General features: G+C 63.8%; 33 protein-coding genes. 20 read left to right on the plus strand and 13 right to left on the minus strand.

All coding sequences use genetic code 11. The features are described 5' to 3' along the window. Window positions 1-1983: cadherin-like beta sandwich domain-containing protein (locus AAG612_RS16065; protein WP_342511868.1), on the plus strand; the 1983-nt coding region annotated here is incomplete at its 5' end. Window positions 1984-2048: 65 nt separating this feature from the next. On the opposite strand, the gene AAG612_RS16070 is transcribed toward AAG612_RS16065, so the two are convergent. Then, window positions 2049-3821, minus strand: a complete 1773-nt coding sequence (locus tag AAG612_RS16070; protein WP_342511870.1) for an asparagine synthetase B family protein — start codon at window positions 3819-3821, stop codon at window positions 2049-2051. Between the two features lie 158 nt (window positions 3822-3979). Between AAG612_RS16070 and AAG612_RS16075 the strand changes: the two genes are divergently transcribed. Further along, complete coding sequence (locus AAG612_RS16075) at window positions 3980-4825, plus strand: sulfotransferase (protein ID WP_342511872.1); 846 nt, start codon at window positions 3980-3982, stop codon at window positions 4823-4825. Between the two features lie 196 nt (window positions 4826-5021). Here AAG612_RS16075 and AAG612_RS16080 read toward each other — a convergent pair whose 3' ends face one another. The 5 genes from AAG612_RS16080 to AAG612_RS16100 form a co-directional block, all read right to left on the minus strand. After that, on the minus strand, window positions 5022-5174 hold the full coding sequence (locus AAG612_RS16080) for a hypothetical protein (protein ID WP_342511874.1): 153 nt from the start codon (window positions 5172-5174) through the stop codon (window positions 5022-5024). Between the two features lie 197 nt (window positions 5175-5371). Next, window positions 5372-5686: a PqqD family peptide modification chaperone gene (locus tag AAG612_RS16085; protein WP_342511876.1), complete on the minus strand. Its 315-nt coding sequence runs from the start codon at window positions 5684-5686 to the stop codon at window positions 5372-5374. A gap of 11 nt (window positions 5687-5697) precedes the next feature. Further along, window positions 5698-6549 (minus strand): sulfotransferase domain-containing protein, encoded by an 852-nt coding sequence (locus tag AAG612_RS16090; protein ID WP_342511878.1) that lies wholly within the window; start codon window positions 6547-6549, stop codon window positions 5698-5700. A 19-nt stretch (window positions 6550-6568) separates the two neighbouring features. Further along, a complete protein-coding gene (locus tag AAG612_RS16095; protein WP_342511879.1) occupies window positions 6569-7459 on the minus strand; it encodes a hypothetical protein in 891 nt (296 codons plus the stop codon). Window positions 7460-7466: 7 nt separating this feature from the next. Further along, complete coding sequence (locus AAG612_RS16100; protein WP_342511881.1) at window positions 7467-8087, minus strand: aspartyl/asparaginyl beta-hydroxylase domain-containing protein; 621 nt, start codon at window positions 8085-8087, stop codon at window positions 7467-7469. A 205-nt stretch (window positions 8088-8292) separates the two neighbouring features. Here AAG612_RS16100 and AAG612_RS16105 point away from each other — a divergent pair, with 205 nt between their 5' ends. The 9 genes from AAG612_RS16105 (at window position 8293) to AAG612_RS16145 (ending at window position 17975) form a co-directional block, all read left to right on the plus strand. Further along, window positions 8293-9900 (plus strand): AMP-binding protein, encoded by a 1608-nt coding sequence (locus tag AAG612_RS16105; protein WP_342511883.1) that lies wholly within the window; start codon window positions 8293-8295, stop codon window positions 9898-9900. 8 nt (window positions 9901-9908) lie between these two features. After that, a complete protein-coding gene (locus AAG612_RS16110; RefSeq protein WP_342511885.1) occupies window positions 9909-10985 on the plus strand; it encodes a cytochrome P450 in 1077 nt (358 codons plus the stop codon). A 13-nt stretch (window positions 10986-10998) separates the two neighbouring features. Then, window positions 10999-11241, plus strand: coding sequence for an acyl carrier protein (locus tag AAG612_RS16115; protein ID WP_342511887.1), 243 nt, complete (start codon window positions 10999-11001; stop codon window positions 11239-11241). Further along, on the plus strand, window positions 11231-12907 hold the full coding sequence (locus AAG612_RS16120; RefSeq protein ID WP_342511888.1) for a carbamoyltransferase C-terminal domain-containing protein: 1677 nt from the start codon (window positions 11231-11233) through the stop codon (window positions 12905-12907). Before AAG612_RS16115 ends, AAG612_RS16120 begins: the two co-directional genes overlap by 11 nt. A gap of 37 nt (window positions 12908-12944) precedes the next feature. Beyond that, window positions 12945-14375: an MBOAT family O-acyltransferase gene (locus AAG612_RS16125; protein ID WP_342511890.1), complete on the plus strand. Its 1431-nt coding sequence runs from the start codon at window positions 12945-12947 to the stop codon at window positions 14373-14375. Beyond that, entirely contained in the window at window positions 14362-15333 is a 972-nt protein-coding gene (locus AAG612_RS16130; RefSeq protein WP_342511892.1) for a hypothetical protein, read from the plus strand. Before AAG612_RS16125 ends, AAG612_RS16130 begins: the two co-directional genes overlap by 14 nt. A 123-nt stretch (window positions 15334-15456) precedes the next feature. Further along, the gene (locus tag AAG612_RS16135; protein ID WP_342511894.1) at window positions 15457-15813 is read left to right on the plus strand and encodes a hypothetical protein; all 357 of its coding nucleotides are present in this window, start codon (window positions 15457-15459) and stop codon (window positions 15811-15813) included. Beyond that, a complete protein-coding gene (locus AAG612_RS16140; RefSeq protein WP_342511896.1) occupies window positions 15813-16742 on the plus strand; it encodes a hypothetical protein in 930 nt (309 codons plus the stop codon). The genes AAG612_RS16135 and AAG612_RS16140 overlap by 1 nt, the downstream gene beginning before the upstream one ends. A 108-nt stretch (window positions 16743-16850) precedes the next feature. After that, window positions 16851-17975, plus strand: coding sequence for a hypothetical protein (locus AAG612_RS16145; protein ID WP_342511898.1), 1125 nt, complete (start codon window positions 16851-16853; stop codon window positions 17973-17975). A gap of 38 nt (window positions 17976-18013) precedes the next feature. Here the strand turns inward: AAG612_RS16145 and AAG612_RS16150 are convergent, their stop codons facing one another. After that, window positions 18014-19879, minus strand: a complete 1866-nt coding sequence (locus AAG612_RS16150; RefSeq protein ID WP_342511900.1) for an ABC-F family ATP-binding cassette domain-containing protein — start codon at window positions 19877-19879, stop codon at window positions 18014-18016. Window positions 19880-19972: 93 nt separating this feature from the next. On the opposite strand from AAG612_RS16150, the gene AAG612_RS16155 reads away from it, so the two are divergent. Beyond that, the gene (locus tag AAG612_RS16155; protein WP_342511902.1) at window positions 19973-20233 is read left to right on the plus strand and encodes a hypothetical protein; all 261 of its coding nucleotides are present in this window, start codon (window positions 19973-19975) and stop codon (window positions 20231-20233) included. A gap of 82 nt (window positions 20234-20315) precedes the next feature. After that, the gene (recQ, locus tag AAG612_RS16160) at window positions 20316-22139 is read left to right on the plus strand and encodes a DNA helicase RecQ (protein WP_342511904.1); all 1824 of its coding nucleotides are present in this window, start codon (window positions 20316-20318) and stop codon (window positions 22137-22139) included. Between the two features lie 25 nt (window positions 22140-22164). Here recQ and AAG612_RS16165 read toward each other — a convergent pair whose 3' ends face one another. Further along, window positions 22165-23700, minus strand: a complete 1536-nt coding sequence (locus tag AAG612_RS16165) for a tetratricopeptide repeat-containing sulfotransferase family protein (RefSeq protein ID WP_342511906.1) — start codon at window positions 23698-23700, stop codon at window positions 22165-22167. A gap of 167 nt (window positions 23701-23867) precedes the next feature. Here AAG612_RS16165 and AAG612_RS16170 point away from each other — a divergent pair, with 167 nt between their 5' ends. From AAG612_RS16170 to AAG612_RS16200, 7 genes are all read left to right on the plus strand, one after another. Continuing rightward, complete coding sequence (locus tag AAG612_RS16170; protein ID WP_342511908.1) at window positions 23868-26435, plus strand: TonB-dependent receptor; 2568 nt, start codon at window positions 23868-23870, stop codon at window positions 26433-26435. A gap of 4 nt (window positions 26436-26439) precedes the next feature. Beyond that, on the plus strand, window positions 26440-27702 hold the full coding sequence (locus AAG612_RS16175) for a Xaa-Pro dipeptidase (protein WP_342511910.1): 1263 nt from the start codon (window positions 26440-26442) through the stop codon (window positions 27700-27702). A gap of 39 nt (window positions 27703-27741) precedes the next feature. Then, window positions 27742-28137 (plus strand): ACT domain-containing protein, encoded by a 396-nt coding sequence (locus AAG612_RS16180; RefSeq protein ID WP_342511912.1) that lies wholly within the window; start codon window positions 27742-27744, stop codon window positions 28135-28137. Between the two features lie 123 nt (window positions 28138-28260). Then, a complete protein-coding gene (locus tag AAG612_RS16185) occupies window positions 28261-28896 on the plus strand; it encodes a TetR/AcrR family transcriptional regulator (RefSeq protein WP_342511914.1) in 636 nt (211 codons plus the stop codon). Window positions 28897-29319: 423 nt separating this feature from the next. Continuing rightward, complete coding sequence (locus AAG612_RS16190; protein ID WP_342511916.1) at window positions 29320-31974, plus strand: TonB-dependent receptor; 2655 nt, start codon at window positions 29320-29322, stop codon at window positions 31972-31974. Window positions 31975-32051: 77 nt separating this feature from the next. Beyond that, window positions 32052-34013, plus strand: a complete 1962-nt coding sequence (locus AAG612_RS16195) for a tetratricopeptide repeat-containing sulfotransferase family protein (RefSeq protein ID WP_342511918.1) — start codon at window positions 32052-32054, stop codon at window positions 34011-34013. Between the two features lie 86 nt (window positions 34014-34099). Continuing rightward, window positions 34100-36880, plus strand: coding sequence for a phosphoenolpyruvate carboxylase (locus tag AAG612_RS16200; RefSeq protein ID WP_342511920.1), 2781 nt, complete (start codon window positions 34100-34102; stop codon window positions 36878-36880). A 6-nt stretch (window positions 36881-36886) separates the two neighbouring features. Here the strand turns inward: AAG612_RS16200 and AAG612_RS16205 are convergent, their stop codons facing one another. From AAG612_RS16205 to AAG612_RS16225, 5 genes are all read right to left on the minus strand, one after another. Then, window positions 36887-37870 (minus strand): DUF2891 domain-containing protein, encoded by a 984-nt coding sequence (locus tag AAG612_RS16205; protein ID WP_342511922.1) that lies wholly within the window; start codon window positions 37868-37870, stop codon window positions 36887-36889. Beyond that, the gene (locus AAG612_RS16210) at window positions 37861-38823 is read right to left on the minus strand and encodes a DUF979 domain-containing protein (protein ID WP_342511924.1); all 963 of its coding nucleotides are present in this window, start codon (window positions 38821-38823) and stop codon (window positions 37861-37863) included. Before AAG612_RS16210 ends, AAG612_RS16205 begins: the two co-directional genes overlap by 10 nt. Continuing rightward, window positions 38820-39617, minus strand: coding sequence for a DUF969 domain-containing protein (locus tag AAG612_RS16215; protein WP_342511926.1), 798 nt, complete (start codon window positions 39615-39617; stop codon window positions 38820-38822). The genes AAG612_RS16210 and AAG612_RS16215 overlap by 4 nt, the downstream gene beginning before the upstream one ends. A gap of 34 nt (window positions 39618-39651) precedes the next feature. Further along, window positions 39652-40083, minus strand: a complete 432-nt coding sequence (locus tag AAG612_RS16220; protein WP_342511928.1) for a hypothetical protein — start codon at window positions 40081-40083, stop codon at window positions 39652-39654. Window positions 40084-40184: 101 nt separating this feature from the next. Further along, a partial coding sequence (locus AAG612_RS16225; RefSeq protein WP_342511930.1) for a hydantoinase B/oxoprolinase family protein occupies window positions 40185-41340 on the minus strand: 1156 nt, incomplete at its 5' end.

The raw sequence follows: 41340 nt of genomic DNA on the forward strand, positions 1-41340 counted from the left end.
GTCTCGGTCGGCAATGAGGTCGATGCGATTACGCTGACCCCGAGCGGCTCGGACGCAGATGCGACGATCACGGTCGCGGGCAACGCAGTCGCCTCGGGCAGCGGGAGTGCACCGGTTGCGCTTCCGGTCGGCACGACGCCAATTGCGGTGGTGGTGACCGCTCCCGATGGCACGACCCGGCAGTACACGGTCGCAGTGACCCGCGCCGCCTCGAGCGATGCGCAGCTATCTGCCCTGTCCGTGAGCGAGGGTGCGCTGAGCCCTGCGTTCGATCCTGGGCAGGCGAGCTACACCGTCTCGGTCGGCAATGAGATCGATGCGATTACGCTTACTCCGAGCGCCTCGGACGCAGATGCCACGATCACCGTGGCGGGCAACGCAGTCGCCTCGGGCAGCGCGAGCGGTCCGGTGGCGCTTTCGGTCGGCACGACGTCGGTTGCGGTCGTGGTGACCGCTCCGGATGGCACGACCCGGCAGTACACGGTTGCGGTGACGCGTGCTGCCTCGAGCGATGCGCAGCTATCTGCCTTGTCCGTGAGCGAGGGTGCGCTGAGCCCTGCGTTCGATCCTGGGCAGGCGAGCTACACGGTGTCGGTCGGCAATGAGGTCGATGCGATTACGCTGACGCCGAGTGCGTCGGACGCAGATGCCACGATCACGGTCGCGGGCAACGCGGTCGCCTCAGGCAGCGCGAGTGCACCGGTGGCGCTTCCGGTCGGCACGACGCCGATTGCGGTCGTGGTGACCGCTGCCGATGGCACGACCCAGCAATATTCCGTTGCGGTGACGCGTGCCGAACTTGTCCGGCCGGATCCGTCTACGGATGGCGAGGTCACCGGACTGATCAACGCCCGCGCGGATGCGGCCAAGCGATTCGCCGAGATTCAGCAACGCAATTTCCGCAGTCGTCTCGAGCAACTGCACGACGAGGGCGATCGGCGCGCGTCCAGCATGGATGTGAGAATGGCCTATCAGCGCTCGACACCGCGCGCGCGACCCGAGGATCGGTTCGGTCGGACTGCAACCGATAATCTGGCTGGTCAGATCGACTACGGGCACTTGCTCCCCGCATTCCTGACGTTCGAGGACAGCCTCTCCCCTGTGCCGAACAGTCAAACCAAAGGATCGGCCCCGTCGACCGGCGAAGGCACACAGGATATGCCGGTGGCCGTCTGGTCGAACGGGTTCGTGAACTTCGCGGAGGACAGCGGCGGCATGGTCGATCTGGATTCGACCATGGTCGGCGTCAGCACGGGCATCGATTACCGGTTCTCGGACAGCTTTGTCGGGGGTGTGGGTGCAGGATATGGACGCGACCGGACCGAGATCGGAGCAAACGGCAGCCTCAGTCGTGCCGATGCCTACAGCATGGCGCTTTATGGCAGCTTCACGCCGGCACCAGACCTGTTCATCGACGGTGTGCTAGGTGGCAGTATCCTGGAATTCGATTCGATCCGCTTCGTGACTCCGACAGGGCTCATCGCAAGCGGAGACGTGGGCGGCACGCAGCTATTCGGCTCGATCACCTTCGCCTACGAGCGTCGCGAGGATGACTGGATGGTCTCACCTTACGGGCGCCTCGAATTCTCGCGTTCGCGGATCGAGAGCTTCACGGAGTTCGACGCCGGTGTGTACAGCCTTGCCTATGGCGACCAGCAGGTTGACGGTCTTTCGGCCAATCTGGGGCTGCGCGCGTACGATACGATCGAACTGCCATTCGGCCTTCTGCGGCCTGAGTTGCGCGGGGAGTACGGCTATGATTTCGCAGGCCGGTCGAGCATGTCGCTCGGCTATGCCGACCTGAATTCGCTGACCTATTCGACCCTCGCCGGTCGGACCGCGCGAGACCATCTCGATGTGAGTTTGCTGCTCGACCTGCAACTGGCTCAGGGCTGGGGTATCGGCACGGGCTATCGCACGAGACTCGGATCGGGGTCGCGGATGAGCCACACGGTGGACGTGCATGTCGACGTGCAGTTCTAAATCAAAGCCAGTAGCCAGGCAGTTTCAATGCCCCCAAGGGGAGACGCATCGGCGGGTGGGCTCGCTTACACCGATCTGGCCCCCAATAACTGGACCGCTCTGGAAGCGCCGAAAATCCATGGTGGGCGCTTTCCGGGAATGGCCTGGGACCCGGCATGCAAGGCTGCTTCGACGCGCGCCACATCCACGAACTTTTCGGTCACGGGATTGGGCTCGGTGAACGCGGGTAGTGCCCCGATTTCGTCCATCGCCTTCGTCAATGCGCCGATATAGCGTTCGACGCGGACGGGCTCCGACTTGTCGGGGTTCCAGGCTATCTTTTCGGGAAGGATCGTCGAGACTGCATTGCGCATGACGTAGCGGTTCGTCTTCCCTCGCCGGAACTGCTCGATCGGAAGGCCGAGCGCATACTCCAGCAGCCGGCGATCCAGCAGCGGGTAACGGTAGGCGATCCCGTGGCGGGCCCCGCTATCCGCCCAGCATTCGATGCGCGACTGGATGTGGCCCCGCTCGAGCAGTGCGACACGCACCCGCAACGGACGCCGCTCGATCGTCGGGGGCCCGCCGCGCATGTGCCAGGGGCGGAACCACCGGTTACGGAATCCCCTGGCCGACCGGCCGGGGAGGAAAGAGGTCGCGTCCACGGCGGAAGCGCGGGCGAGCTCTTTGAGCGTAGCCGCCGCCGTGCGAACTGGATTGCGGCCTACCGACCGGGCCGTCTGCGCGAATTGCGGGAGGCGACCGGTGAGCAGCAGCGCGGCAAACGTACCGCGCCCGTTGAACGAAACGCACTCGTCGCCTCCCCAGCCCGACAGAATGACCCGGATGCCATTGTCCTGCGCCGCTCGCATTACTCCCAGTTCATGGGTCAGAGCCGAATCGTACGGACGCACGAAGGGATCGATCGAAAGACACTCGACGAAGTCACACGCTTCGGGGCTTAGGTAGCGAACATCGAACCCATCAGCCTGAACTATAGACTCGATGATGCGATGCTCGTGGCCCAGTTCGCTCGATCCGGGCGCGGGAGGGGGCTGCCACGCAAAACAGCGGGGGGTGGGGCGACCTTCCGCGCGCAGATCGCGTGCGGCAATGGTTGCCACGCTGGAGGAATCGAGCCCGCCGGTGAGATGCGCACCGATCGCGTCGTGGCGGGGGATCCGGGCGCGTACTGCATCTTCCAGTCTCTCGCGCAGGCCCCGGGCATAGTCGGCATCCGACGAAAGGCGCACCGGCGCGCAGCGCTGCGGGAACCACCAGCGTTCGACATTCGGGCCGTCAGCGCCGACTGCCATCCGATGGGCCCCCGGTAACCGCCGTAGCCCGCGCAGCAATGTCCGGTCGAGCGGCAATTTCGACATGTCGTCGAGGAAATCGGCCACGCTTGCGCGATCCGGCACCCTCGGCATGCCACTGCCCAAAGCCAGGGCCTCCAGCTGGCTGGAAAAGACGAGGCGTCCATCGTGCCAAGAATAGTAGAAGGGCGCGATTCCGATATGGTCGCGCATGCAGATCGCGGTCTTCGCAGGGGCATCCCAGATCACGAATGCATAGTCACCATAGAGGCGATCGAGCCCGGCGCGCGAGGATTTGCGGTAGAGCGCAAGGACCAGTGTTAGGTCGGTCGATCCAGCAGGCGCGTCCAGTTCGCGCCGCAAATCCTCGCGGTTATCGAGGCGCACATCGCCGATTGCCGCCAATTGCGCCTCGTAATCGATCGCAATTGCCTCGCCCGCCGGATCCGCGTTGTCCACAAGCAAAGGACGCAGGCCGAACCGCGCGGGCGCATCGGCCCAGATCTCCGGGTCTTCGCGTACGGATGTGGCGTGGGCCAGCATCCGGGCAACGCAATCGCCAGAATCATGCGCGCGGAAATCGATCTGGCCGCAAAACACTCTTTCGGAAATCCCCGTGCGCACGCAGGCGTCATGCGACGCCTATATCCTCGTTCCAGATAGCGGTTGAAGCGACCCGAACCGTCATACTACGGCGTGCCATGAACAAAATACAAGCCGCCGGACGGCAAGGCCGATATCTGGGCGCGCAACACGATCTTGCGCAGATAATCGATACCCACCTGTTCGTAATCGGCCCGAACAACAGCGGGTCGACTTTCTTGCGTCGTTCGTTCGAGGCCAGCCGACACAGCTGGAACCTGAAGCAAGAGGGTCAGCACGTGCTCGGCTTTGCAGGACCGCATACCGACGCAAGCCCGAAGACGCTGATCTGGAATGCGACCGAGGACCGGCGAGCGGAATTCGCCGACCCCGCTGCATTCGACTGGGAAACCTCGCGCCGCGCGTGGTATTTCCAGTCCTTCGCCCGAAGCCCGGACGCGAGTGTGTTCGTGACCTCTTCCCCCCCGTTCCTGCTGCAGGTCGCGGCGTTGAAAGAGCGGTTCGAGAATGCCCGGTTCCTGTTCCTCACCCGCGACCCTTATGCGATCGCGGAGGGCATCTTGCGACGCCCTGCGGCCTATCGGATCGAGCCCGGAGAAGATCGGATCGATATCGTCGCCGCGCATCTGATGCACTGCTTCGAACGGCAGGCGCATAACCGCTCCGCGTTCAAAGAGACGGGCCTGTCTCTACGCTACGAAGACATGTGTGCCGATCCTGCGGGCGCCGCTGCGGCGATCCGCAGCTTCCTGCCCGTGCTGAACGACTACACGCTGAACGACGCGGTGGAGGTGAAGGGCATGTATGACGAACCGCTGCGGGATATGAATGCGGAACAGATCGCTCGCCTGCCGACGGACACGGTGCAGCGCCTGACCGCATGTTTCTCGCCGTTTCAAAACCTCTTGGCCGATTTCGGTTACCGGTTGCGACGCGGCGACTAAGGGCGCCATGTGCGCGCTCGTCATTCGAAACGCCGCGACGTGCCGAGCCTGATGGCGCAAAAATTCTCAGCCGGGCCGTTCGTTCGCCCCCCGAGTAAGCCAGCTTCCGTGGCGACCGGGTCCGCGACAATCAGCTTGCCTGACACCCATTCGATACAGGGATAACCACCCTTTGGGGATGGCCCGCAGTCAGGCTTCAGCTCGGTCGGTAGAACGTGGCGTCCTCGATATTGTACACCTGAGAGCCACCCCGGGCGGCCCGAATTCCACTGACAGTTTTCAGCTTCGGCGCGTGCCAGGGCTTCGGATCGGAAATGCGCTCGGGATGGGGGGTGCTGTGGTCGGTCATTTCTATCATCCTCGATCGGGCACCTCACGTCGGTGAGGTGTCACTGAAACTGGTCGGCATTCTGCACTGAAGCAATCTGCCGGTGTTGCCCACGCGACGCGTTACATTAGGTTTTGCGGCGCCGCAACGCCGCATTTGGCCTGTCGGCGATCAGGTTTTGCAGCCATCACACAAAGGGGTTTCGAAAGTATTGGGGATCACGAAGAGGTTTCTTTCGCGTGCGTCTCGGCAGTTTGAATGGTCGCGATCTTGCGATCGATCAGATCGCCAAGGAAAGCGGCCACATGTTCGCGGCAGGTTTCCCGATCCACTGCGTATTCTCGCGTCAGTTCCTCGCACAGATCCGCAATCGCAGCTGGCGTCTCGATGCGCCGCCAGATGACCGATCCGATATCGTCGAGTTCGTAATAGTCCCCGCTTTCCAGGTCCATCATCACGATGGAATCGCCCAGTTCGGTAAACAGGACGTTCGCTTCGCGCTGGACCAGCGTATCATCGGCAAGCTGCGTCAAAACAATTCCTCTTATGCTTGGGTTTCGGATCGGCAAGCGGACAGCGCATAACCCAGTCGCGTCATGATTTCACCATGGACCCGTTCAATTTCGACGACTTGCTGGTCGCTCAGCGCGCCGCGCCAGCCGCCTGCCTCTCCTTTCCGAAAGAAAGGCGCATCCTTGCGCGGCCTCTCGCGAAATGGTGCTGCGCGCTCCTGCGCCTGCAACCGGTCGAAGCGCGTTGCCTCGATCGCGGCGGAGACGCGATCGGGTGGTGCCTTTATGCCTGCGAAGGCCAGTACGCCAGCAAACGCGGCATGCGGATCGGCGATCATATCCTCGTAGCGTAGCAGGTGGACCGGCAACTCGGACTGGTCCAGCCAGCCGGCGACATGTTCGTGCCAGGTGTTCAGCGGTTCCGCGATCAATAAGCCGCCACGCCGAGATTCGCTGTAATGGTCGCGGTCGGCCATTCTGGAGATCGCCTCGTCCAGGCCGTTGCCGCGATGATGGGCGTAGGAGCAGGCGACGTCGCGCGGATCGCGGACAATGTAGACGGCGCGTGCGCCAGAACTTCCGCGATAGGAGGGCTGGCGCTCGCCAGGCCAGAAAAACGCTTCGTGCGTCTTGTAGAACACGGGCTCATCGATCTCAGCAGCGAGCGCATCGAACACCGATTGCCGCAGTTCGAGCCGCTCGAGCGGCGCAAGTTCGCTGAAGGAAAGCCCGGTAATCTCTTCGAACAGGTTGGCGCTCGGGCCCGGCTCGCCGGGGCCGAGCGCGTTGATATCGGGCTCGTCACCGCTCACCGCGGAATGAATCGCCGCACGCAGCCACGTGTTGCCGGACTTGGGGTAGGAAGCCAGCCAGACCAGGCCCATCAGGTCGTTCTCGCCTCTTTCACCTCGGCAGTGCCAGGAAATCGGCCTCGACCGCGTCGGCGAGTTCGCCAATGCGGAAGCCCTCCACAGGCCGACGCACCGACTTCGCCGACACGGACCGGGCAATCCGCGTAGCCAGGGCGAAATGCTCGGACGGCAAGCCCTGCGCATAGCACATGCGCTCGCGGTGGTTGAACTGGATCAGCGCGTTGAAGACCTCCACCGGGCCCAGCGGTTCGAGCGCGATATGCTCCGTCGGCTCGGGATTGAGCACATAGACCGCGCGGACGGGAACGGGATCTGCTTCGATCGCGCCGGTCGGGACTACGAACTTGTCGATCCCCGGCATCCGGCGGGTCGCCTCCTCGTTGCCGACCTCCAGCCGGGTCATGGTCTCCTGCCACAGGCGCAGCGCGGGGTAGGCGGGTTCGGCGATCGGCATGCCTGCCTCGTCAGTGCGGATGGCGGTCACATCGTCGGCCACCAGCGGATACCCGCGCCGCAACATCTCGTACACCAACGTCGACTTGCCCGCACCCGAATCCCCCGCGAAGGCGACCGCGCCCGCCGGCGTGGAAACACAGCCTGCGTGCAGGGTCAGCAGGCCGCGCTGCTGAAGAAGTGCCGTCAGCGCGGAGCCTGTGAGGAAGACACGAATGATGTCGCAATCGCGCGATTCCAGGGTAACGCTGCGACCTTCGCGCACGAGGACCGAGCCTGCCTGTGGGTCCTCGAGCCGCAACGCGCCGCGCTCGGCGCGCCACAGGCCGTAAGCCTGTGCTTGCGGCCCGAACGCGTGCTCGGTCGACCCTTCTGCGATGGTCACATCGGGAACTGCCGTTTCCCGTTCGGTGAACGGCAATTCGACCTCGGAATGCACGGCGAGCCCGTAGACGTAATACTGATACATGGCCGGATCAGGCAATTTCGCTGGCGATCGACGCGCCGGCCTGGGCTGTGTCGAACACTTCAAAAATCAGGTGGATGCGATCTTCCTTTCCGCGGTTTTCCGCTGAGTGAAGTTTGATGTTGTTGACCTCATAGGCAGTCCCCTTGCGCAGGTGATACGGATTGCCGCCGACCTCCAGATGGGTCTGCTCGTTGGTCTGCAGGGGAACGTGGATCTTGTGCGTGAAGGGGTGCGATCCGGCGCCATCGGAATGCCGGTCGATGACACCGCCTGCCTCCAACCGGGCGAGCATGACCTTGGGATACTCGGGTGCTGCAAAGCCGTAATCGCGGGTCGCATGCTCGAATATCGGGCGCATCAATGGTTGCCATACTTGCCATGCGGGGTAGCTCGTGAAGACTCGCGGATCGGCGTTGCCGGTGATGAAACGCAACACGAAATGCCGCGTGCTGTGGAAGCACTCGAAGGCGTTTTCCTTGATCGAGTCTTCCCGCATCCAAGCCTTTTCGGACAGGCGGGCGACCGCCGCCTCAAGATTGGCGATGTCGACCGTGCCGAGCTCCCGAATTGTGTCCGGCTTGTTGACGCGCTTGAGCACTCGATCTTCCTTGATGATCTGCAATGCCACGAGCTAGCGATACCCGAGCATCCGGTGGCCCGGGATTACAAACCATCGACAAGGCTGTACAGGGCCGATGACGGGATCGACGGCTCGGGACCACGTCGCCAAATGTGCGGGTTATCGGCGCGCAAAATTGGTGCGTTGATGGGGCAGGGTAATGTCATTAGGGCACCTTCCCGGCGATGAGGTCTGGTGACCGCGGTGCGTCCCGGTGCGCGATGGGGAAAGAGTTAGATTGTTGGAACAATGCGACTGGCGCAGCTCGATCGTCGAGTACCTCCGGTCGGATTCGGATGGCGACTTCTACCGGTTTGTCGGACGAAGGGGCGATGTAGAAACTGCCCTGTCCGGCACGGAGCTACTCGGCCGGGCCGGCGCGCAAATCGGTCCGTTGCGTCAGAGCGCCCCGGGAGGCAGCACTGTCGCGCTTGCAATGTCGGCAGGCGCGGATTTCTTCATCATGCTTACGGCCTGCCTCCTGGGCGGCTACACGGTCCTGCCGCTTCCGGCACCGGGCCCCGGGCCGACGCAGCGCAGGCTGGAAAGCGCGCTGAAGGTGGCGCGTCCCGCGATTCTGGTGGTCGACGCAAAGCGGAGCGAGCAGGGCCGGGAACTGGCATTGCGCCACGAAATCGCAACCGTGTTCCAGGTGCGCGAAGGGCAGACGGAGCTCGAAATTGGAGCTCCAGCTGAAGTCGCGGTGCTGCAGCCGACTTCGGGGACGGGCGGGGATGCGAAGATCGCCATGATCACCGGTGAGAACATTCTCGCCAATGCGCAATTCGTGCTGAGGGAATGCAACGTCGGTCCCGGCGACCGGGTGTTGAACTGGCTTCCGCACTACCACGATATGGGTTTGTTCGGAACATTTCTGGTTCCGCTGGTGAGGCAGCTTCGCATTGTCCAGATGGCGCCGCTGACCTTCATTCAGCGGCCGAGGCGTTGGCTGCAAGCCTTGTCCGATTACCGCGCCAACATATCGGGCACCCCCGCTTTCGGTCTCGAGCTATGCCTCGAAGCGACGGCTGCGGAGGATCTTGGCGACTTCGATCTGAGCGCAATGAAAGCGATGTATTGCGGTTCCGAACCGATACCGCATGATCTCATTGACCGATTTGCGAGGGCCATGGCACCGACCGGGCTCAATCCGGACAGCATCTTCGCAAGCTATGGTATGAGCGAGGCAACCCTGTACATCGCGGGCAAGCCGTCCCCCCAAGGCGACCCATCGGTCGGAATCTATCATGACGGCAAGCACAAGGTGGCCATTGTCGATCCAGCACAGCCGATCTTTCTTGAAGGGGGCGAAGAAGGCGAGATCGCATTTTGCGGCCCGTCGCAATTTCGCGGCTATCTCGGGCGCTCTCACGACGATCTGCTGTTTGAAGACGCGAATGGCGATCAATGGTTTCGAACCGGCGATCTGGGCCGGTTTCGAGGTGAGCGGCTGATCGTTACCGGACGAAAAAAGGATATCCTGATCGTAAATGGGGTCAATATCGCCCCGAACGAGATCGAGGAGGTCGCCGCCAGCGTCGACAAGCGGCTTGCACCGATGGGTGCAGCTGCCTTTCATGTCGGGTCGATCGACGATTTGCAGACGGTCTTGCTGATCGAGACCCGGCGATCGGGAAAAGACGCATTGGGGGCAAAGCTTGAACAAGCCATGGTAAAGCGGGTGGAGAGTGAAACGGGCCTGACCCTGTCCAGGGTTCTGGTGCTCCCACCCGGCTCATTACCGCGCACGACCAGTGGCAAGATCAGACGGGCCGTGGCGCGCAGCCGCTTCGAGGCAGGCGAATTCGGTGCGGAAGCGTAAGACGTCTCATGACCACACTGAGTGACTATGAAACGGTGCGGGCCGTCCTGAAGGACGGCCGGTTCTCCGTCGGGGACTTCGGCGAGCATTGCCGGCGATTGACCGAAGAGACCGACGACGATTTTTCCGAGCTGATCGCGCAGGCCAGCGTCAATCTGTTTGTCCTCGAAGGCGAGGTTCACGCAAGGACGCGCAACGCGGTCCGCAATTACTACAAGCCGCACAGCGCCGCAGCTTGGGGGCCGGTTTTTGCGTCCATTATCGAATCACACATCGCGGCACTGAAAGGGCGTAGCCAATTCTGTCTGATCGAGGACCTGCTCGAACCGGCAATCCTGGCTGCCAGCATCAGAACGATCGGCTTCGTTCCGGCGCCCGCAGAGCGGTTGAGAAGCTGGATCGACGATTTTGAATCGCTGATCAAACTGATGCCCAGCCTGCGCACCTTACGCCGCATCGAAAAGGCGATGCGCGATTATCGATCATATGCGCTGGCTACTCGCGCAGTCGCGGTCAACGGCGATCCCCTTACCTTGCGCCAGCATATCGAGCAGTCGGACGATGTGGATTGGAGCCAGCGCGAAATCGAACATTTCCTGCTTGTCTCCCTGAATGCCAGCTGGGCAACGAAACGGACGATCGGCAACATCCTCGCATTGGCTCTTTCCGGTTCCGGCCTGGCAGCCCTGGGCGATCGCACCAGGCTGCGGGACGAACTCAATGGCCATCTCAGGCGCGCAATGCCGATCGAGGCGACGCTGCGTTGTCCGCGAACCCATTCGACCGTTTGCGGGCAGGAGTTTCAGGCCGATCAGAATGTCATTCTTCGACTTCGCGCCGCAAATCACGATCCGTCTCAGTTTCCGGACGAACATGATCCGAAACAGGATCGAACGCATCTTACCTTTGGTGCTGGCCATCACGCGTGTCTTGGGCAACATGTTGCCCGCACTCTGGTCACCGAATTCCTCTTTGCCATCGGCTCGGCCTTTTCGTCGGCGCGGATGAACGGCGAATGCGCCCGGCTCGATGTCGGGGCGCCGGTTGCGGCTGTCGGTTCGCTCCCCATCACACTCGAAGAATAGAAGGCGCATCCTCATGAACGATCTCGAAACTCGCATTCGAGCGATGGTGGCAAAGCGCGTGGGGTGCGATGTGGAGGCTGTCGATCCGGAGCAGGATTTTGCAGACATCGGCCTGAAATCACTCGATGCAGTCATCATTTCCGGCCACCTGGAAGACCTGCTGGGTATCGAGATCGACCCCTCGACGATGTTCGAGAACCGCACCATAAATGCAGTGGCGTCGAAGATCCGCGAATTGCAGAAAAATGCCAGCTGAGGCGTCCCATTTTTACCTTGGTCTTGCCACGACCGGTCACGATCCAGCGCTTGCGATCGTATCGGATGAGGGCGAGGTCCTGTTCGCCGAAGCGACCGAACGCAGCGCACAGATAAAGATCGGCTGGGGCATCCCGAGCGATCTGCCCCAACTTATCAAGCCCGCTCTGGATGCGTTCTGCCCCGAAAATGCGCGGTTTACGTTGGCAACCAGTTGGGCCCCTCTTGGCCCGAACGGCCTGATCGGCGTCGCTACGCCGTTCGTTCGTGCGGAACAGCAGAGCTGGCTGGTCGGACTGAACGCGACCGCGCGCAGCGAGGCGGGGCGTGGGATCGCCGAATTGCGCGGCGAGCACGCAATCGCCGCGCGACGCGATTTCGATCATCACCTTTGTCATGCGGCCAATGCGCTGCATTGCGCGCCGTTCGACGATGCCTTGTGCGCGGTGATGGATGGAGAAGGCGATGTCGGCGCTCTCAGCATGTTCGACATGCGCGAAAGGCGGCTGAAGCGCCGCTGGCGCAGTTGGGGGCCTGCCAGCCTCGGCGCGATCTACGGCTGGCTCACCGATCTTTGCGGTTTCGACTGGGCTGCCGGCGAACAGTGGAAAGTCATGGGGCTTGCCGCATTCGCCGACCCGCCGCCCGACCTGGAAGCCGAGCTGCACAAGCTGATCGGTTTCGATGAGGCGCGCCCGATGCTTCGCGAAGGGGAAGAGCTTGACCGGATCATTCAGCTGGCGCGTTCCCACGCGCGTCATGCGAACGACCCCATCGATGCCGCTGCTCCGCTGGCAGCGGCTGCACAGGCAGTGTTCGCGCGTTGGGCCGACACGATTCTCATGCGGGAGCAGGAGCGCGAGCCGCATTCCAATCTGATGCTTTCGGGGGGGTGCGCGCTCAATTCCTCATACAATGGCACGGTCCAGGGCCGCATGGGCTTCGCACGCGTGCATGTGCCAAGCGCTCCCGGAGACGATGGCAATGCGCTCGGCGCGGCTTTGCTTGCATGGCAGGCGGATCACCCTCACCAATCGGTCCCGAGAGGAGCATGTGGCGCTTTTCTGGGAACGCATGTGGATGCGCGCGCGCTTGCGAAGGCCCGACAATCGGGCGCGTTTCGCACGCATCAGGCTGCCGACCGCGCTCAGGCGACCGCCGACATGGTCGCGGCCGGAAAAATCGTGGGCGTAATGCAGGGGCGGGCAGAATTCGGTCCGCGCGCACTGGGACATCGGTCGATCCTGGCCGATCCACGTGCGCCGGATATGAAGGACCGGATCAACAAGGCGGTCAAGGGCCGGGAGAGTTATCGGCCTTTCGCCCCGGTGGTGGAAGCGGACCGGATCGACGAGTTCTTCGACCGCTCACAGCCGGCGCCTTTCATGTCCTTCACGCTGCCCTGGCGCAAGGAAGCGGCAGAGCGGTTTCCCGCTGTCGTTCACGCTGATGGTACGGGGCGCGTGCAGACTGTGGAGCGAGGCCAGTTCCTGTTCGATGTCCTGCAAGCCATGCCGGAAGGGGCGGACGTATTGCTCAACACCAGCCTCAACGTGATGGGTAAGCCGATCGTCCATAATGTCGAAGATGCAATAACGGTTCTCGCGACGACGGAACTCGATGCGCTCGTCGTGGAGGACGTGATTTTCGAGAAACTTGGCGGCTGATCCAATGGTGGGAGGGGCCCTGTCATGGATCGCCGCCTTGCTCGGCATCGTGGTTCTCGCGGCAGGGTTGCGCGCCTTTGCGCCGGCTGCCGTCAAGCCGATGCTGCTGGGCATTTCGATCGTTTTCTACTGGCAGGTGAGCGACGGGAATGCGCTCCCACTGGCGGTGGTTTTCGGCGCTCATGCGATGGCCTTGCTGCTCTGCGCACGGCGTCCGGCATCGGTTATTCTGGCGGTTGCCATCAATCTCGCCCCACTCGCCTATTTGAAGATCGCGCAGGGAAACGAGATTCCCATCGGTCTTTCGTTTCTTACCTTTCTGCAGATATCGGCACTCCTCGATATCCGCTCCGGCGCGGAGCGACTGAAAACCCTTGATCTGGTTCTCTATGCGCTCTTCTTCGGCACCGTTACGGCGGGCCCCATCACGCGCTACAACACGTTGGCCCCGCAAATCGCGAGGCTGGGGTATGCCAAGGTCGAGTGGGGAACGATTCTGCGCGGAGGCGCGCTGGCCGTGTTCGGCCTCTGCAAGATCAGCATAATCGGTCAGCCTATCCAGCAGGCTATCGATCCAATTCTTGCATCGGTATATTCGGGCGTGGACCTGACCAGTGTGGAGGCCGCCTATGTGTTTTTCGGTGGCTTTCTCGCGCTCTATTTCCTGTTCTCCGGATACTCCGACATCGCCGTCGGCACGGGGCTTATGCTGGGACTGCGACTTGCGCTGAACTTCAATTCCCCGTTCAAGGCCACCAATCCGTCGGACTTTATCGACCGCTGGCACATGTCGCTGACCCTGTGGGTCAAGACCTATGTTTTCGACCCGGTCGTGCGCTTCTTCCGGAGGCAGAAACGCTGGTCCGTAGAGCGACGCAGCATCCTCGGCTGGGCGGCCGGATCTTTCTTGAGCCTGCTCTCGATCGGCGCGTGGCATAGCGTCGAGCCCGCGTTTCTGCTGTCGGGTGCGGTCGGCGGAGTGCTGGTCGTCGCAATCGGTTTGCGACAAGCTTCGCCGCGCGCCCGGGCACCCTTGCCGAAACCGGTGGCAAGAGCGCTGTTGATCGCAGTCACGCTGGTGATGACGATGATCTATCAACTACCCGACCTGAGCGACGTGGCAGGCCTGATGTCGACGATGATCGATCCTGCGCGCTTCCAGGTTGGCGAACGAACCGCCGGGTGGTTGCCCGCAGGCTTGGGGCAATCCCTACCCCGAGGGGCCATGATGCCGACGCTTACCGGAGGGGCGGTGTTGCCTCTCGCCTGGCTGGTTGGCGCTTGGGGCATCGCACTATTCGCGCCCAACTCGAACCAGATATTCGGATTGATAGAGGCAAGGGAAACCCGCTGGTGGCACTGGCGCCCCAATGCGCTCTGGGGACTGGGGCTGGGTCTGGCCGGTGCGGCGGCGGTCGGAATGCTGCTGGTCGTGAGAGTCGATGGGGTCGGGTATGACGGGTTCTAACCTGCGCTTCGTCCTCTGTTTCCTGCTTGGCTTTTGCGCGATACCGTCATTGATCGCCATGACCGACCCGCTTGGCTGGTGGTCGGGGCAGCCGCGTGAACTGGTCTGGACCGACGATCGCGAAGACCGGACCATTGCGGTGGAAACGCTTATTCGGCTGGCGCGCGAGATGCCCGAAAAGAAGGTCATTATCGGGACGAGCTATGTGGGGTTCGGGATCGACACGTGCGGCACCGATTTTGCCCGCCTGTGGCTGCCATTGCTCCGACCCGGCGAGGCGGCACGGATCGTTTCGGCTGGCTTGGAGGAGGACAAGACGATGATCGTCGATCTCGCTGCCGTGACGAGCTTATCCGGACCGGATTTTCGCGGCACTGAAGAATACGGCGTGAAGGACTATCTGTTCGACCCACGCCGCATCGCCGCTGCCATCCGAAACGATCCCCAGGTGAGGGCCTGCGACGTTATCCCGATGTCCAGCATCGGCAATCAACAGCGCGAGCGCGACGCCCGCGCTCAGTCTGCGCTTCCGATCGATGCCAGACAATTGCAGGCAACGCTCGCGATGTTTCTGGCCGATGTCACGCCTGCCTGCCGGGCCAGCAAGGGGCGGCTTCAACTGGTACTGTTCCCGAATGCCCATCGGCCAGCCACCCAGGCATACACGCGCGCCAATGCAGCCAGCGCAAATGAAGCCGTCAACGAGATACTTCGAGCGGCGCATTCGGGATGTGCCGTGGAATTTTCCAATCTGGCGCTCGAAGATTACGACCGGCTCGATGCACGAAACGCCTTCCACGACCCCGACGATTGGTTCGACAACACCCATTTCAAGCCCGCCACAGGCCGTGATTATCTCGATGCAATCGATCGCACCCTGGAAGGAAGCGCGATAGATTCCGCCGCTGCTGCTGGAAAGGAAGACCGAACGAGAAAGGGCGCTGCCACGTGCGATTGAGTGGCGCTTCCCCCCAAGTAAATCCGGCCACTAACAGCAATCGTCATTTTCATGACGGCATTCGTACATGCCGCCCGCCGGTGTTTCCCGGTAATCCGATCCCCCTGAACCGAGGGGAATCTCATGAAACTGAAGTCTTCGATCTCGCTGGTATGCGGCGCTGCGCTGCTGGGTTTCGCCAATCCCGCAATGGCAAAAGACCCGAGCCCCAAGAAGCTGATGGAGATGGCTGCAGGCTGTGCCTACGTCGTCGCGATTGCCGAGGATAGCAATGTCGAGCTGAACTATGGCTCGGCGGAATGGATGGGTATCGTCCGGATCCTCGAAGAACGAACCGGGATGGACGGCGAAAGGGCGATCAAGCTCGCCAAGGCGAAGTACAACAAGCGCGCGCGGATCATGGGCGCGGACGAGGCGCGCAGCCACATGCTCAACCGCGCGCGCGACTGCGACCGCGAGATGGCGGTGATTCAGTCTTAATGGCCGGTCGATCCCGATCGGCCTGCCGGACACGTTCGGCCGTCGCCGCAGCGATCTCGCTGGGCGCATCGCTGGCCGTGCTGCTTGCCGCACCTCCGGCTGAGGCGAGTGGGCAGGTAGCGGAGGACGTGGACGGGATCTGGGAATGCGCGGTCGCGATCGGCATTGCCGAAGATCTGGGGCAGACCCTCGCCGTTTCGTCGAGCTTTGTGCTCGACGATTTCTACGCCATTACCGAAGATAGCGAGGCGCTGGAAGAAAGCGCCGATGCCGCACTTCGACGTTACTGGACCGGGCTGGCCGCCGAGCGGGGGCAGGCGTGGCTGAAAGCCTACGTGCTCGAGACGGCAGAGGACTGCGCAAACCTGTATCAGCAGGCGAATGCGACGCAGCAGCGGGCCGCTGGCCCGACGCGGCCGGCGGTGGAGCAGCAGCTCAATGCGGCGGGCACCCTGTCCGCCGCGGCGCTGCGGTCCTACGCCACGCGCACCGGCGATTCCGGCGAAGTCGCCAATTACCTCGTGTATCACTACCCTTACGGCAAGGATCTCTTCCAGCCGAACGAGGATGGCGATCTGCTGGGGCAACTGATCGTCGAGGCTGGCGAAGCGGGCCTGCGGCGGTGGAGTGACGAGGCGATCTACGCGATCGCGAACGCTCATTACTGGCAATACAACCCGCCCGCCACGCGGCTGGTCTTCGCCGAATATCGTCGTCGTATGCGGATGATGCGCCAGAGCGAAAGCGAGGCCCAGCGGTGGGCGCAGCGCGCGGCCGACGATCGTGCGGAAAAGGCACGCCAGGCCAACGCGCCCTATGTCGGCTCGCTCGGCACTGGCAAACCCTACAAGCCCAAGCCGGGCAGCGGCGTTGTGGTGTGCACGACCCACAAGGGCACCGGCGGTGGCCGGGTTTGCAAGGAAGAGTGATCCGCCCGGCCACATCGGAGCGAATCCCGAGCTTGCCCCGGGGCGATGTCGCCAGGCTCGATCCCAGGACCTTGCCGTAGGAGCAACTGCATGATTACCGTCGGAAAAATGAGCCACGTGAAGGCTGTCGCCGCGCTGGCGGCAACCGTGCAGCTGGTCTGCACCACGCAGGCGGCGCACGCGCAGGCTGACACCACCACGCAGCCCGCTTCGCCCGAAGTCCAGATATTCACGCTGGTTGCGCGGGCCGAACATGTCGCGCGCAAGTGCGACGCTTTTACGCTCGAAGGGCAATTCCTCTATCAGGAGTTCAAGGGGCGATTGCTCAATTCGTTCAACAGGCCGCTTTTCGACAGCATCTCGGCAGGACAGGCGCCGATTTTTTCGGGGACCTGCCGCGATCTGTCGAAAAGGCCCGAAGCGCAAGGAGTCGTCGACTATTTCAACAGCGAGGGCGTGCGGATGCTGGCGTTGCATGCCTTCCTGCCCGAAGATTCCCCCTGCACCTACGCCAATACGCCCGCCGTGAGGCAGCGCGCAGCAGCCGCGTGGTCAAAGCTGTCGCCCAGCCAGGACCCCAGACTGCAGCCAGCGGCGATGCAGGCGGAAGCGGATATGATCGCCTCCCAGTGCAATCTCTCCGACGCACGAGGCAGGGCGCGCGCGCATGCTGCGGCGTTCATGGCCGAGACTCTGAAGCCCGTGTACGAACGGCCCGCCACCTATCGCGGAGAGATGACGGTAAAGGGCACCCGTGAAGACTCCCCGACCTTTGTCGAGGCTGTGCGGGATTCCGGTGCCCAGATCGTGAAGGGCGGCGTCATGGCCGGATTGACCCGGAGCATCGGCGTCGGAAACGAAGTCCTCATCCTGCGGGATGGTCGTCTGGCCGTAGTCGAGGAGGGGGACAGCTCCGCATTGCTCGGCATGGCAACGGTCGAGTTCCATGCAGGCGGCAAGACCTACTCGGCGACGCAAGCGCGAACGATCGATCCGCGGTTCGTCAGGATCTTCATCCTCGACAGCGAGGCGAGCAAGGCCGTCCTCGGCCAGCCCTCATTCGGGATCGGCTTTGTCGATCCGGCCGGCACCTCCACGATGTGGGAAGAGACCTATGAGTACAGGGGCCGCAAGCGGACCGACCGGGGGACCTCGGTCCGCCCTGTTCGCTTCGATACCACCGCATTCAAGGCCGCACTTCAATACGCCAATGCTCCGGCGTTTGGCGGCTGACGGGGGTGCAATCCCTCCGCGCTGCCAGCTAGCTTACCCTACTGAATTGCCTCTAGTGCGGCCCCGGCGGCGAGCCATGCTTCCTCTGCCTCGGCCAGCTTGTCGGCGGCTTCGGCGCGTTGCCTCAGGAGGTCTTCGATCGATGCGTCGTCGTGCGCGGTTTGCTTTCCGCTGTGTTCGACGATCAGCGCATCGAGCTTTTTGACATCGGCGGTGAGGCGCTCGACCGCTTTCTCCGCCTTGGTCAGTTCCGATTTCGCGAAGCGCGCCTTGCCCTCGCTATTCGCCCCGCGTGAGCCTTTCGACTTGCCCTCGCTCCCGCTGCGCTCCTTCTTGGGCTGATTGCGGCCGAGCACGAAATCGATGTAGTCCTGCATGCTCCCGGCATATTCGCGCGCGGTGCCGCCATCGACCAGCACCAGCCGGTCGGCGGTCAGTTCGACCATGTGGCGATCGTGGCTGATGAGGATGACGGCGCCCGAATAGTCGTTGAGCGCCTGAATCAGCGCCTCGCGGGCATCGACGTCGAGGTGGTTGGTCGGTTCGTCGAGGATGAGCAGGTGCGGCGCGTCGCGCGTGATCAGCGCCAGCGCCAGCCGCGCACGCTCGCCGCCGGATAGCTTGTCGACCCGCTGCTGCGCGCGCGGGCCCGAAAATCCGAACCGCCCGAGCTGCGCGCGGATCGCACCCTGCGCAGCGCCGTCCATCGCGCGATTCATCAGGTCCAGCGGGGTGTCTTCGCCCGCCAGTTCCTCGACCTGATACTGCGTGAAATAGCCCACCTTCAGGCGACCGGGCGCGTTCACCTCGCCTTCCGCAGGGTCGAGCTGCGAGGCCAGCAGCCGCGCCAGCGTGGTCTTGCCGTTGCCGTTGCGGCCGAGCAGCGCGATGCGGTCATCGGCTTCGATGCGGAAGTTCAGCCGTTTCAGGATCGGCGGTGCTTCGCCATAGCCGACCGCCGCCTGTTCGAGCGTTATCATTGGCGATTTCAGTTCCTCGGGATCGGGGAAATCGAAGCTGAGGCTCGGGTCTTCCATCATCGCCGCGATGGGCTGCATCTTCGCGAGCATCTTGGCGCGCGATTGGGCCTGCTTCGCGGTCGAGGCGCGGGCGCTGTTGCGCGCGACATAGTCCTGCAAGCGCGCCCGCTGCGCATCCTGCGAAGCCTTCGCAGCCGCCAGTTGCGCGGCGCGTTCGGCGCGCTGCTTCTCGAACGCGTCGTAGCCGCCCGGATAAAGCGTCAGCTGGCCGCCCTGCAGGTGCAGGATGTGATCGACCACTTTGTTCAGCAGATCGCGTTCGTGGCTGATGACCACCAGCGTGGCCGGATAGGACTTGAGGAAATTCTCGAGCCACAGCGTCGCTTCGAGGTCGAGATGGTTGGAAGGCTCGTCCAGCAGCAGGATGTCGGGTTCGGAAAACAGCAATGCGCCAAGCGCAATGCGCATTTTCCACCCGCCGGAAAAGCTATCGACCGGGCGCTGCTGCATTTCCTCGTCGAAACCGAGACCGTTCAGGATTTTGGCCGCGCGCGCCGGGGCGCTGTAGGCATCGATTGCCAGCAGGCGTTCGTGCACATCGCCCATCCGGTCGATGTCGGTGCAGGTCTCGAGTTCTTTGAGCAACGCCGCGCGCTCGGTCGCCGAGGCGAGCACGACTTCTTCGGGCGTCAGGTCGCCGCTGGGCGCTTCCTGCGCGATATAGCCGATATGCGCGCGCGAAGGCTTGCTGATCTCGCCGTCGTCGGGTTCGATCTCGCCGATCAGCGCCTTCATGAGCGTGGATTTGCCCGCGCCGTTGCGCCCGATCAGGCCGACGCGCGCGCCCACCGGCACGGTCGCGCTCGCGCGTTCGAGAATGGGGCGGCCGCCAAGCCGCACTGTGACGCCGTCGATGGTAAGCATGCGCGCGCCTGTAACAGGCTTCTCCCCTTCCGCCCACGGGAATTAGAGGCTCGTGCCGCTTGCATGATGCGCAGGGTCGGCTAGCGCGGCGGGATGGAGATGCAGGACCTCTTGCTACGCTATTTCGGCACGCCCGATCTGGCCGATGTCGATCCCGTTGCGCTGCCTGCGGGGGTCGACCGCATGCTCGTCGATTTCGGGCTGGAGCGTGATCGTAATCGCCGCTTCGCACTGTGGACGCTGCTCTACATGCTGGATGCGTCCCCCGACCTCGACGTCGCCTTCGAGGACCCGGCGGACCGCGATGCGGCACGCAACATGATGGACATGATCGCCGCCACCAAGCCCGATTGACGCGCGCCGAAGGTTCAAAGTCTTGGTACAGCCGGAGGGTGAGCGCTTCTCTGCCGCAAACCGATCTGCCATGGCCATGCCCATGACGCTCGAAACGCGCACCTCCGGTACGACTGCCGAAGAGTCCTCGCAATTGCTGGACAAGCTGCACGACGTCTTCGGCTTCCGCTCCTTCCGCGGCGTGCAGCAGCAGGTTGTGGACCGGGTCATGGGTGGCCATTCGACGCTCGCGGTGATGCCGACGGGGGCGGGCAAGTCGCTGACCTATCAGCTGCCCGCCACGATGCTCGATGGCACCTGCGTCGTCATCAGCCCGCTCATCGCGCTGATGCACGATCAGCTGCGCAGCGCGAGCGCCAATGGCATCCGCGCTGCCACCCTGACCAGCGCGGACGAGAACCGTGCGGAGACGGTTCAGCGGCTGCGCGCGGGCGAGCTCGACTTGCTCTATGTCGCCCCCGAACGCGCCAGCCAGAGCCATTTTCGCGAGCTTCTCTCGCAATGCCGGATAGCGCTGTTCGCGATCGACGAGGCGCATTGCGTATCCGAATGGGGGCATGATTTCCGCCCCGATTATCGCCTGCTGCGCCCGTTGATGGAGCAGTTCGCGGATGTGCCGCGCTTCGCGCTGACGGCGACGGCGGATGCGCACACGCGAAGCGACATCCTGGCCCAGCTGGGGATCGCGCCCGAGGGATTGATCGTTGCCGGGTTCGACCGCCCGAATATCCGCTACACGATCCGCCCGCGCGACTCGCTGACCCAGCAGCTTCGGCGCCTGCTCGCCGACAATCCCGGCCCCGGCATCGTCTATGCGCAGACCCGCGCCGCGACCGAGCGGCTGGCCGCCTCGCTGTCCGACGGGAAACGCGAAGTGCGCTGCTACCACGCAGGCTTGCCACCCGAGGTGCGCGCCGCGAACCAGGCGGCGTTTGTCGAAAGCGAGAACATGGTGATCTGCGCCACGGTCGCCTTCGGCATGGGGATCGACAAGCCGGACGTGCGCTTTGTCGCGCATGCCGGACTGCCGAAATCGATCGAGTCCTATTATCAGGAAACGGGCCGTGCGGGCCGCGATGGCGATCCGTCGGTGGCGCACCTGTTCTGGGGTGCGGACGACTTCGCGCGGGCGCGGATGCGCATCGGCGAGGTGGGCGAGGCACGCCAGCAGGGCGAGCGCACGCGGCTGGCGGCGCTCGGTGCGCTGGTCGAAACCGCCGGATGCCGCCGCGCGATCCTGCTACGCCATTTCGGCGAGAGCCCACCCGAAACCTGCGGCAATTGCGACAATTGCCTGAACCCGCCCAAGGCCGTCGATGCGACGGTCGTCGCGCAGAAATACCTCTCTGCAGTCGCGCGCACGCGGCAGATGTTCGGCGCGGGCTATATCGAAGCCGTGCTGACCGGGCAGTCGAGCGAGCGCAGCCGATCGCAGGGCCACGACAAGCTTTCGGTTTTCGGGATCGTCGAGGGCGAGGAAGCAGCGCTGCTCAAACCGGTCCATCGCGCGCTGTTGGTGCGCGGTGCGCTGCTGCCGACCGAGCATGGCGGGCTGATGCTGGGGCCGGAGGCGCGTGGTTTCCTGAAGGGCGAACAGCCGCTGGATCTGGTGGTCCCGCCCAAACGGACGGGCGGCAAGCGCGCCGGGCGCGGTGCGGGATCGAGCCAGGCGCTCAACCCGGTTGGCGATCCGCTATTCGATGCGCTGCGCGAGTTGCGACGTGACCTCGCGAAGCAGAACCAGGTTCCGCCTTACGTCATCTTCCACGATTCCGTGCTGCGCGACATGGCCGGTCTGCGCCCGCAAACCAGCGCCCTGCTGGGCGAGTTGCCGGGCATCGGATCGAAGAAGCTGGAAGCCTACGGCGACGCATTTCTGGAGGTCATCCGCCAGTACGAGCGATAGCGATAGCGATTGCAGCTTGCGCCCATCACGCGCCGGGCGGTGCGATGCCGTATCTGCCAAGTTCTTCGACCGCGCGATCGGCGGCTGCGCCATAGCGTTTCCAGCGATCGACGGCGCGGGCATGCACGGGCGCGCGGACCTGCACGGCACTGGCGGTTGCCACAGCCTGACGGTTGCTCTGCGGCGATAGGCAGGCATCGTCCCATTCGAGCCCGCAAAAGGCGATCAGGTCCCGCGTCTGTGCCTCCTGCCCGGCGACCAGATCCTCGTAGTATTGCACCCGGAAGCGATCCATTGGCAGCGTCTCGGCAAAGCGATCGCACAGCATTTCGAACTGGCCCACGAAATGGGCGGTGTCCCCGAAGTCGTAGGCGTAGGAATAATAGCTGAAGCCGGTTGCGAAAAGCTGGCGGAAATTCGCGAACAGGACGTCGAAGGGCGACCGGCGAAGGCAGATGATCCGCGCTTCGGGGAGCGCGCGCAGGATCGCCGGGGCATAGAAGATGTTGAACGGCATCTTGTCGGTGAAGACCGCCGCATCGCCTGCCAGACCCGCGATGATCCTCAAATATTCGCGGCCGACAGGCCCCAGGTCCTGCACTTCGGTAGCGGCCTTCAGCAGTGGCTCGTCGAGCACGTGGCGACCGGGCGTGTCGAGCTGCCGCTTGAGCGCGATACCGAATTCGGACAATTCACCGAGCGACTTCACCTGCGGGTGTGCGGCCACGATCCGTTCGACCAAGGTCGTGCCGCTGCGCGGGAGGCCGACGATGAAGATGGGGCGGGCATCGATTTGGTCGGCAACGGTGGGAAATGATCCGTCGGCTGCCGCCGATGCGGCGGAAAACATGCCTTCCGCCTGCGCCCGATCATGCGCCACCTCGCGCGCCTTGCAGCCCTTCGCGCGTTCCAGCCATGTGAAGCTCTGCTCCCACTCGTCATGCGATTCATGCCAGCGCGCGAGAGCGTGGCCGCAAATGAGGCGGGTTTCGGTTTCCTGCGTGCGGGCGAAGAGCGCCTCCAGCGTCTCGCGCCATGCGACCGGCGGGTCGTCGCTCAGTCCGACCAGCGCGAGCCAGCCTTGCGCATGGTCCGGCGCCATCTCCACGAGCGCTTCGAACTGGGCCTGCGCGGCGGCGAGATCGCCGTTGAACTGCAGCTCTACGGCGTGGTTGTAGCGATAGCCGGAATTGCGGGGCGCCCCCTCGACCGCTTGGCCTGAGAACCGCACGGCTTCCGCATGAAGCCCCGTGCGCGCGAGCACGACACCGATCTGTGCCGCCAGATGCGGATTGTCCGTCCCCGTTGCCGCCGCCTGGCTGATCGCATCACGCGCTGCCGCACCGTCCTGCCGGGAGAGCGCGAGGCGTGCGTCGATCAGTTCGAGCCACGTGTCGCGATATCCGCTGGAGCGCAGGAGGCGGGCGAGCTTGTCCGCACCGGCGAAATTTTCGTGCTCGAGCGCGATCTGGGCGAGCACCAGCACCGCCGCAGGATCGCCGGGCGCTTCGCGCAAGTGTTGCTGCGCTGCAACATAGGCCTCGCGGAAACGCCCGGTCAAAACATCCTCCCGAGCCTGCGCAACTAGCTGATTTACAGATGAAATAAGGAAATCCCCTATCGACTATTCCAAGCTTGATTGACAAGTTGCAATGCACAACCGTAGTTTTTTCAATCAGATGTGTCACCACGGATTGATACATTTGAGCGCTCAGGGAGGCTGAACGAATGAAAAATTACAACAAGCAACACACCCTCCGATCGCTGCTGCTATGCAGCACGGTCATCGCCGCGATGTCTGCCACGCCATCATGGGCACAGACGACCGATACCAGCGATCTTCCTCCCGAAGAAACCGGGGCTGAACCCGACGGTGACGGTAATGCCTCGCCCGAGGTCCCGACCAGCACCATTATCGTTACCGCCACCCGGCGGGCGGAGAGTGTGCAGGACATTCCTCTCAACATCACTGCTATCGGCGGCGAACAGATCGAAGAGCAGGGTCTGACCGAACTTTCGGACCTGCTGCCCTTCGTGCCCGGCATCAACATCGTTGATCGCGGCGGGCGCCAGGGCAACCCGATCATCGTGCGCGGCCTCAACCTCGACGCGATCGGTTCGGGCGACGGCAATAATGACGGCGGTGGCACGGTCGCCACCTATATCGGCGAAATTCCGCTGTTCGTGGACCTCAAGCTCAACGACCTCGAGCGGGTCGAAGTGCTGCTCGGCCCGCAGGGCACGCTGTATGGCGCAGGCACGCTGGGCGGTGCGATCCGTTACATTCCCCGCAAGCCGCAATTCGACGAGCTGACGACCGAAGTGCGTTCGGAACTGTCGAAATATTTGCAAGCCGAAAGCGCAAGCTACCAGGTCGGCGGGACCATCAATCTGGGTCTCGACGACCGGTTCGCGATCCGCGCTTCGCTCGACTACGAAGATGACTCGGGCTTCATCGACTACGTCAACGTGGTTGACACGATCGGCGTGACCAATCCCGATACGGCGGCTGGCCTTAGGCGCATCGAGGACGCCGACGGCGAGCAGACCCTGGCCGGACGCCTCGCGGTGCGGTGGGAGCCGATCAACGGCCTCGATCTGACGGCGACCTATTATTATCAGCGCGCCGAGATCGAAGGCCGCCGGGTGTCACATTATCGCAGCGACGTGCCGGGCCTGATCGACAATGAGCCGAGCGTGGGGCGCTACGAAAGCGCCTTCCGCGTGCGCGAGCCCAACACGATAGAGAACGGCCTTTTCGCGCTGGAAGCGACCGCCGACCTCGGCTTTGCCGAACTGACTTCGGCGACCGGCTGGAGCACCTTCTCCGATGACGGGCAGCGTGACCAGACCACGCTGCTGATCACGCTCGAATACAGCTACGAACTCTTCCCCAGCTTCACCGCATTCACGCGCGAGGTTGGCGAAAGCGATCGGTTCAACCAGGAACTGCGCCTGGTATCGACCCACGGAGGGCCGATCAACTGGATCGTCGGTGCCTTTTACAACAAGCTTGAAAGCATCGGTTCGTCTTCGGAATTCACGCCCAATTACGTGCCCTACGTCAATGCGCCGCCGCTTGGCTTCGGCCTGACCGACCGGCCCGATGCGCTCGAGTATTTCTCGACCGGGCGCAACCAGCTCGAAGAGTTCGCGGTGTTCGGGGAGGTGGGCTACGAGCTGTTCGACGGCTTCACCGTCACGGTTGGCGGACGCTACTATAATTACGACCTGCAGGCGGCGTCGACGGTCGACTTCCCGCTGTTCGAGCCGCCCAGCTATACGCCGCTCCTGCTGAGCCAGATCGAGGAGCTCGCGTTCGATCCCGACCTTGCGCAGTCGGACGACGGGTTCCTGTTCAAGGCGAATGTGTCGTGGGACGTCACCGACGACATGCTGCTCTACGCCACGGTCAGCGAGGGCTATCGGATCGGCGGCGTCAACGGGGTAGCCGAATGCGATGCCTATGTTCCCGGCTCTACGCAGGGGGCCTGCGCTCTCGCGCCGGGACAGCAATATGATGCCGGGAACGGGCAGGTCGGTACCTCCAACCGCGACGAACGGCAGTTCACCCCCGACCAGACCCGCAACTATGAAATCGGCATGAAATCGACGCTGGCCGACGGCACGCTGCTCTTGAACGCTGCGCTCTATTACATCGACTGGATCGATCCGCAGTTGGGGTCGGCCACGGTTAACGCGAACATTCCCATCACCGTCAACGGCGAGGGTGCGGAATCGAAGGGCGTGGAACTGAGTGCCGACTGGCGCCCGACCAACCGCATCAACCTGCGGGCCAATTTCAGCTACATCGACAGCCAGCTGACTGCCCCGGTGCCCGATCTGGTCCGGACGATTTCGCCGCCCGGATTCGGCAGCGCATTCGAGGACGGCATCGAGGGCGACCGCCTGCCGGGTTCGCCCGAAACGCAGTTCTCACTGTTCGGCGCCTATTCGCTGCCGCTGGCGAGCGGAGACAACCTGCGCTTCAACGCCAGCTATTCCTGGCAGGGCGATATCGAGACACGCGCCGGCGGGCGTGGCAACGGGCTGACGCTTGGCAGTTACGGCGTGGCGAATGCGGCGATCAGTTACGAGGCGGATCGTTTTATCGCGACGCTTTTCGCCGACAACCTGTTCGACACGTTCGCGGAGACCGGCGCGATCGGGACTTCGCTGTCGAACCAGGACGTGTTCGATTTCGAAGGCGATCCGGTCTATGTGCGCGGCTTCTCAACGCACATCCTGCCGCCGCGCCAGATCGGCGTGCGCCTGAAATTCATGTTCGGAAATTGATCGCATGAAAGCAATGATGATGGCTGCGGCGGGGCTGGCGCTCGCGCTGGTATTCCCCGCCGCGGCCGAGCCGGTCTATGTCAGCGCGGACCGCGCGCTCGACGTCGAAACCGGCCGCTATATCGCCAACCCCGTCATCGTGATCGATGACGGGCGGATCGTCTCCGTCGAGGTTGGCGGGGCGATTCCTGCCGATGCAGAGCGGATCGACCTGACCGGCATGACGCTGCTGCCCGGCCTGATCGACATGCATGTCCATCTCGACGGGCGGCCCGAATATGGCGGCTATTCCAACCTCCAGTTCTCCGACCGCTTCTGGACCGTGATCGCGGTCGAGAATGCGCGGCGGATGCTGAATGCAGGTTTCACCACCATCCGCAATCTGGGGGCCGACGATTACAATGTCGTCGGGCTCGACCAGGCGATCGAAGCGGGCTGGGTCGAGGGGCCGCGCATCGTCGGTGCCGCCCACGCACTGGGCGCGACGGGCGGCCATTGCGACAGCACCTTCCTGCCGCCGAGCTATGCCGATCGCAGCCCGGGCGCTGCGGACGGTATGGACGCGCTGCGCGCTGCCGTGCGCGAACAGCGCAAGTACGGCGCCGAGGTGATCAAGGCCTGCGCAACGGGCGGCGTCTTCTCGCGCAATACGTTGCCCGGCCAGCAACAGCTGCGCGAGGAAGAGCTGCGCGCCATCGCGGACGAGGCGCATTTCTGGGGCCTTCGCGCAGCCGCACACGCGCATGGCGCCGAAGGGATCAAGGCCGCGATCCGCGCAGGGTTCGACACGATCGAACATGCCAGCTTCATCGACGAGGAAGGCATCGAGCTTGCGCTGGAGCGCGGCGCGGCGCTTTCGATGGATATCTTCAACACCGAATATACGCTTTCGCAAGGAGAGGCGAACGGCGTGCTGGAGGAAAACCTCGCGAAGGAGCGCATGGTCAGCGTGGCGCAGCGCGAGGGTTTCCGCCGCGCCAACGCCGCCGGTGTGAAGATGGTCTTTGGCTCGGACGCAGGGGTCATGCCGCACGAGGATGTGGGCGGGCAGTTCGCGATCATGGTCCGTTTCGGGATGACGCCCCTGCAGGCCATCCAGGCAGCCACCGTGAATGCGGCAGATGCTCTGGGCCAGACGGGCGATGTGGGTGTGATCGCGCCGGGCGCGTGGGGCGACCTGATCGCGGTCGATGGCGACCCGCTGGCGGATGTCGGCGAGCTTGCCGATGTCGACGCGGTCATCAAGGGCGGCAAGCGCATCAAATAGAAGATTGGCGCAACCGTCGCCTTGGCCTAGCCCGCAGCGATGACGGTCGGCGAAACAAGTGCAATGATCGCGGCGATGGACCCGCTCCTCGATCCGCTGCTCTATGTCTTCAAGAGCGGTGGGGAGGTGCCTGCGCGCGCCCAGCTCTTCGCCTCGATCCGCGAGGACGAGGGGATGACTCACATCCTCGGCTTTCACGAAGGCGAGTTTCCGGGCGATGCCGGCGCGTCGTACCGAAGGATCGTCCTGCGCGTGCATTCCGCGCTCGATGGGGTCGGGCTGACCGCTGCCGTATCGACCGCCCTCGCGCGCGAGGATATTGCCTGCAACATCGTGGCGGCTTTTCACCATGACCACGTGTTCGTCCCCGCCCAGCGCGCGAGCGATGCCATGCACATCCTCGCGGCTCTGCAACGAACCCAGCAGCCGCGGTAGTCGCCTTTCGGACCGGGGGCTGCGGCGCATTCTCGCGCCCGCAGCGATGTTGCATCGCTTGCAATCTGCGGGTCAGTGATTAATTTTGAACGCCAACGTTCATTCGGGCGACGGCACCATATCTTGGCACACGATCAGCACTCCTCTCCAGCAACCCGTGCCGGTCGGCCCGTCGATCAGGCCAAACGCCTGGCGATCCTCGATGCCGCGAGCAGCCAGTTCCTCGAAGCCGGTTTTGCGGCGACCTCGATCGAGAAAGTGGCCGCCGATGCGGGTGTTTCGAAGGTCACGATCTATAACCATTTCGGCGACAAGCATGCGCTGTTTGCCGCTGCCGTGACACGCGAATGCGAGACGATGCGCCATCATCTGGCCGTCGAGGTGCAAGCCGGGGACACGCTGCGTGAGCGCCTCACCGCGATCGGCGAAGGGATCCTGGCGTTCCTGTCGCAGTCCAAGATGATCCAGTTCGAACGGCGGATTGCCGCCGAGACCCAGCATAATCCTGCGCTTGGCCTCGCCTTCATAAACAACGGACCGCGAGCGATGTTGCAGACCTTCACCGGCTTGCTCGACCAGATGGCCGAGCGCGGCGAGGTCGATATCGCGGATCGGGAGCTGGCGGCCGAACAGTTCGTCGCCATGTGCAAGGGCCTCGGCGATGTGGAGCGCCGCTTTGGCGTCGCACCCGAGCCCGACCGCGATCGCGAGCGGATTGCCTGCGCAGTAGAGGTCTTCTGCCGGGCCTACGGGCGCTAGCACGCCCAAACGACTCTAACAGTTCTTAGCTATTGGGCGGTGCTTGTTTCCGGCGCCTAAAGGGCGCTACGGTCTGTTTAATAGAGTTTCGATATCGTGTTATTAATATTATCGAGCATTTGTGGAATTGGATAATGTAAGAGGTGGGCTGGTCTTGCAAGATTATGAATGCAAAGATCTTTATGCTATGAACAATGCTCGTTTGTTATGAATTGTGGCGGAACTGCAACACTTTTCCGCATCTTTCGCAATTCAAATACCTGCCGGTGGTAAATTGCAACCAGTCCTCATACGGAACGGCATCCGTGCGCGATCCTCATTTGCTCGGGCTGCAATATTCATTGCGCATCATTGCCCGTCGGATCGTGCGGCTTCGTAGACCACAGAAAACAGATCGAACGATCGAAGGGGCTGACCAGACCAATGAGGAATTTCGCGACGTGCGTTTCCGCGAGTGCGCTCGCTATCGCTATCGCCATTGCCACGCCTGCCGTCGCGCAGGACAATCAGCAAGCCAAGCCGCAAGCGCGCCAGGGCGGTGTCGCGACCATCGTCGTCACTGCGCAGAAGCGCAGCGAAGATCTGCAGGATGTGCCCGTATCGGTGCAAGCCATCGGTACCGAGGAACTGCAGGAGCTGAACATTGATACGTTCGACGACTATCTCGAACAGCTGCCCAGCGTGACTGCAGGTGGTTCCGGCCCGGGCCAGAACCAGATCTATATCCGCGGGCTCGCCTCCACCACGCCGAATCTGACGACCGCCGGCGTTGCGGGCCTTGCGCCCAATGTCGCGCTTTACCTCGACGAGCAGCCGCTCGGCCAGCCGGGGCGTAACCTCGATGTCTATGCCGCCGATCTCGAACGGATCGAGGTGCTTTCGGGCCCGCAGGGGACGCTGTTCGGCGCCAGTTCGCAGGCAGGCGTTGTCCGCCTGATCACCAACAAACCCGACCTGGCCGGCTTCGATGCCGCTTTCTCCGCCGGTGTGTCCTTCACCAAGGGCGGCGAAGAGAGCTACAATGCGGAAGCCATGCTCAACGTTCCGGTGACGAATAGCATCGCATTGCGCGGCGTCGTCTATCTGGATGACCAGGGCGGCTATATCGACAATGTTCAGGGCACCCGCAGCGCACGCGAAAGCGGACGCTTCCGGCCCGCGGGCACGGTGCGTGACAATGGCGTCGTGGTCGGCCCCGGCCGCGAAGGCTTCCAGGCAGGCGACCCCGCGACCAACCCGATCAACGATCCGAACGTGACGTTCATCGATGCGAACAATGCCGGTCTGGTCGAAGATGATTTCAACGACACGCAATATGCCGGTTTCCGCGTTTCGGGCCTGTGGGAAATCACGCCCGACTGGACGGTCACGGTCTCTCATATGCGCCAGTCGCTCGAATCCGACGGCGTCTTCTTCGCCGATCCGGACCTCGGGCTCGACGATCTCGAGATCCAGCGCTTCGAGGACGACCGGCTCGAAGACACGTTCTCGAACACGAGCTGGACGGTAGAAGGCCGTCTCGCGATGCTCGATGTCGTCTATACCGGTGCCTATACGGATCGCGAAACGCAGCAGAATGTCGACTACACCGACTACCTCTTCGTCGGTCAGTACCTGCCTTATTATATCTGTGACACGGCGGTGGTGTACCCCGGCAGTGTCGCCGTGGCTCCGGCAGATCCGACCTGTTACGCGCCGAACCTGGCGGTGAATTCGAACACGGACACGACCGTCTTCACGCAGGAACTGCGTTTCTCGACCCCGTCGGAAGCGCGTTTCCGCGTCACCGCCGGTGGCTTCTACAGCGATCTCGAACTGCGTGAGCTGAACGACTTCAACTACTTCTCGAACACGCAGGTTCGCGGGTCCGACGGCGTGACGCGGGGCTTCCTGCCGAACTACCCGCTGACCAACACCGATGCGCCTCCGGGGGCGATCAACAACGCCTCGCCCGGCTATTTCTCCGAAGCCGGACCGTTCGGGCCGCAGACGATTTTCCGCAACGATGTCCTGCGCACCGACGAGCAGATCGGCCTGTTTGGCGAAGCTTCGTTCGACATCGTGCCGGACGTGCTGACAATCACCGGCGGTCTGCGGTACTATAATGTCGAAGTCGATCTGGAGGGCAGCGCCAACAGCTCGTTCTTCAACCTGGCTTCGCCGATCTTTAGTCCCGCTAACGCCAGCGTGCCGCTCGCCGATCGGGTCGACCAGCAGCGCGGAGGGACCAACATCTCCGGCCAGTTCGGGCCGAACAACACCGTCGGTGCGCCCGATGTCGCCAAGGCCGAAGGCGTGATCGTGAAGGGAACGCTGACCTTCACCCCGACCGAAGATCTGCTGTTCTACGGGACTTACTCCGAAGGCTTCCGGCCGGGTCTGCTGAACCGCCCGGGCGGGGCAGCGGGGCCCAACAACTTCACCGTGCCGTTCGAACTCGCGACCGATGAAGTGAACAACTACGAACTGGGCTGGAAGTTGGAGCTGCTCGACCGCCAGCTGCGCTTCAACGGCAGTGCCTTCTACGTCGACATCTCGAACCTTCAGACCACGATCTTCGATCCGTCGATCGTCAATCTGTTCTTCTCGGCCAATGCCGCGGATGCAGAGATCTACGGCATCGAAGCCGACTTCACCTATGCCCCTTATTCGGTGCCGGGGCTGACGGTTGCAGGTGCGTTCTCGATCCTCGATACCGAGATCACCGACGTGCTGCTGCCCACCGACGATGTGATTGTGGGCGAAGAGCTTGCCTTCGCACCGTCGTTCCAGGGCAACATGCGGGTTCGCTACGAGTTCGATCTCACCAACGAGCTGGAAGCCTATGTTCAGCCGCAGTTGAGCTATTCGGCTTCGAAGCTGACCGATATCATCGAGATCAACAAGCTCGAGCTCGACGATTACACTATTGTCGATCTCGCGATGGGCATTTCGAAGGACCAGTGGAACTTCGAAATCTATGGCGAGAATATCTTCGACGAACGGGCCGAAATATCGGGCAACTTCGTGTTCGACAGGGCTCGGGTCGTGACCAACCGTCCGGCAACGGTCGGCCTCCGGGTCGGCTACAAATACTGATCGACTGACCTGAGAGATGCGGCGGGCAGGCTTTGCGGCTTGCCCGCCGCTTCTCGTTTCTGGCACAGGTTTCGGCGATGAGCGAGCAACGGCAAGAGCAGTTGGAGGCGGCGCAGGAGGCGCTGCAGGCGGGCGATTTCGCGCGCGGCCTCGGCCTTGCCGAAGATGTGCTCGAAGCGGACGCGAGCGATGGCGAAGCGCTTTACATGGCAGCCGTCGCCGCGCGCTATCTGAAACAGTTCGATCGCGCTCAGACTCATCTGAGTGCGCTGCACGCGGCAAATCCCGAATATGGCCGCGCGTGGCAGGAGAGCGCGCACCTCGCGCGCGCGCAGGGGCGCGCGGAAGAGGCGCGGGCCGCCTATGCCCGCGCGACGCAGTTCAATCCCGCACTTCTCGCCAGCTGGCGCGCGCTGGCCGAGCTTTCCAGCGGGGCCGAAGCGCACAATGCCGCAGCGCAGGCCGAACGGATCGCGGGTCTGCCGCGCGAGCTGCTGGCCGTGACCAACCACCTGCACGAAGGGCGCACGCTGCGCGCAGAGGAAATCTGCCGCCACTACCTGCGGCGCAACCCCCGCGATGTCGAAGGGATGCGGCTGCTCGCGCAGATCGGCATGCAGCTGGGCATCAACGACGATGCGGAATTCCTGCTCGAGAGCGCGCGCGAATTTGCCCCCGACAACATCCAGATCCGGCTCGACTATATCGACGTGCTGCGGCGGCGGCAGAAGTTCGAACAGGCGCGCGACCAGGCCGAGGCGCTGTATGCGCTCGATCCCGAGAGCCCCCTGTTCCAGTCGCACCTCGCGATCGAGAGCATGCAGACCGGCGATTACGACCGGGCCTTCGACCTCTTCGATACGATCCTTGCCAAGCTGCCGAACGACCCGGCGACGCTGACCAGCCGGGGCCATGCGCTCAAGACGCGCGGGCGGCAGGAGGATGCGGTGGAAAGCTACCGCGCTGCGATCACCGCAAAGCCCGATCATGGCGATGCGTTCTATGCGCTCGCCAACCTCAAGACCTATCGCTTCACCGATGCCGAAATCGCGGCGATGCGCGCGCAGGTCGACGCGCCGGGCCTGGCTTTCATGGACCGCGTCCACCTTTCCTTCGCGCTGGGCAAGGCGCACGAGGACCGTGAGGAATACGCAGAAAGCTTCCGCTTCTACGAACAGGGCAATGCGCTCAAGCGCGCGCAGACCCGCTACAGCGCCGACGCGATGAGCGAGGAGCTGGCCAAGCAGCGCGAGCATTGCACGGCAGAGCTTTTCGCGAAGCACGCGGGCGAAGGGCACGCAGCGCCCGATCCGATCTTCATTCTCGGCCTGCCGCGCGCCGGTTCCACCCTGCTCGAACAGATTCTCGCCAGCCACAGTCAGGTCGATGGCACGCTGGAGCTGCCCAATATCCTCGCGCTTGCCCACCAGCTGCGTGGGCGCAAGGCGGGCCAGTCGCGCTATCCCGAGATCCTGCACGATCTGTCGGGCGAGCAGCTGGAACAGTTCGGCGCGGATTTCATCGAGAACACCCGCGTTCACCGGCAGGGCGCGCCGTTCTTCATTGACAAGATGCCGAACAATTTCCGCCATATCGGGCTGATCCACCTGATCCTGCCCAACGCGAAGATCATCGATGCGCGCCGCGCACCGCTGGATTGCTGCTTCTCCGGCTTCAAGCAGCTCTTCGCCGAGGGGCAGGAATTCACCTACGGGCTGACCGAGGTTGGCCGTTACTACGCGGATTATGTCGATCTGATGGATCACTGGGATACCGTGCTGCCGGGCCGCGTGCTGCGCGTGCAGCACGAAGATGTGCTCGACGATCTGGAATGCCAGACCCGCCGCATGCTCGACTATTGCGGGCTGCCGTTCGAGCAAGCCTGCCTCGACTTCCACAAGACCGATCGTGCGGTGCGCACCGCCAGCAGCGAGCAGGTTCGCCGCCCGATCAACCGCAGCGGGCAGAGCGCGTGGAAGCCCTACGAACCGTGGCTGAGCCCGCTGAAAGAGGCGCTGGGTGACACCGCGGCCGAATAGGCGCGCCAGCCGCGCAACATTCCTTGTCTTGACGCGGGACCTTCGCACTTGCGAGATCGTTGGTGCCCAAAACCGATGGAGGAAAAGTGAGCGACCAAGCCGATTTGACGAGCCTCGATGGATTGACCGATCGGCTGCAGGTGCTGCACCGCCGCACTCAGGAAACGCCGCTTTTCAATCCGGTATTTCAGCTTTCGCACGATGTATCGCGCGCGCTCGAGGCGGGCGATCTGTCGCTCGACTCACTGGAAGGTCTGGTCGATGAACTGGTCGGCAATTCGCTCGGCGCGCGTGCGGGACGGTTGCGGCGGCTGCTCGATCCGGATGCGCGGGACGATCGTCTGGCCGATCTGGCTGCGGACATGGGCGACGATTTCGACGCTTTTCGCGACGCCTGGTCGCACCCGCGGATGCATGCGGTGTTCACCGCACACCCCACCTTTCTGCTGAGCCCGGCGCAATCCGAAGCGGTGGCCGAAGGGGCGCTGACCGGCTCCGCACCATCGCCCGACGATGCCGAGGAAGCGCCCGAGATCACACTTCAATACGAGCATGAGCGCGCAATGGCGGCGATGGCGCATGCGCAGGATGCGCGCGACCGGATCGTGGCGGCGGTGCTGGAGGCGGCGCGCCAGCGCTGGCCCGATCGCTGGCACGAGCTCGACCCGCTGCCCTTCCGCTTCGCGACCTGGGTCGGTTACGACATGGACGGGCGGACCGACATCACCTGGTACAACTCGATCGCCTTTCGCTTGGCCGAGAAGGCGCAGCGGCTGAAGCGCTACGCCGCCTCGCTCGACGAGATCGTGTCCGGACATGCGCTCGCCCAGGAGATGCGCGAGGCCGGCGAGCATACGGCGAAGCTGGCGGATACTTTCGCGGGCGACCTGTCCGACCCTGCCGTGTTGACCGCCGCCGCCGACGACCTGACGCAGGGCCCGGGCTCGCGGCTGCTGAGCCTCGCGCCGATCATCGAGCAACTCGAAAGCGAGGCGCGCGACGCCGAGCCCGGGCAGGCCGTGGCGCTGCGCACTCTGACAGCCGCGATGCGCGCCGATGGCCTCGGCATGGGCTGGATTCACTTCCGCGTGAACGCGAAGCAACTCCACAACGCGATCCGGCGCGAGCTGGACGATCCCGAGATCGACCTTTCCAGCCGCGGCGCGATGGCCGCCCTGCGCGATCTGCTGGCAGGCGCGAAACCTCTGCGCGCCAACTTCGCGAGCCTCGCGGTCGAGAGCAGCACCGCCGTACGCCAGTTCCTCGTGATGGCGCAGATCCTCAAGCATATCGACGGCGATGCACCCATCCGCATGCTGGTCGCCGAGTGCGAGCAGCCCGCGACCGTGCTCGCCGCGCTCTATTTCGGGAAGCTGTTCGGCATCGAAGACCGGATCGACGTCTCGCCGCTGTTCGAGACCGAGGGTGCGCTGGAACATGGCGGGCGCTTCCTCGACCAACTGCTGGCCGAGGATGATTTTCGCACCTACGCACGTACACGCGGCCGGATCGCGATCCAGACCGGCTTTTCCGATGCCGGGCGCTTCGTCGGCCAGATTCCCGCCAGCCTCGCGATCGAACGCCTGCAGGGACGCCTCGCCGAAGCGATGGCGGCGAACGAGCTGACCGACGTGGCTGCGCTGGTGTTCGACACGCATGGCGAAGGGATGGGCCGCGGCGCGCATCCGGCAAGCTTTGCCGACCGCCTCGAATGGCCGCTCAGCCCATGGGCTCGCCGCCGTTTCGCGCGTGCAGGCATCCGGCTGGAGGCAGAAGCGAGCTTCCAGGGCGGGGACGGCTACCTGTTTTTCGCGCGGCCCGAACTCGCGCTCGCGACGCTCACGCAGATTGCCGCGCTGACCCCGCAGATGTCCGACGCCGATGCGCCGGTCGATCCGTTCTATCGCCGCACCGATCTGAGCCTCGATTTCTATCGTGCGATCAAGGAACATCAGCACGATCATCTGGAAAGCCGCACCTACTCGCGCGCGATCACCAGCTTCGGTCTCGGCCTACTGAACCAGACCGGCAGCCGCAAGTCGCGCCGCCAGTCCGACCTCAACGCAGAGCGCGAGATGAGCCTGCGGCAGATCCGCGCGATCCCGCACAACGCGATCCTCCAGCAGCTCGGCTATCCGGTGAACATCATCTCCGGCATCGGCAGCGCGGCCGACGGCACCTACGAAGATATTGCCACGCTGCTCGCCGAAAGCCCGCGGGGGCGGCAGATCATGCGGCTGGCGCGCGCCTCCGACTCGCTTGCCAGCATCAAGACGGTCGCCGCGCATGGCGAGCTATTCAATTCGGCCTATTGGGCGAGCCGCACCTATCGCGGGACCGAAGATCATCTGGCGCGCAGCTGCGAGGCGCTGGCCGAATACCTGATTGGGGACGATCGCACCGGCGTTTTCCGGCGGCTAGCCTCGCGCCTGAGGGTCGATGCGCTCAAGTTCCATCGCCTGCTCAACCTGCTGCCCGAAGAGGCGCACGATCCCGAGCGCGAGAGCGTGCGCCGCACGATCGGCGCCCTGCAGGCTCTCCGGCTGGCGCTGTTGCAGCACATGTTCCTTAAGGTCGTGTCGGTCCCGGCCTTCAGCCGCGCGAACGACATCAGCCGCACCGACGTGCTGGAGATGGTCTTCTCGCTCCGCGTCGACGAGGCGCTTGCGCAGCTGCGGCGCGCCTACCCTACCGATCTAGCGCGAAAGAGCGATTTCCCCGTCGCGGAGGAGGGCGACTATCCGATGGGCGAGGGCGATGGTTATGCCACGATCCGGCGCGATTATATCGAGCCGATCGAGCGCGCTTACGACCTGTGCCTGCGCATTTCGACCGCCATCGCCAATCAATTCGGCGCGCACGGTTAGGCTGGGTTACTCGCTCGCGAGGAGCGCCAGCAGGGCGAAACTCGCGAGCCAGTGCTCGCCCATGTAATCGCCCGTGACATGGGGCAGCGCCGCTTCGAGATGCGCGGCGGCTTTCTGCTGTAAAAGCGCGCGATCCTCGGCGTGGCTCAGCGTCGGCACGATTTCGCGCAGCGCCCAGGCGCGGCTCAGGTTGAGCCCGTCGAGATGCGCGATCTTGCCATCGCTCCGGTCGGAGACGCTCGCCGGGTCGAGCGTGGCGAGCCACCCATTGTCGAGCACCAGCGCAGCGAACCACGGCGCGAATTGCGCGTGCGGCAGCGTGTGGCGCAACAGCAGTGCGGCACTGAGCACGGGCGAGAGAAACTCGTCGCCGCCAGGCTCCCACCCGCGATAGTCGGTGCGCGAGGCGAAGGCGCGGGTCGACCATGCGTCGATCGCGTCGCGCAATTCCGGGTCGCGCTTGTTCGCCCATTGCCGTGCCAGCGTCAGCGCGAAGGCGGTGTTGTAATGCGTGCCGACGAAGACCGGGTAGGTGAGGACGGTCAGGTACGCCTTGAACCTGTCCGCGAAATGGCGCGCCAGCGGTTCGACCCGCTCCGCCCATTTCTCATCGTGACGCGCCGCCTCGTGATGCAGATAGAGCAGCCAGCCCCAGCCATAGGGCCGCTCGAACCCGCGCGCCGATGGCCGCTGCGCGTAGGCCAATTCGACCGCCAGCTTCTCGGCAGTAAAGGTGCTCTCCGCCAGGTCGGTGATCCGTGCGGCTTCCGCCATGTCGGGAAACAGCCGCCTGAGCGTCAGCAGTGTCCACCAGCCGTGGACGCAGGAATGCCAGTCGAAACTGCCGAAGAAGACCGGGTGCAATTCGCGCGGGGGGCGCACGTCCGCATCGCCGTCCATCACATGGTCGAGCTTGTGCGGATATTCGCGCGCCACATGGCCGAGTGCCGCCTGCGCGAAGCGCGCCGCCGTCTCTCGCGTCAGTTCCACAGCAGGAATGCCCCGATATAGATGATCGCGACGTTGCAGAACCACAGCGGAATTGCGGTCCACACCTGCTGCTTGATGACGAGGTTCTGGTCGTCGAGTTCGAGCAGCGCGGCGGGCACGATGTTGAAGTTTGCCGCCATGGGGGTCAGCAGCGTGCCGCAGAAACCGGCCAGCATGCCGACCGCGCCGATCACTGCCGGGTTGCCGCCATAGCCTTCGATCAGCAGCGGAATGCCGATGGCCGCTGCCATCACGGGGAAGGCGGCGAAGGCATTGCCCATGATCATCGTGAAAATCGCCATGCCGAGGCAGAAAACGATCACGGTGAGGAACACGCTGCCTTCGGGAATCACCGCACCGGCAAGGCTACCGATGATGTCGCCCACGCCTGCCAGCGCGAAGACTGCGCCCAGCGCCGCGAGCATCTGCGGCAGGATCGCCGCCCAGCCGATCGAGTCGAGCAGGCGGCGGCCTTCCTCGGCGGGCGCGAGCAGCGGCGGTTTCAGCCACAGCATCGCGACGACCAGCGCGACCAGCACGCCGATCGCGAACAGCAGCAGCGTCTCGCGCCGGGGCTCAAAAAGGCCGGTCCCGCTGAGCGGCGTGTAGTTGTAAGCGAGCGTCCCCGCGACCGCGACGAACGGCACGATCAGCGCGGGAATGAACAGCCTGTTGCCCTTCACCTGAGAGAAGTTGAGCCGCTCTTCCAGCGTAGTGGTCGGCGGATCGCTGCGACCGAGGCCGCCGATGCCCGCAATGCCGACCAGCGCGAGCACCAGGACGCCGTTGGCGAGGGGGGGCAGATGGCTGCCGAACAGGAAACTCGCTGCGAGCAGGCCCCAGAAGGCGGCGTTGCCCCAGCGCTTGCCGTTGCTCCGGTCGAGCGCGCTCAGCAGCGCCCAGATGGCGAAGAAGATCCCGGCGAGGACATAGAGCCATTCGTAGGTGATCACGAGCGTTCCTCCCCGGCACTGGGAGGGGGACCGTCACGCTTGGCGTGGGGGTGAAGGGGCATCGGGTCGGATGTCGGCAAAGGTGCCCCTCCACCATGCTGCGCATGGTCCCCCTCCCCCGGTGGGGGAGGAAGGCGGCCCAGTCGGCGGTCCATCGCCAGCAGGCGCGCGGAGTGGATCAGGAAAGCACAGATCGCGGTCGGGATCGCCCAGACTGCAAATTCCAGCGGCGTGAGCGGATAGCCTGCCGCCTCGAACACGCCCTGGATGAGCAGGATGGAGGCGATGGCGAAGAAGATATCCTCACCGAAGAACAGCCCGACATTATCGGTCGCCGCCGACATCGCGAGCACCTTCTGACGCTCGGCCTCGGGCAGTTCGCCATGCGACTTCCGTGCGGCCGCATCGGCCATCGGCGCGACCAGCGGGCGCACGGCCTGCGGGTGGCCGCCGATGTCCTTCATGCCGAGCGCAGCGGTGATCTGGCGAAAGGCGAGGTAGATCACCAGCAGCTTGCCCATGGTTGCCCCGCGCACGCTTTCGATCACGCCGCGCGCGCGTTGCTGCAAGCCGTACCGCTCGAGCAGGCCGATCACCGGCAGGATGATCCAGGTGACCGAAATGTAGCGATTGTCGTTGAACGCCGTGCCCAGCGCCTCGATCACCGCGACCGCGTCGAGCCCCGCGAGCAGACCGGTCGCGACCGCCGCGCCGACCACAACAAGCAGCGGATTGAACTTGAGGGCGAACCCGATGACGACCAGCGCGATGCCGATCAGCGGCCAGTAGTTCATGCGTCTCCTCGCCCGGACGGGCTTTAACGGCAGCTTAGCAACGGGTGATCGGGTACGTATCGCCTTCGAAAACGAGGTTGCCCTTGGTCTGGTCGAGCATCTCGACTTCGATCCTGCGTACCCGGGGCGGATCGATCTTCGTGACGCCAGGCTCGCCCATCTCGAATTCTTCGGTGATCGTTTCGGTCAGCGTTTTGCCGGAAACGTCCCAGGTGCCCGATTCCGCGTCATTGTGCATGGTGCCGTCGGCTTCGTAGAAGACCGCGAAGTCGGATGCGCAGGTCCCGTCGTAAGACCATGTGCCGACGATCCATTCACTCAAGCCATTATCCGCTTCCTCGGGCGTGTCCGCACCGTCCCCGGCATCCGCCTGCACCGTGCCTCGTTCGTCGGGTTGCTCTTCTTCCTGTGAGCATGCCGCCAGCGCGAGGCTTGCACCCGCGATTGCACAGAAGGCCAGACGCATCGATTTTCCCCCTCGGTAAATGCGGGTCGGCGAGACCCGGATTGCGCGTAATCTTGCAGGCTAATCGCAGCGCGGTCCAGCCTCGGGTTTACCGGAGGGGGTTAGCCCGCGCCGAAGCCCCCGCCACCCGGGGTGAGGATCACGAAAGAATCGCCCGGCTCCATCTGAGCGGAATCGGTCGCGGTCAGGTCTTCGCGCGATCCGTCGCCGCGTTCGACCCAGTTTTCGCCCGGTTTCGCGTCTCCGCCGCCCGCAATCCCGCGCGGCGCAACCGTGCGCCGGTTGGCGAGCATGTTGGCGCGCATCGCTTCGAGGAAGGTGATCCTCCGCTCCACCCCGTCGCCGCCGGTGTGTCTGCCGACGCCGCCCGACCCGCGTCGGATCGCGAACCGGTCGAGTCTGACAGGCAGCCTCGTTTCGAGAATCTCGGGGTCGGTCAGGCGGCTGTTGGTCATGTGCGTCTGCACCGCGCTGGTCCCGTCATGGTCCGGCCCGGCGCCCGATCCGCCCGCGATGGTCTCGTAATATTGATGGTTTTCGTTGCCGAAGGTGAAGTTGTTCATCGTGCCTTGAGAGGGGGCGAGGCGACCGGTCGCGGCGAACAGGCAGTCCGTCACCACCTGGCTGGTCTCGACATTGCCCGCGACCACCGCTGCGCCGGGCAGCGGATTGAGCATCGATCCTTCGGGCACGATCAGTTCCACCGGGCGCAGGCAGCCATCGTTCATCGGGATCGGATCGTCGATCAGCGTGCGCAGTACATAGAGCGCGGCGGCACGGGTGATCGATCGCGGGGCGTTGAAATTGTTGGGCTGCTGATCGCTGGTGCCGGTGAAGTCGAACACCGCGGAGCGGGTGGCGTGGTCGATCCGGATCGCGACCTGCACCTGCGCGCCATTATCCATCGCGTAGGAAAACGCGCCATCCTCCAACTGCCCGAGCAGCGCGCGCACGCTTTCTTCCGCATTGGCGAGCACGTGATCCATATAGGCGGAGACGACCTCGCCCTCGCGATCGCGCGCCGCCTGGTGGAGCAGCTCCGCACCGCGCGTGCATGCGGCGAGCTGTGCGCGCAGGTCGGACAGGTTGCGGTCGGGCTGGCGCGCCGGATATTTCGCGTCGGCCAGCGCCTCGCGCACTGCGCCCTCCAGAAACTCGCTCTCGTCGACCAGCAGGAGGTTGTCGATCATTACGCCTTCCTCCTCGATAGTGCGGCTCTCGGGAGGCATTGAACCGGGGGCGATCCCGCCGATATCG

It is taken from the genome of Citromicrobium bathyomarinum (genome assembly GCF_038594605.1).
In the GTDB taxonomy this organism is placed as follows: Bacteria; Pseudomonadota; Alphaproteobacteria; order Sphingomonadales; family Sphingomonadaceae; genus Alteriqipengyuania; species Alteriqipengyuania bathyomarina_B.

Coding starts and splice junctions, on each gene's coding strand:
- AAG612_RS16140 (WP_342511896.1), top strand. CDS start 15,813: ATGGCCGGTCGATCCCGATCGGCCTGCCGGACACGTTCGGCCGTCGCC.
- AAG612_RS16080 (WP_342511874.1), bottom strand. CDS start 5,174: ATGACCGACCACAGCACCCCCCATCCCGAGCGCATTTCCGATCCGAAG.
- AAG612_RS16145 (WP_342511898.1), top strand. CDS start 16,851: ATGAGCCACGTGAAGGCTGTCGCCGCGCTGGCGGCAACCGTGCAGCTG.
- AAG612_RS16180 (WP_342511912.1), top strand. CDS start 27,742: ATGACGGTCGGCGAAACAAGTGCAATGATCGCGGCGATGGACCCGCTC.
- AAG612_RS16110 (WP_342511885.1), top strand. CDS start 9,909: ATGACCACACTGAGTGACTATGAAACGGTGCGGGCCGTCCTGAAGGAC.
- AAG612_RS16090 (WP_342511878.1), bottom strand. CDS start 6,549: ATGGGCCTGGTCTGGCTGGCTTCCTACCCCAAGTCCGGCAACACGTGG.
- AAG612_RS16130 (WP_342511892.1), top strand. CDS start 14,362: ATGACGGGTTCTAACCTGCGCTTCGTCCTCTGTTTCCTGCTTGGCTTT.
- AAG612_RS16190 (WP_342511916.1), top strand. CDS start 29,320: ATGAGGAATTTCGCGACGTGCGTTTCCGCGAGTGCGCTCGCTATCGCT.
- AAG612_RS16220 (WP_342511928.1), bottom strand. CDS start 40,083: ATGCGTCTGGCCTTCTGTGCAATCGCGGGTGCAAGCCTCGCGCTGGCG.
- AAG612_RS16135 (WP_342511894.1), top strand. CDS start 15,457: ATGAAACTGAAGTCTTCGATCTCGCTGGTATGCGGCGCTGCGCTGCTG.
- recQ (WP_342511904.1), top strand. CDS start 20,316: ATGACGCTCGAAACGCGCACCTCCGGTACGACTGCCGAAGAGTCCTCG.
- AAG612_RS16095 (WP_342511879.1), bottom strand. CDS start 7,459: ATGTATCAGTATTACGTCTACGGGCTCGCCGTGCATTCCGAGGTCGAA.
- AAG612_RS16070 (WP_342511870.1), bottom strand. CDS start 3,821: ATGCTGGCCCACGCCACATCCGTACGCGAAGACCCGGAGATCTGGGCC.
- AAG612_RS16115 (WP_342511887.1), top strand. CDS start 10,999: ATGAACGATCTCGAAACTCGCATTCGAGCGATGGTGGCAAAGCGCGTG.
- AAG612_RS16195 (WP_342511918.1), top strand. CDS start 32,052: ATGAGCGAGCAACGGCAAGAGCAGTTGGAGGCGGCGCAGGAGGCGCTG.
- AAG612_RS16175 (WP_342511910.1), top strand. CDS start 26,440: ATGAAAGCAATGATGATGGCTGCGGCGGGGCTGGCGCTCGCGCTGGTA.
- AAG612_RS16120 (WP_342511888.1), top strand. CDS start 11,231: ATGCCAGCTGAGGCGTCCCATTTTTACCTTGGTCTTGCCACGACCGGT.
- AAG612_RS16155 (WP_342511902.1), top strand. CDS start 19,973: ATGGAGATGCAGGACCTCTTGCTACGCTATTTCGGCACGCCCGATCTG.
- AAG612_RS16215 (WP_342511926.1), bottom strand. CDS start 39,617: ATGAACTACTGGCCGCTGATCGGCATCGCGCTGGTCGTCATCGGGTTC.
- AAG612_RS16150 (WP_342511900.1), bottom strand. CDS start 19,879: ATGCTTACCATCGACGGCGTCACAGTGCGGCTTGGCGGCCGCCCCATT.
- AAG612_RS16170 (WP_342511908.1), top strand. CDS start 23,868: ATGAAAAATTACAACAAGCAACACACCCTCCGATCGCTGCTGCTATGC.
- AAG612_RS16075 (WP_342511872.1), top strand. CDS start 3,980: ATGAACAAAATACAAGCCGCCGGACGGCAAGGCCGATATCTGGGCGCG.